Here is a 57,671-nt window from a genome sequence, read left to right as displayed (position 1 = left end):
GCAAGGAGAATCCCATTCTGATTAACGACGAGCGCTATGCCCCTGCAGGCGTGCTGGCACCCAAGAGTGCTGCCGACCTGGCTTTTACCATGCACATGCTGTGGCACTTGTCAGAGAAGGGCACAGCCGCCATCGTAGAGTTCCCTGGCGTGTTGTATCGTGGAGGCGACGAGAAGAAGATTCGTGAGTATCTGATTAGGGAGAATCGCGTGGACACCGTCATCCAGTTGCCTGCCAACCTCTTCTTTGGCGTAGGCATTGCCACCTGTATCATCGTGTTGAAGAAGAGTGCCAAGACCGACAGCTCAGTGCTCTTCATCGACGCCAGCAAACTGTTCCAGAAGGACGGCAACAAGAACGTCCTCCTGCCCGAGCATCAAGCAAAGATTATGGAGCTCTTCCAGAATCGTAAGGACGAGCAGTATCTGGCCAAGTTAGTGAAGAACGACGATATCCTCGCAAACGATGCCAACCTCAGCGTATCAAGCTATGTGGAGCAGGAAGACACACGCGAGGTCATCGACATCAAAGAGGTTAATGCCAAACTCGAAACCCTTGTTGCTGAGGGTAACGAGTTGAACAAGAAGATTGAAGCCATTATCAAAGAATTAGGAGAGTGGGTATGGTGGAGTGGAAGAAATTAGTCGCTATCGCAGATATCTTATACGGATATCCTTTTGAGTCTTCTCAATTTTCAGAAGACTCAACCTATATTCCATTAATACGAATAAGAGATGTAAAACCTGCAAAAGCTAGTACATATTATTCTGGTGAGTTCAATGAGGCATATAGAATAAAGAAAGGCGATATTCTTGTTGGAATGGATGGTGAGTTTAATCTTGGGAAATGGGATGACAGAGATGGGTTACTTAATCAACGAGTGCTTAAGCTAAAGGGTAAAGACAGATATAGCATCGATGGTTATTTATTCCATTATATGGGGCCTGTTTTTAAAAAGATTGAAAAAGAAACAGCAGGAGGTTCTGTAAAGCATCTTTCTGCTAAGATTATAAATTCTATCCTTATCCCAATCCCTTCTCTCTCAGAGCAGACTCGGATTGTGGGCATCTTAGATACGTTCACAAGTTCCATTGAGAACCTGAAAGAGCAAATCGCCCAGCGTCGCAAGCAGTATGAGTATTATCGTGACCAACTCCTTAGTTTCGAAGATGGTGAAATCATAGAAAAACTTTCTTTTGGTAAAGACTTTATGCTAAAGGCGAGAATTGGATGGCAAGGCCTAACAAAAAAAGAATATCGTGAGTCAGGTGACTATAAATTAATCACTGGCACGGATTTTACGAAATATAATAGAATTGATTTTGATAATTGCGTATTCGTTGATAAAGAAAGGTACGATCAGGATCCGTATATCCAGATACAAGAAGATGATGTTTTAATTACTAAAGACGGTACGCTTGGGAAAATTGCTTATGTTGATAAATTGGACATGCCAGCAACACTTAATGGGGGCGTATTTGTTGTAAGGGACAATAGTGGGCGTGTTTTACAGAAATTCTTGATGTATTATTTGACTTCATTTTATTTTGTTAATTGGATGAAGCATAATCACACTCAGGGCTCTATACAACACTTGACACAAGCCCTACTGTCTAAATTCTCAATTCCTGTTATTTCAAAAGAAAAACAGAAATCAATCATATGTAAGTTGGACGCGTTTACAGATGCAATCCGTAACCTAGAGCAGCAACTTGCCCAGCGCGAGAAGCAATATGAATATTATCGGAATAAACTACTAACGTTCGATTAAGCCTATGGACGAATATAAAATCATACTGGAAGAGAAGCAAACGGTGATGGCCCGCTATGAGGTGGAGCCAAAGTCTGGCGAGGGCTACCAGAGTGAGGCGCAGCTGGAGAATGCGCTCATCAAGCAACTGGCAGACCAAGGGTATGAATATACCAAGATAAAGGACGAAAAAGCCCTGCTGGAGAACCTGCGCCAGCAACTGGAAGCACTCAACGACGTCAAGCTGAGCGACAGCGAGTGGGCGCGACTGCTGCCCATGATAAGCAACGAGCAGATGACCATCCTCGACAAGACGGAGATGATACAGGGCAAGGGCTATATTCTGGACTTAAAACTGGATAATGGCAAGACGAAGAACATCAAGCTGATTGACAAGCAGAACATACATAACAATAGGCTGCAGGTGATCAACCAGTATGAGGAGAATCGCGGCACCTACAGGAATCGCTATGATGTGACAATACTGGTGAATGGTTTGCCATTGGTGCACATTGAGCTGAAGAAGCGTGGCGTGCCCATCAAGGAGGCCTTCAACCAGATAGACCGCTATCTGAGGGATTCGTTCTGGGCAGGCAGGGCGATGTTTGACTTTGTGCAGATCTTTGTGATTTCTAATGGCACAGAGACGAAATACTATTCGAACACCACACGCTATGCCAAGGAGAAGCAGGCGGAGGATGTCTCACGAAAGAAAAAGACGGATGGCAACACGTTTGAGTTTACGTCGTACTGGACTGACCAGCGGAACAACAGACTGACTGACCTGCGCGACTTCGCCACATCGTTCTTTGCGAAGCACACCATCCTGAACCTGCTGACGAAATACTGCGTGTTTAATGTGGACAAACAGCTCCTGGTGATGCGTCCATACCAGATAGCGGCTACTGAGAAGATTCTACTGCGCATACAAACGGCCATCAACAATCGCTGGCAGGGCTCGACAAAGGCTGGTGGGTACATCTGGCACACCACAGGTAGTGGCAAGACGCTGACTTCCTTCAAGACTGCCCAACTGGCATCGCAGATGGACCAGGTGAAGAAGGTGCTTTTTGTGGTGGATAGAAAGGACTTGGACTATCAGACCATGAAGGAGTATAACAACTTCGAGCCTGAGTGTGCCAACTCGAACACATCGGCAAGGGTGCTGCAACGCCAGATGAAGGATGATAACTGCCATATCATCATCACCACGATACAGAAGTTGTCGAACCTGATGAAGCCTGGCATCTACGATAAGGACGAGAAGTTGCGCGAGATACTGCAAAAGGAGAATATCGTGATGATTTTCGACGAGTGTCACAGGAGTCAGTTTGGCGACATGCACAAGCTCATCGTGAAGCGTGTGAAGAAGTACATGATGTTTGGCTTTACGGGCACACCCATCAAGGCCCAGAACGCCAGCGCCAGCAGTAAGTATCAGACCACAGCACAGCTGTTTGGAGGAGAGCCCGACGAGGACGGACGTCCCACCTTGCCTCTGCATACTTATACTATTATCAACGCTATTGGCGACAACAACGTGCTGCGTTTCCATGTGGACTACGACTCGACGATGAAAATGAAGAACGACGTGGAGCGTAAGCAGGTATGGGGCATCGATACGGAAGAGGCTCTGCACGACCATCGTCGTATCAGCATCGTGACAAACTACATTATCAAGAGCTTTAGTGAGAAGACCAAGCAAAGTAAATTCAATAGTATTTTTGCTGTGGACTCTGTGAAGGCTGCTATCCTGTATTATAACGAATTCAAGAAGCAACTGGCAGAGCCTGGCACACCCAACCTGCGCATCGCCACCATCTATACCTATTCGGCCAACGAGGCAGAGCAGGATGAATGGGGTTTCGAGGATGACGAGAACCCAGAGGGAACAGAGGGCCTGGATTTGCAGAGTCGTGATGCACTGGAGAAAGCCATCAAGGACTATAACGAGATGTTTGGCTGTAACTACTCGACAGATGGCGACAACTTCCAGAGCTACTATAAGGATGTGTCGCTTCGCATGAAGAACAAGGAGATTGACATCCTGATAGTGGTGGGCATGTTCCTGACTGGTTTCGATGCCAAGACGCTGAACACGCTGTGGGTGGATAAGAACCTGAAACTGCATGGATTGTTGCAGGCCTACAGTCGTACGAATCGCATACTGAACTCTGTGAAGGACTGTGGCAATATCGTCTGCTTCCGTAACCTGAAGGAGGCCACAGACGAGAGCTTGCGTATCTTTGGCGATCCCAATGCCAAAGGCATGGTCTTCATGAAATCGTATGAGGAATACTACAGCGAGGGCTACGACGACGTGAAGGGTAGGCATCACGAACCCTATACAGAACTGATAGCACGCCTGCTGAGCGAGTTTCCGCTGGAGCAGATGGGCAACATCATAGACGAGGAGCAGAAGAAGGAGTTCATCCGTTTGCTGGGTGAGATTCTGCGCCTGAGAAACGTGCTGAACGTCTTTGATGCCTTTGATGAGGAAGCCAAGCTTATCAGCGAGATGGACTATCAGGACTATAAGGGATGGTACTACACCTACTACGAGGAGTTCCGTAAACCCAATAACAACAGCAAGGAGACCATCAACGACGATATCGTCTTTGAGATAGAACTGGTGCGTCACGACCAGATAAACATCCACTATATCCTGCAGCTGATTCAGCAATACAAGGATAAAGCTTGTATGGACAAGGAGATTATCGTGCAGATTAGGAAGCAGATTGATGCCAGTCCTGACATGCGTGACAAACGTGAACTGATTGAGAAGTTCATCGACCAGATGACACCAGAGAAGGGTGCTGATGTGGGCGAGGAATGGAACGAATATATTGAGCGCGAGAAGAAAGCAGAACTGGATGCGATTATCAGCGAGGAGCATCTGAAGCCTGCTGAGACAACTGCCTTTATGGAGCGTGCCTTTATGGATGGCTACGTCACAGAGACTGGTACAGGCATCGCTAAGATTCTGCCACCTGTGAACCCCTTCCTGCCTGAAAGTGGTGAGAAGAAGCAGACGGTGCTCGAGAAACTGAAGATATATCTGATGAAGTTCTTGGGTACGACAGAAGAGGTATATATCAGCCCTGTACACAAGGAGGTGAGGTACGATGACTACGAAGAGCAACTGCCCATGGCTGCAGAGCCAATATTACCTCCAGAAGAGGACTGAAGTCTGCAGGGGCAGGTGCAACTTGATGCGAATGTTAAGGGCGATAGATGGGATAGATGGGATAGATGCTATAGACGCTATAGATGCTATAGTTGCTATAGTTGCTATAGTTGCTATGGAAACAATAGATTCTATCTAAAAAATGCTTGTTTTATTTGGTGCTTTGTGTCATTTTTATTAACTTTGCATGCTGTTAATTGCAACTGCGCAAATGACAGGTAACCATAAAATAATGTTAGCAATTTTTTAAGATGGCAAGTGAAAAGTCTGAGCAGGAGAAGAAGGCTGCATCGCCGAGCATCTTCCGCAGTGTGCCTAAGTGGCAGGACTTGCGATTCTATCAGAAGTCGGAGGTGCTCTATCAGATGACCTTTGTGTTCTGCGAACGTTTTCTGCCCAAGCATGGTGACCGTACGGTGGATCAGATGGTGCAGGCGGCCAGATCGGGCAAGCAGAATATCGTGGAGGGGTCGGAGGATGGTAAAACCTCTACGGCTATGGAGGTCAACCTCCTTAATGTGGCTCGCTCCAGCATCGGCGAACTGCGTCAGGATTTCGATGATTATCTGAAATCGCGTCATCTACCCATCTGGACGCGTGCTGACGAGCGCTTCCAACCCATGCAGGACTTCACCAAGCAGCACAATCTCCTCAGTGACTATGAGCCTTATTTCCAGCAGTGGACTGCCGAAGAGATGGCGAACGTGGGTCTGACCCTGTGTTATCAGGTGGATGCCATGATGAACAAATATCTGAAGGGGGTTGAAGAGATATTTATCAAGGAGGGAGGCGTGAAGGAGCGGATGCACAAGGCGAGAACAGACTATCGCCGACAGCAGGACGAGCGCCTGGCAGAGCTGGAACGCATGGTGCTCCAGCTTCAGCAGCAGTTGGCCGCAGCCCAGGAAGAGTCTGCCCGCTGGAAGGCTGCCTACGATGATCTGAAGCAGCGAGCCGTGAAGGCCTACTATCAGCAGAAGGAGGAGATTGAGGAGCTGAAGCGGAGGCGATAGAGGCGATAGACGCTATAGATACTATAGATGCTATAGATGCTATAGATGCTATAGAAGCTATAGAAAGCTCAGAGCTTGTGCTCAACGAATGTTAAATAGCGGGGGGAAAAGGCTTTGGTTTGAAATTTTATTTGTATCTTCGCAGCGGAATTACTGATCAAGGACAAAGAGAATTACTGATCAAGGACAAAGAGAATTACTAAGCATGGACAAAGATAAATACTAAACATGGACATTGATATGAAAAAGATTTTGTTTTGCCTGATGGCATTGATGGGCGTGATGACTGCTTCGGCCCAGCAGAAAGTAGAGAAAAACGATGCGCAGGTGGCTATCAACAACATTATGACGCGCACCAGCATCCGACAGTACACCAACGAGCCCGTGTCGAAGAGCGACATCGAGACGATGCTTCGTGCTGGCATGGCTGCTCCTACGGCCGTGAACCGTCAGCCCTGGCATTTTGTGGCCGTCACAGACAAGGCGAAGTTGGCCGAGCTTGCTGGCGCCAGAGGGATGATTAAGCAGGCTGGCGTGGCCATCGTGGTTTGTGGCAATATGGAGAAGGCATTGCCTGGTAAGGCTCAGGCTTATTGGGTGCAGGACTGCTCGGCAGCCACAGAGAATATCCTGCTGGCAGCGAATGCACTGGGACTGGGTGCCGTGTGGACAGGCTGCTATCCAATGGACGATCGCGTGGCCGAGGTGTCGAAGGCGCTGAAGTTGCCTGAGAACATCGTTCCCATGTGTGTCATCGCTATCGGTCACCCTGCAGAACGGCCTCAGGCAAAGGATAAATGGAAACCTGAAAACGTGTCGTACAACGAGTTTGGAAAGACGGCAGAATAACTAAAGAAAAAATATGAGATACGGAATCATCGGCACTGGTGCCATTGGCGGCTATTATGGTGCAAAGCTGGCGCATGCAGGACAGGAGGTGCACTTCCTGCTGCACAGTGACTATGAGTATGTGAAACAGCATGGACTGCAGGTGGACTCGTGCGACGGCTCGTTTCATCTGGACGACGTGAACGTTTATAGGCAGACGAAGGACATGCCTGCGTGCGATGTGGTGCTGGTGGGACTGAAGTCTGTGAACAACGATAAGTTGCCAGCGCTGCTGCCACCACTGCTCCACGACAAGGCTGCGAAGGCCAAGACGCTGGTGGTGCTCATCCAGAACGGCATTGGCGTGGAAGAGGATGTGCAAAAGATGTTTCCTGAGGTGCAACTGGCTGCAGGACTGGCCTTTATCTGCTCGGCCAAGACGAAGCCAGGCCTGGTGAGTCACCAGTGTTATGGCAGCATCAACCTGGCCAACTACTCGTGCCGTGACGAGGCACTGATGCAGGCCGTGGTCGACGAGTTTCGCGAGGCCGGCATAGAGACGGGTCTGGTGGAATATCATGAGGCACGATGGAAGAAGGCCGTGTGGAACATGCCGTTCAACGGTATGACGGTGGCGCTGCACACGCAGACAGATCTGCTGCTGAAGAACGCATCGACACGCCAGCTGATTCGCGAGCAGATGATGGAGGTGGTGGGTGCTGCCCAGCACCTGGGCGTGAAGAACGTGGACGAGGCGTTTGTGGACAAGATGATTGAGACCACCGATGCGATGACGCCCTATTCGCCATCCATGCGACTGGACTACGATTTCCATCGCCCCATGGAGATATACTACCTGTACACCCGTCCGTTGGAGATGGCACGTGAGGCAGGCTATCGCATGCCGAAGCTGGAGATGCTGGAGGCAGAACTGCGATTCCTGGAGACGGTTTGACGGGCGTTCTCACTCCTTGCACTTCGAAAATAAAGATTAATCAATAAATCGATGAGAAAAAAACTATTTTTACTTTCAACCTTCCTGCTGCTGTGCCTGGTGGCAGGCGCTCAGACCAAGAGTGTGGCCGTGCTGGGCGACTCGTATTCAACCTTTGAAGGGGCTATCCCTGAAGGAAACGCCATTTGGTATTTCAAACAGAACAACCCCAACCAGACGGATGTGAACAGCGTGGAACAGACGTGGTGGACACTGCTGACCAAGCATCAGGGATGGACACTGCTGATGAACAACTCGTATAGCGGCTCGACTATCTGTAACACAGGCTATGGCAAGGCCGACTATAGCGACCGTTCGTTTACGAAGCGCATGGATAACCTGGGCGGCAACCCTGACGTCATCTTTATCTTTGGCGCCACCAACGATAGTTGGGCACACGCGCCCATCGGCGAGTTTAAGTATGAGGATATCACCAAGGACGACCTGTGGAGCTTCCGTCCGGCCATGGCCTATATGCTGGGCTGGATGAAGGAACATTATGCCAAAAGCGAGATATATTTCCTGCTGAACGACGGACTGAGTGAGGAGGTGACGACGTCGTCGAAGACCATCTGCGAGCACTATGGCGTGAAGTGCATAGAACTGCAGGCCATCGACAAGAAGGCTGGTCACCCCTCAGTGAAGGGCATGCAGCAGATTGCCAGTCAGGTGGAAGCCGCCTTGTAGTGGGTCATGCGATATTGCTTGGGCGACAGTCCTGTTTCTTTCTTAAACAGTCGCGAGAAATAATAGCTGTCGTCGATGCCCACCTTATGGCAGATTTGATTGATGCGCATGTTGGTTGTTGTGAGCAACTGACATGCGCGCTCTATTTTCATGCTGTTGAGATAGGCTAAAGGACTCTGGCCCGTTTGCTGACGAAAGAGAAGCGAGAAATGACTGGGCGAATAGCCGGCATAGGCTGCCAGTTGCTCAAGGTTGAGACGATGCTCCAGATTCTCGTGCATATAGTGCTTGACGGCAGAAGTCATCTCGCTGACGCCAGTCGACTCAGACGTGCTGCGATAGTGGTGGAGATAGCGCATGGAGGCCAGGTAATAGTGCAGCAGACTGGAAGCATAGCGCAGCGACTCGCGGTCGGTGGCCTGCTCGAGCGTTGAGAAAATCTCTTCGAACACCAACTGTCGCTCGCTGATGCGCGAGTTGTGAGTGGGCAGGATGTCGCATGGCTGCTGCTGTCCTTCGCTGTAGACGGCAGCATGCTGACCAGTGAAGTGAATCCAATAGATGGTCCAGGGATGCTCCTTGTTGGCCCCATAGGCATGAGGATGCTGGGCAGGCAGAATGATATACTGGTTGGCATGCAGGTCGAACGTCTGATGGTCAATGCGACACCAGCCCTCGCCCTCCATGCAATAGATGAGGACATACTCGGCAATGGGCTGCAGTCGTTCACGATAATGACTATAGGCATGGGGATAATAGCCTATGTCAGTGATGTAAAGACTGGAAGCCAGCGGGTCTTGTTGCTGGGCTTCAATAATCATGGCGGGCAGGACGATGGCCCGTTCGCCAGTAAAACCTTGTTTCATGGGTGCAAAGATAATAATATAATCCATCTTTTTGGCGAAAAAATCTAATTATTTATTCAAAAAGATGTATTATCTTTGCACCGCCAAATTTAAAAACCTAATATTGACATGCAACATAACAGTAAATCATTTGTGTATTTCATCTGCTCAGTATCGGCCATGGGAGGCTTGCTCTTTGGCTACGACTGGGTGGTGATTGGTGGCGCGAAGCCATTCTATGAACTCTTCTTTGGCATAGCCGACCAGCCCGTGATGCAGGGTGTGGCCATGTCGACGGCCCTGGTGGGCTGTCTGGTGGGTGCCATGGTGGCAGGCGCATTGGCCGACCGCTATGGTCGAAAGCCCCTTCTGACAACGGCGGCAGTACTCTTCACCCTGTCGGCTGTGGGAACGGGCGTCTTTAACGACTTCTCGCTGTTCAACATAGCCCGCTTTATTGGCGGCGTGGGCATTGGCGTGGCCTCGGCCTTGTCGCCCATGTACATCGCAGAGGTGAGTCCCACGGCGATTCGTGGACGTATGGTGAGTCTGAACCAGATGACCATCGTACTGGGAATCCTGGGTGCGCAGATCGTCAACATGCTGCTGGCAAGAGACACCAGCGTGGCAGAAAACATGGCATGGAACGTGGCATGGGGATGGCGCTGGATGTTCTGGGCCGAGACAGTGCCTGCAGCGCTGTTCCTGGTGATGAGCTTCATGATTCCTGAGAGTCCTGTGTATCTAAAGATGAAGGCTGCGACAATGTCGCAGCGTGTAGGGAAGGAGGCCGGACTGAAAGAACTGCTGCAAAGCAAATATGGCAAGGTGCTTTTGCTGGGCTTGGTGATTGCCGTGTTCCAGCAGTGGTGTGGCACGAACGTGATCTTTAACTATGCGCAGGAGATCTTTACGGGTGCCGGCTATGATGTGGACGGCATGTTTATCGATATCGTCATCACAGGCATTGCCAACGTGGCCTTCACGTTTGTGGCCCTCTATACCATTGAGAAGTGGGGACGCAGAACGCTGATGCTGATTGGCGCTGGCGGACTGGGACTGATCTACCTGACGTTGGGGACCTGCTACTTCCTGGAGGTGAAGGGTGTTGTGATGGTCTGCCTGGTGGTGACGGCCATCTCCATCTATGCCATGACGCTGGGTCCTGTGACGTGGACACTGCTGGCAGAAATCTTCCCCAATCGCATTCGTGGTGTGGCGATGGCCACCTGCACGTTTGCCCTGTGGGTGGGCTGTTGCACGCTGACGTTCTCGTTTCCCTCGATGAACGCCGCCCTTGGCTCCAGTGGCACCTTCTGGATTTATAGTGGCATCTGCCTGGTGGCCTTCATCTTCCTGTGGAACCGCTGCCCAGAAACGAAAGGAAAATCACTTGAAGAACTAGAGAAAGAACTCATCAAATAACAAACTACAATGATTAAAGCTTGGAGAGAAACCGTGACCATTCCTACCTACGAGATAGGAAGGGCTGAGAAGAATCCGATATTCCTGGAAAAACGCGTGTATCAAGGCTCGAGTGGGGTGGTGTATCCCTATCCCGTCATCGAGTCGATAGCCAATGAGCCCACACCACACGACTGGAACGTGGTGTTCATGGAGAACGACTATATCAAGGTGATGGTGATGCCTGAACTGGGTGGTCGCATCCAGATGGCCTACGACAAGATAAAGAAGCGTCATTTTGTGTATTATAACCACGTCATCAAACCTGCTCTGGTGGGTTTGGCAGGCCCCTGGATCAGTGGCGGTATTGAGTTCAACTGGCCACAGCACCATCGTCCGTCGACCTATCTGCCTGTGGACTGCGACATCGTGGAGAACGAGGACGGCAGTGTGACGGTATGGGTGAACGAAATGGAGCGCATGTTCCACCAGAAGGGCATGGCAGGCTTTACACTGCGTCCTGGTTGCGCCTATCTGGAGATTCGGGGTCGTGTGAGCAATCGCACGCCACTGCCGCAGACGTTCCTTTGGTGGGCCAATCCTGCCGTGGAGGTGAACGACGATTATCAGAGTGTGTTCCCACCTGATGTTAATGCCGTGTTTGACCATGGAAAACGTGCTGTGTCGAGTTTCCCCATTGCCACAGGTACATACTATAAGATGGACTATTCGGCTGGTGTGGACATCTCGAACTATAAGAATATCAAGGTGCCAACGAGTTATATGGCAGTGAACTCGAAATATAACTTCGAGGGCGGCTATGAGAATGATACAAAGGGAGGCATGCTGCACGTGGCCAGTCATCATTTATCGCCAGGCAAGAAGCAGTGGACATGGGGAAATGGTGACTTTGGACGAGCATGGGACAGGAATCTGACAGACGAGGCCACAGAGAACGATGGACTGCCAGAAGGTTCTATTCGTACAGGCTTCCGTCCCTATATCGAGTTGATGGCTGGCGTGTATACGGAAAACCAGCCCGACTTCACCTGGCTGATGCCCTATGAGGAAAAACATTTTACGCAGTATTTCATGCCTTATCGCGAGATTGGTATTGTGAAACAGGCCTCGAAGGACTTCGTTGTGAATATCGAGGAGACGGAGACAGGCGTGTGTTTTAAGGTGCTGGCCACGTCGAAGCAGTCGGCACGCGTGTGGCTCAGGAACAAGAACGGAGAGACTTACTTCGATCAGGAGGTAACGCTTTCGCCTGAAGAGGTGTTTGTTGAGATGGTTACGTGTAATAACCTGGGAATGAATAACTTACTGTTATCTGTTGGCGACTTGCATTGGCAGGCAGAGTCGGATGAGATTCGTCCGATACCTGATGCCGCAGAGGCTGCTCTGTCGCCTCAGGATACGAAAACAAACGACCAGCTCTATCTGACGGGTCTGCACCTGGAGCAATATCGCCATGCCACCTGGAGTGCTTTGGATTATTATGAAGAGGCCCTGCGCCGCGATCCCAATGATGTGCGCTGTCTGAATCAGACGGGATTGTGGTACCTGCGTCGTGGACGTTTTGACAAGGCTGAGACCTATCTGCGCAAGGCTGTGAAGATATGGCAGAAGAGAAATCCCAACCCCTACGATGGTGAGGCCATCTTTAACCTTGCCCTTGCGTTGAAGTGTCAGGGTCGTTGGGAGGAGGCTTATGACTATTTCTGGAAGTCGACCTGGAACAAGGCGTGGGCTGATGCCGGCTATTTTGAGGCAGCCAGAATCAGTGTGGCGCAAGGCCACTATGACGATGCACTGGACGAGTTGAATAGGAGTCTGATTTTTAACGCCTGCAATCATCAGGCACGGGCATTGAAAGCCGTGGTGCTCAGAAAAATGGGTCGTAAGACAGAGGCGCAGGAGTGGATAGAAGTGAGTCTTGCAATAGACCATTTTAACTATGGCTGTCGCTATGAGAAGTATTTGCTGACAGGCGAGGATACGCTGACAGCATTGATGCGCAAGAGTAGCGAGAACTACGAGGAGCTGGCATTGGAATATGAACAGGCAGGTTTGCGTGAAGACGCCAAGGCCATATGGAAAATAGCAGAGCGTGAAGACGCAGTGAGCCCAATGAGTTATTATTACATGGGTGACTACGAACGTGCAGAGGCTGTGTCGCCATACCTCTGCTTCCCCAACCGCCTGGAGGCTGTGGTGGTTTTGGAAAAGGCAAAACAGCAGAATCCCACAGGTGCGAAGGCACCCTATTATCTGGGATGCCTGTACTATGACAAGCGCCAGTATGATGTGGCCATCGAGAACTGGGAACTATCAGCAAAACTCGACCCACAGTTCCCTACGGTTTGGCGTAATCTGGCACTGGCCCGCTTTAACAAGCAGAATCGTAAGGAGGAGGCCGTGGCATATATGGAGAAGGCTTTCCATCTGGACGAGACAGACGCGCGCGTGCTGATGGAACTCGATCAACTCTACAAGCGCATGCAGAAACCACACCAGCAGCGCCTGGATTGCCTGCAGAAGTATCCGCAGTTGGTTGCCCAGCGTGATGATCTGGTGCTGGAGGAGATAACCCTTCTTAATCAGTTGGGACGCCATGAGGAGGCTATGCACAAGCTTGATGCGCACCAGTTTCATCCGTGGGAAGGTGGTGAAGGTAAGGTGAGTGGGCAATATCAGTTGTGCCGTGTGGAACTTGCCAAGCAGGCACTTGCCCATGGCGAGAACGAAAGAGCCAGACAGTTGCTGGAGGAGTGTCTGGTACTGCCGTCGCATCTTGGTGAGGGAAAACTCTATGGTGCTCAGGATAATGACTTCCTGTATTTCCTTGGACGTTATGAAGAGGGAACCGTTGGGCCTACGGAACCTGTGGCTGCGATGTATTACAACGATGCAAAGCCAGACAAGATTTTCTATGCTGCACAGTGCTATCGAAAACTGGGACAGGAGGACAAGGCACGTGGACTGTTCTATAAGCTGGTGAACTATGGCAAACAGCATTTGTTCGACCATGTCACGATGGATTATTTTGCTGTGTCGTTGCCCGACTTGATGATATGGGATGGTGATCTCGACGAGCAGAATCGCATTCACTGTCTGTATATGCTGGCCTTAGGCTATTATGGCCTGGGCGACAAGGAGAAAGCAATGCGTTATCTGTCGGAAGCAAAGAGCTTGGACATTAATCATGTTGGTATTCAAGCATTTTACTCGTTTGTGATGATGGAAAATGAAAAATAGTTTGTATCTTTGTCGACATATTAACATGCAAATGAACATGAAAAAGACGATATTGCTGTGCGCCATGCTGCTGGCGTGTGGTGTCGCTATGGCTCAACATGAAGTAAGGTGGGATCGTCACAGCCTGATCATCGACGGCCATCGTGTGGTGCCTGTGATGGGCGAGGTGCACTATAGTCGTATTCCTGAAGGCGAATGGCGCCAGGAGGTGAAGAAGATGAAAGAGGGTGGGGTGACGATGATTGCCACCTACGTGTTCTGGAATCATGTGGAGGAGGAAGAGGGCATCTTCCGCTGGGACGGTCAGCGCAACCTGCGCCACTTTCTGGAGATTTGCAAGGAGGAGAATATGCCTGTGATTCTGCGCATGGGGCCGTTCTGTCATGGCGAGGTGCGCAATGGCGGCATTCCCGACTGGATGTTTGACAAGGGCTGTAAGATGCGCGACAGGAATCCTGTGTTTATGGGGTATGTGGTAAAGCTCTATCGCCAGATTTTTACACAGGTACAGGGCCTTCAATGGAAGGACGGCGGCCCACTTATCGCTGCTCAGTTTGACAATGAGTATCGTGGACGTGGCGAGTATCTGATGGAACTGAAACGCATGGCGCAGAAGATTGGATTCGACCTGCCGTTCTATACGCGCACTGGCTGGCCTGAGTTGGCTACGCCTGTGCCCTTCGGCGAGATGATTCCCTTGTATGGCGACTATGCCGATGGGTTCTGGGACCGTACGCTGGGCGAGACTGACGGCAACTACTATAAGGCTTTCAACTTCAAGACTTTCCGCTCGTCGACGGCCATTGCCACAGAGCAATTGGGAAAGCAGGAGGCCAAGATGAACGACGGCGACGAGGCTTATCCCTATTTCACTTGCGAACTGGGTGGCGGCATGATGCAGGCCTATCATCGCAGACCGTATGTCTATGCTGAGGATGCCTATTCGATGGCGCTGGTGAAACTGGGCTCTGGCTCGAACCTGCTGGGCTATTATATGTATCATGGTGGCACAAACCCTGAGGGCAAGACCTACCTGAACGAGAACCAGCGCACCAGGGGCACGAACTACAACGATATGCCTGTGAAGAACTACGATTTCCAGGCACCCTTGGGCGAGTTTGGTCAGAAGAATGCGCATTACTATATGCTACGCCCATTGCATCTGTTTATGCAGGACTGGGGCGAGACACTGGCCGAGATGGAAGCGTCGTTCCCTGCACCACAGGACGTGAAGAAAGGTGATGACAGCTGTCTGCGCTGGGCTGTGCGCTCGAAGGGCAACAGTGGCTTTATCTTCGTGAACAACTACGAGCGACTGCAAAAGCTTTCGGCGAAGGGGCATGTGCAGTTGGAGACTTGTGGCGTTAAGCTGCCTAAGTTCACCATTCCCAGTGGATGTATGGCTGTATTCCCCATCAACGTGGACGGCATCAGATACGCCACGGCGCAGCTGGTGGCTAAGCGCGATGGTAAAATCTATCTGATGCAGATTCCTGGCATCTCAACGACCATCTGTATGCAGAACGGTAAGGTGTTGAGGAACGTGAAAGCACGTGGAGAGGAAAGGCCTGTCTATGGCAATCTCTATCTGTTGAGTAGAGAGGAGGCTGAGCATTTGTTCTTGCAGCCTGAGTCGACGGTGATGGTGGACTTGGCCACGATTCGTAAGGTGAAGGAGGCAGGACTACTCAGAAAGATAACGATGGGGGCGCAGCGCGTGGCGGAGGAGCCTTCTGATGACGACTTCGAACAGGCTGCCGTCTATCGGATAACGCTCCCAGAACTGCCCGCCAATGCTAAAGAACCATTGATGAGGTTCTATTATAAGGGTGACTGTGCACGCCTTTATGCCAATGGAAAACTCGTGGCCGACCATTTTCAGTATGGCCGTCCGTTCTTGTATGGCTTGTGGCGACTGCCTGAGGGCACCAAGGAACTGGAGCTGCGTATACTGCCTATGCAGAAGGATATGCCTGTCTATCTGCCGAAAGAGGCTGACAAGACGCTTGGCGAGGGCGTGGAAAGAATTGAAGTACATTATATCACGGACTAAAAATATGAAACGAATCTTTGCTATCTTGGTTGGCTGCTGGCTGGTGACTGCGGCTCAAGTGAATGCTCAGCAAATCATTAACTTGGCAGGCTTGTGGGACTTTGCCATGGGCGACTCGGCACGTTATACTGACTATGTGATGCTGCCTGGCTCGATGCTGACCAACGACAAGGGCTATGATGTGGATATCCACACGCAGTGGACGGGCTCGCTCTATGATTCGTCGTATTACTTTAATCCTTATATGGAGCCCTACAGGCAGAAGGGACAGATGAAGTTTCCTTTCTTCCTGACGCCAGAGAAACACTATGTGGGAAAGGCATGGTACAGGCGTACGGTGTATGTGCCGCAGGACTGGAAAGATCAGCGCATCACGCTGTTCCTGGAGCGTCCACATATTGAGACAACGGTCTATGTGAATGGGCATGAGGTGGGTCATCAGATGTCGCTGTCGGTGCCTCATCGCTATGATGTGACAAAGTATATCAAGAAGGGTGCACGCAACGAGATTGTGATCTGTGTGTATAACGGTATAGAGAACGTGTGTGTGGGACAAGACTCGCACAGCGTGACCGACCAGACGCAGGGCAACTGGAATGGTATTGCTGGCAGAATGGAACTGCAGGCGCAATGGAAGAAACTGAATGTGAAGGGTATCCGCGTGAAGGTGGACAGTGTCAAGGTAGCCCTGCCTGATGCGTATAAGAATGGCCGATTGGTTCCTGGAGGAACGAAATGGCAAAAGGTGGGTAGGATAAAGGTGCTGTTGGAAAACCATACGGATGGGCTGCAACTGATGCCCCAGTATCAGTATGTGGTGAACCTGACGCTGAGATATGCGTTTGGTCCTAAAGCTGGAAAGGTGATTGGTGGCTGCTCGATGGATGCAGTGGGGAATGAGATTACGGCCGAACTTCCTATCTATACGGATATTGGAATGTGGGACGAGTTTCATCCGAACCTCTATCGACTGACTATTGAGGCTGGCGAGGATGTGGTGGAGACGCTCGTAGGTTTCAGGGAGATCAGCATCAGAGATCGCCAGATGTTTATTAACCAGCGTCCCTTGTTCTTGCGTGGCACAGTGGAGAACTGTTGCTTTCCTGAGACTGGCTTTCCGCCTACTGATGAGGAGGAATGGCTGTATCTGTTCAAGAAATGCAAGGAATATGGGTTGAACCATGTGCGCTTCCATAGTTATTGTCCACCAGAGGCTGCCTTTGCTGCTGCCGACCGTGTAGGTATCTATCTTCAGCCTGAGGGCCCGTCGTGGCCTAATCATGGCGTGAGGTTGCGTCGTGGTCAGAAGATTGACCAGTATCTGCTGGAGGAGTCGAAACGCATCGTTGATGAATATGGGCATCATCCCTCGTTTGTGATGATGGCGGCAGGTAATGAACCTGCAGGCGACTGGGTGACTTACTGTAACGACTGGGTGAAGCAGATGCATAAGTACGACGATTCGAAGGTGTATTGTGGCGCCTCTGTTGGTGGCGGATGGGCCTGGGACAATGGGTCGGAGTATCATGTGAAGGGTGGCGCCCGTGGGTTGGACTGGGACAGTCGTGCGCCTCAGTCGACGGATGATTATTTGGCTGGCATCCTGCGTCCTCGCAACTATAAAGGAACGGATGATAATCTGTCGCCCATCATAGCGCATGAGCAGGGACAATGGTGTGCTTTCCCTGATTTCAAGGAGATGTCGCAGTATACGGGTGTTTACAAGCCTCGCAACTTTGAGATATTTCGCGATCTGTTGCGTGACAATGGCATGGAGCAGATGGCTGAAAAATTCCTGATGGCCAGTGGTAAACTGCAGACGCTTTGCTATAAATATGAGATTGAGCGCAACCTGCGCACAAAGGACTATGCTGGTTTTCAGTTGCTGGGACTGAATGATTATAGTGGACAGGGCACGGCCTTGGTTGGACCGCTGAACGTGCATTGGCGTGAGAAGGGCTATTGCACGGCTCGCGATTGGCGTGAGTTCTGTAATTCGGTGGTGGTGTTGGCGCGTTTCCCCAAGTTTGTTTATACGAATAATGAAACGCTTGATGTGCCGCTGGATATCTATAATGCATTCTATGGACGCTTCTCTTCTGTCAATCTTCATTATCAAATTTCGGACGACTCGCTTCGTGTTCTTACATCGGGCGATATGAAGATTGATACTGTGTTTGTTGGAAAGAATGCTTTGGCAAAAGGAATTAATTTCCCACTTGGTGGTGTGAATAAACCAACGAAGTTGACCCTTGACGTGCAACTGGAAAATGCGATTATGAACCATTGGGATTTCTGGGTTTATCCAGATTCTTTGGAATCTACGAGTGGCTCGTTGCTTGCTGAAACCCAGATAGTTGTGTCTGATTCGCTCGATGAAAAATGCTTGAAAGCGTTAAGAAAAGGAGGCACTGTGCTATTGACGGCGGCAGGAAAGGTGACGCTGGGCAACGATGTGGTGCAGCATTATCTGCCTGTGTTCTGGAATACGTCATGGTTTAAGATGCGTCCGCCTCATACCACTGGTGCTTATATCGACAGTAAGCATCCTTTGTTTAAGTACGATTTTCCTACCGACGATTGGAGTAACCTGAACTGGTGGGAACTGCTGAACAAGGCGCAGGTGATGAACCTGATGGAACTGCCCAAAGACTATCAGTCGCCCATCCAGCCTATAGACACGTGGCATGTCAGCAGGAAGCTGGGTATGCTTATTGAGGCCAGGGTATTGAAAGGAAAACTGCTGATGACCACCATGGACATCAATAGCGATCTGGAGCATCGCATCGTGGCTCGTCAGATGCGCAAGGCGATTCTTGATTATATGAAGAGTGGCGACTTTAATCCATCGCTGGTGCTCGATGTTCAGACCATCCGCGATTTCTACGAGAAGCAGGCGCCACAGGTGAACATGTTTACGAACGACTCGCCTGATGAGTTGAAACCAAAAATAAAGTGAGCTACAAACAATGCAGCTCACTTTTTTTTATGGTTACTCGTGTTGTGATATTGCTTACTCGTAACGACTCAGTCCTTCTTGCAGGAACTGTACGTACTCAGGAACATCTTCCTTGTAGGCATGACTGCCACAGAGAGGCTTGCCGTTGTTGTCGAGGATGACGTAGTAGGGCTGTGCGTTGGCGCCAAACTTATGACTCTGCAGATAGCTCCACTTGGCTCCAACAGTACGGAGCGTCTTGGTCTCTCCTTTTTCGTCAGTGACAGTCAATGGCTCTGCGAGTGGTGTCTTGTCGTCAACGTAGAGTGAGATAAGCACATAGTCCTTGGTGATAAGGTCGGCCACCTGTGGGTCGGTCCATACTGAGGCCTCCATCTTACGGCAGTTCACACAGCCAAAGCCTGTGAAGTCGACCAATACGGGCTTGCCTTCGGCCTTGGCGGCGGCCATGCCCAACTCGTAGTCAGTAAAACGGGCTTCAACGGTCTTGGTGTTCAGGTTGAAGTCCTGTGTGTTCATAGGAGGTGCGAAGGCACTGACAGCCTTGCAGGGAGCGCCCCACAAACCAGGAATCATATAGACTGCGAACGCCAGAGAAACGAGTCCGCCCATGATGCAGACCACAGGCATGGGTTTGCTCTCGCCATTCATCTCGTCGGAAGGGAATTTCAGCCAGCCACAGAGATAAGCGCCCAGCAGTGCGAAGATGACGATCCAGAGCGACAGGAATACCTCACGGTCGAGCAGATGCCAGCCATAGGCCAGGTCGGCCACAGAGAAGAACTTCAGGGCGAAGGCTAACTCGACAAAGCCCAGCACCACCTTGATGGTGTTCATCCATGAGCCCGACTTCGGAGCCTGCTTAAGCCAAGAGGGGAAGAGGGCAAAGAGGGTGAAGGGAAGGGCAAGAGCCACGGCAAAGCCCAGCATGCCGAGTGCTGGTGCCAGCCAGTTGCCGCTGGTGGTTGTCTCAACGAGCAACAGACCGATGATGGGTGCTGTGCATGAGAATGATACCAGTACCAATGTGAAGGCCATGAGGAAAATGCTGATGAGTCCGCTGGTGGCCGATGCCTTGGTGTCAACACTGTTGGCCCAACTCTCAGGCAACTTAATCTCGAACCAGCCGAAGAACGACAGGGCGAAGACCACGAGCAGCAGGAACAGGAAGATGTTGAACACGGCATTGGTAGACATGGCATTGAGCGTGTCGCTTCCAAAGAGTCCTGTGACGCAGAGACCCAGGGCCAGATAGATAACAATGATGCTGATGCCATAGGTGAACGCATCGCGAATACCCTTTCCTTTGTCGTCCTTAGAACGCTTTAGGAAGAAGCTTACTGTCATGGGAATGATGGGCCAGATGCAGGGCATGCAGACGGCCAGCAGACCACCAACAAAGCCCATGAGCAGGATATAGAGCAGCGACTTGCCTGCAATGCCATCGTTTTCGCCCATGTTCTGTAACTCGTTGATAACGGGCTGCCAAAGGTCGGCGTTGCCAGGCACATCGGCTGTTGCTACTACGGCCACGGTATCGGTTGTCGTCGTGTCTTGTACTTCCTCAGCTGGAGTCGCTTCCAATTCCTTGGGTGCGTTCTCAACGGCGGCGTCCTTCAGTTCAATATTGCCGCTTTTGCGGAAGGTGACCTGTGTGGGCGGCATGCAACTCTCATCGTTGCAGGCACCATACTCCAGATAGGCGTCGATATTGTAGTGCTTCTGCGTGAAGCGAATCTTCTGTTTAAACGTGGCAGTCTTTTCAAAATAGCGCAGCTCCATGCCAAACAGAGGGTCGAATTTCTTGATTTCCTTGCCAATGGGCTTCAACTTGCCCACGCGCTCGGCACCCTCCATCTTGTCAATATTGAAGGTTGCCTCTACAGGACCGTCGTTACCAAGATCGGTGGAATAGACGTGCCAGCCTGGATCAATGACGGCTTTGAAGATAATCTCGGCTTCATTGCCTGACAGCATCTTGAGTTCGCTACTAAAATGTACAGGATCGGCCATTTGGGCCTTTGCTGCCAAGGTGATGATGGCAGCAGTGATGAGAAGAAAAATACGTTTCACAGTGATAGTTTAGTATTATTTGCGTATAACTTTTTTTGCTTGTCCGTTTTCTACGATGATATAGATACATCTGTGCTGGGGGATAGCACTGAGTCGGCGGCCCTGAAGGTCGTAGATGCCATCGATAATCCTTGCCGACTGTGAGGCGCTTATATCCTGAATGCCAGCCAGTATCTTGGTGTCGCTTGTGTCGAAGTTCTGCGTACCTCCATTATAGGTGATGGTGCCGTCGGCAGTGATGGCCTTACCCTCGTAGTTGCTGATTGTCAGAACGCCGTCGAGCATGTAGAAGTTGCCACTGTCCTCGTCCTCGTGGTTGGGCATGGCGCCTGTTGAGGCTGTGCCGCTCAACTCCGTTTGTATGCCGTCGTCGCCCACACCACTAATGCTCACGTTACCACTCTCCATGAGGAAATACTCTTTGCAGTGGATGCCGTCTTTGACAGCCTTGGTGATGTTGATATTGCAGTTCTTAATCTCCAGATATTCCTTGCTATAGATGCCATGCTTACTGTTTCCAGCAATGTTTAGCGTACCCTTGCCCTTAAACTTGGTGTGTCCTTTGCTGTGGAAAGCTCCGTTATAGTCAGCATTGGCACCGTCAGTCAAGTTGCTGGTGGTGCCTTTCTTCACACTGACCGAGATGCGTTTGCCGTTCTGAATATTGATGGCTGGGCCGCTGGGGTTGGTGATGGATACGCCTGCGAGTTCCAGACTGCACTTGAACGCACCCTCCAGGAAGAACTCTCCGTCGCTGGTGTTGCCCGAGAGGACATAGATAATCTCGCCGTCCTCATTGTCGGCATTGGCATCAACGCCATTGAAACTCTCACTCTGCACCAGTTTGACGTGCGAGCTGCCGTTGCTAAGGTTTGTCACAAAGCTACTGATGTTGTTTGCAATGGTGACGGAAGCCGTATTGCCATTGAAAACAATCTCCACGGTGTTGTCCTCTACGGCACTCATGGAAAGGGTTCCTGCAATGCAGGCAATGATGCTCACGAAAAGCTTTCTCATATCTAATTGTCCTGTTAAATTGGTTGAAATTCACTTTTTCGGCCACAAAATTAAGAAATAAATGTTGAAATGAATAAAAAAAATCAAAGAATCCTTTGGTTTTAACAAATTATTTACTATTTTTGCCCTGTCTTTAGGAATTTAATCTATGATACAAAATGTGATAAAAACCCGAGTCGTTGGTGTCGGTACGAGTATCGACGAAACAGTCTATGCCATCGTTGATGTGCGTGGTAACATTATTGCGAAGAACAGTTTTCCTACTACTGACTTTCCTAATGCGAACGACTTTATTACGTTTTTGAGTGACCGCATTATAGAATTAGTTGAGGCCAACGGTGGATATGAATCCATTCGTTCTGTAGGCATCAGCTTACCTAGTGGTAATTTCAAGTCTGGGTGTATTGAACACTCTCCCAATATGAGTTGGAAGGGACAGATTCCTATGGCTGCGATGCTGCGCGACAGACTGGGTCTGGCTGTGGCATTGGGCAATGATGCCCATGTGAGAGCCTTGGGCGAATATGTCTTTGGTAGTGCACATGGCCTGAAGGACTTCCTGTATATCAACCTGGGACATGGTGTGGGAAGCTGTATCTTTACTAATGGCAAGGCGTATCTGGGCGCAGAAGGATTCGCTGGCGAGATAGGTCATACCTGTATCGTTCCTAATGGGCGTGTGTGTGGCTGTGGTATGGCAGGCTGTCTGGAGACTTACACAGGCTCTCGTGGTATTGTCATGACAGCACAGGAGTTGCTGGAAACAGATTCGCGTCCTTCTCTGATGCGCGAAATGGTGATTAAAACACCTAAGGATGTGTTTGAATGTTGCGAGAAGGGTGATGAACTGGCTATTGAGACCTTCCGTCGTACAGGCGAGATGTTGGGTGTTGGATTGGCCAACTATGCATCAGTTCTGAATCCTGAAGCGATTATTCTAGCTGGTGGTATTGCTCATGCTGGTAAGTGGTTGATTGAACCGGCTCAAGCTTCATTTGAGGAGCATGTGTTCCATAACGTGAAGGGTAAGGTGAAGTTCCTGACTTCGAATCTGAATGAGTCAGAACGCGATGTGCTGGGTGCCAGCGCCTTGGCTTGGAACGTGAAGGAATATTCGTTGTTTATCTAACAAAAAGAATGAACGTAGACAGAATAAAACAGATTATAGAATCAAAGCCAAATCTGAGTACCGCCCTCGGGATGGAGTTTATCTCCACTCCCGAGGACGATACTTGTATGGCTTGTATGAAAGTAGACGAGCGTAATCGCCAGCCTTTTGGCTTCCTGAGTGGCGGCGCCTCATTGGCATTGGCCGAGAATGTGGCTGGTGTGGGTTCGTCGGCCCTGTGTCCTGGTTGTGCATGCGTGGGCATCGAGGTGAGCGGAAGTCATGTAAAGGCTGTGGTCGAGGGTGACACTGTGACGGCATATGCCCGTATGCTGCATCGAGGCTCCACACTCCACGTTTGGAATGTGGATATCAAGGATACTGCAGGTGATTTGATTTCTAATGTGCGTGTCACAAACTATATCATCAAACAGAAATGACAGGATTCGCTCTGTATAGATTGCCACACGAAAAGCAGGTGACGCTGGTGGCACAGAATGAGGGCGAGCCGTTGAAACTGCCGTCTATCAACGAGCTTAACGGACGGTCGGGCTTTGTGTTGGCTCCTTTTTTCGTTTCTTCGGAAGAGCCTCTCTTGTTGATTAAGCCGGATGTCGTTAAGTCGTTCTCGGATGTTACTGAGGCTAAGGATGTCATTTGTAACTCGCAAATGCCATACTTACAGATGGTAAATGCCATACTTATGGGTAGGAAATGGCATACTTACGAGGAACGTTCGGCATATGCGGAGGATTTTGCTCGTTTTCATGCTCGGCTGAAGGATGAGAGTTTTCAGAAGATTGTGCTAAGCCGATGCTCTGTGACGCCGCGAGATGGTGAAGACCATCCTTTGGAATTGTTTTGCAAGGCCTGTCAACTCTATCCTCGAATGTTTATATCGTTGGTTTGTACGGAACAGAGTGGCTGTTGGCTGACGGCAACACCTGAGATACTGCTTGAGGGCGTTGGCAACCAATGGCGTACCATTGCGCTGGCAGGCACCATGAAGTTGAAGGATGAAGACCTGAATGGCGAGGGTGAGCACGCTACCTGGAGCACGAAGAATATCCAGGAGCAGCGCTATGTGGCCACCTATCTGATGAACTGTCTGGAGCAGTTTGCCACGAATATCCGTGAGGAAGGTCCTCGCACAGTGCGTGCGGCCAATCTGGTACATCTGCGCAGTGACTTTACTTTTGGCCTCTCGGAGGGTGCAGGGGTGGGCGATGTCTTGTTGCAATTGCATCCTACACCAGCTGTCTGCGGCCTCCCCAAGCAGACTACCTATCAGTTTATTCTCGAGAACGAGCATACGCCTCGCCAGTATTACAGCGGTTTTATGGGACCTCTGAACATGTCGTCGGCCACTCATCTGTATGTGTCTCTGCGCTGTATGCAGATAACAGACAGTCAGTATAGGTTGTATGCTGGCGGTGGACTGCTGAAAGATAGCGTTGAGGAACAGGAATGGCAGGAGACGGAGGCTAAACTGGAAACGATGCGACGGGTGCTGGCAGATTAACTTATCATTGACGGAATAACATAAGAACATACTCATGTATAGCAATAAGCAGAATGTAAACATACTGACGAGCTTGTTAGTGGCTCATGGCATTCATCATGCAGTGGTGTGTCCTGGCAGTAGGAATGCTGCCATCGTTCATAATCTGAACGAGTGCCCGGATATTCAGTGCTATTCTGTGACAGACGAACGCTCGGCGGGTTTCTATGCGCTGGGTATGGCGCAGGCTTTGAAGGAGCCTGTGGTGGTTTGTGTCACCAGTGGCACTGCATTGCTGAATCTTTATCCCGCTGTGGCTGAGGCATACTATCAGCATCAGCCTGTGGTGGTGGTCAGTGCCGATCGTCCGCAACTGTGGATAGATCAGCTTGATGGGCAAACCCTGCCACAACCTGATGCGCTTGGTCGCTTTGTGCGTAAGGCTGTTTCCCTGCCAGAGCCTCATGATGAGGAGGAACGTTGGTATTGTAACCGACTGATTAACGAGGCGCTGATTGAACGACATGGACCTGTACATATCAATGTGCCTATTACGGAGCCTTTGTTTGCATTCTCAGTGACAGAGCTACCTGCAGAACGTAAGATTGATTTTACTCCGGCTGATGCCTCTAATATCACCATGTCGCACGTGTGTCGTATGTTCATGCAGGCCAAGCGACCTATGCTTATTGCTGGACAACCCATGAACGCGCTGATGGACGAGGCTGTCGTACAGATAGGTGACGATGCTGATTACGTGCCCGACTTTGTATTGTATATGGGTGGCTCTATTGTGAGTAAGCGACTGAAGCGTTTCCTGCGTAAAGCTAAGGAAACGTGGGTGGTGAACCGTGAGGGTGAGGTGACAGATACGTTTATGAACTTGACGCATGTCGTTCAGGGCAATCCTGAGGTGGTGGCGGATCTGATTCGTTCTAATCTAGAGGAGATGCCGCATCCTTTCGTTCAGAAATGGGAAGTGCTGTTGTCTCAGATACGTGAGAAGGTGGAGGCCTACGAACCTTCTTACTCACAGTCTGCTGTCGTGAAATACTTTGAGCAGAAACGTGGAACGAACATCGTGCATTATGCTAACAGCATGGCTATTCGTTTGGCCAATACTTATTCTAAGACGCCTGTTTACTGTAATCGTGGCGTGAATGGTATTGAGGGTTCGCTGTCAACGGTTGCTGGTTTCTCGTGTGTGACGGATGACAATGTGTTCTGTGTCATTGGCGACCTGAGCTTCTTTTACGATCAGAACGCTTTGTGGAATCAGAATCTGCGTGGAAACTTGCGCATCCTACTCATGAACAATGGTAAAGGTGGTATCTTTGACATGCTGCCTGGTCTGGAACAGAGTGCTGCACGTGATAAGTATGTGGCTGCAACACATCAGACAACTGCTGAAGGCATCTGCCAACAGAATCATGTTGTTTATCGTCGGGCGACGAATATGGAACAGATGCAACAGGGTGTTGACTGGCTCCTTGCAACAAAAAGTGAGCACCCCCTGTTGTTGGAAGTGCTCACTGATGCGCCTGCTGATGAACAGACTTATAGGGATTGTCTATCAATATTTAAATGATGAGCCGCCCACAAACTCACGCATGATAGATGTGGGAGGAATCTCCTTGTCGCTGACGGGCAGGAAGAAGTGAATGAACTTCATCAGACGATGGGCCTCGGCATACTCAGGGCAGTTCTTGGGAACGGAAGCCAGGATGAGTTCGGCGTGGATGCGCAGTACGGCAAATTCAATGTTGAGGGCTGAGTTGAACATCACATCGGCACTTTCCTGGAAGGGGAATATCCATTTGTCTTCTGCTTCACACACATTTTTCCATTGGGCAATGGTTTCCTGGGCAGTAAACGCACCTTTGTTGTAATCACGGATGATGCGACGCAGCAAACGGTTGTCACGTACGGGTATCCAGTTGTGGTCGTCCAACGAGATACTGGTAAGAGCCGAGATATAGATCTTATACTTTAAGGCATCGGGAATCTTCTTTGTGAGCAGTGGGTTCAACGCGTGGATACCCTCAATAATCAGTACGGTATCGTTAGATAGCTTGAGTTTCTTGCCATTCCATTCGCGTTTGCCTGTGACAAAGTTATACTCAGGAATCTCTACGCGCTCGCCTTGCATCAGTCGCAGTAGATGGTCCTCCAACAATGAATACTCTACGGTCTCAATATTGTCGAAATCGTAATCGCCATTGGGTAGTTTGGGCGTATCAACGCGATTTACAAAGTAATCGTCTGTTGAGAATGATACAGGGCGCAGGCCACAAGCCAGTAGTTGAATGCTCAGACGCTTACAAAAAGTGGTCTTGCCCGACGATGAAGGACCTGTGATGAGTACAAGTTTTACAGGGTCCTTCTCACGATGGAACCGACGTTCAATCTCTTCAGCAATCTTAACAATCTTCTTTTCTTGCAGGGCTTCAGACACTTGAATCAATTCCGAGGCGTGGCCACGCATAATGGCTTTGTTCACATCGCCAGCATTGCTCAGTCGCATGATGATGTCCCAGCGTGTCTTCTCAGCAAACATCTCGAAGGTTTTGGGCTGGTCTACTTTCTCGGCCAACTGGTTTGGATTGTTCCAATCAGGAACGCGTAGCAGCAAACCTTCTTCATAGCGCTCTAATCCCCATATCTTCAGATAACCAGCTGAAGGCACCAAGGGACCATAGTAATAGTCTACGGTGTCGCCCAGTGTGTAATAGTCGGAGTAGATATGGCCGCTGGTCTCCAGGAGTTTTACTTTGTCAGAGAATCCTCGATCGGCAAACACGCGAATAGCTTCCTCGTTGGTGGCTTCCGTACGACGGAAGGGCATGTCCATGTCAATGATTTCCTGCATGCGTAGCTTAATCTGTTCTACGTCATCATCGGTCAGTGGACTACCATCTTTCTTCTTGAAGTTACAATAGTAGCCCCTGCAGAGTGAATGCTCAATAAAGAGTTTTGAGCCAGGAAAAAGGTCTTGTGTCGCTTTATAGAGCACAAAACTCAATGAACGTACATACACACGATGACCACTGCCTTCGCGAGCATCCAAAAACTCAACGTCGCGATTTTGATAGAGACGGAATTTTAGTCCTTGTGAGGCGTTGTTAACTTTTGCGGAAACGACGGGGAAGGGCAGTTTGATTTCATCGGCAAACTCCTGATAAACGTCGAGCAACGAGGTTCCCTCGGGGAAACTCTTTGTGACGTTGTTGTTCTTGCAGCGTATTTGAAGCATAGCGTAGATAAGATTTTGGTGCAAAGATACAAACTTTCTGCGAATCTTCCAAATATGTAGTTGGAATTGCTTTTTTTTTGCTAATTTTGCATCGTCTTTAAAACAGCATATAAGATACGTTATGGAATATATGTCACAAGAAGGCTACGACAAGCTCGTGGCTGAACTTCATCACCTGGAAACGGTGGAACTGCCACAGGTGAGAGATGCAATAGCTGAGGCTCGCGACAAAGGTGACCTCAGTGAGAACTTTGAATATCATGCGGCTAAGCGTGAACAGGGACGCTTGCTGAGTCAGATACGTTTTCGTCAAAGGGTCCTGGAAAATGCACGTGTCATCAATAAGTCTCTGCTTGGTGATGGTAGTGTGGGCCTGTTGTGTAAGGTGGAAATGACGAACATGAATACGAATAGTCGCATGTCTTACACCATCGTAAGTCCTCATGAGGCAAACCTCCGTGAAGGGAAAATCTCTATTAAGTCGCCCATTGCTCAGGCTTTGCTGGGCAAGGGTGTTGGTGATGTGGTGGAGGTGCGCGTACCTGCGGGTCTGATGAAGTTGCGCATTGAGGGTATCACGTTGTAATGAAATAAAGAAAGAATAAAGATATGGCACAAAGAGAATGGAAAGAGATTCGTAAGTTCGAGGAGATCCTCTTCGAAGAGTATAATGGTATTGCGAAGATAACCATCAATCGCTCGCGCTACCGCAATGCTTTTACGCCAAAGACAACGCTGGAACTGAGTCAGGCTTTTGCTATGTGTCGTGAGTTGCAGCGCATTCGTGTGGTGCTGCTGACGGGCGCTATGAGTGAAGTGCCTGAGGGAAAAACACTGGCTGATGTGAAGCATGCTTTCTGTTCTGGTGGCGATATGCATGTGAAGGGGCGTGGTGGCTATATTGATGATGAGGGCGTGCCTCGTCTATCTGTGCTTGATGTACAGATGCAGATTCGTCGTCTGCCTAAGCCTGTTATTGCCATGGTGAACGGTTATGCCATTGGTGGTGGTCATGTGCTTCATCTTGTATGTGACCTGACCATTGCTTCTGAGAATGCCATCTTTGGACAAACGGGACCTAAAGTAGGTTCGTTTGATGCAGGCTTCGGCTCTTCGTATCTGGCTCGCATCGTGGGACAGAAGAAGGCGCGCGAAATCTGGTTCATGTGTCGACAGTACTCTGCTAAGGAGGCCGAGGAGATGGGCATGGTGAATAAGGTGGTGCCTATTGAACAACTGGAGGATGAGTGTGTGAACTGGGCGGAAACGATGATGGAGCGTTCGCCTATAGCACTGCGTATGATCAAGGCTGGACTGAATGCAGAGCTTGACGGACAGGCAGGTATTCAGCAACTGGCTGGCGATTGCACCATGCTTTATTACTTCTTGGACGAAGCGCAAGAGGGCGGTAAGGCATTCCTTGAAAAGCGTAAGCCTAATTTCGATCAGTATCCTAAGATTCCATGAAGATAGACGTCGAGGAGCGTGTACTCCATTTTAAGCAACCTGCAGGCACAAGCCGTGGTGTCTATACGGAACGTCGTATATGGCTGGTTCGCATGTCCGATGGCTCTTCTGTCGGAATGGGTGAGTGTGCCCCGTTGCCTGACCTGAGTTGTGATGCCTTGGAGCCTTATATATATAATAAGGTGTTGGGTGATTTCTGTCGTCAGGTGGAGCAGACGGGTGAGATTCCTTATGAGGATTTGCGCGACTACCCATCGATGCTCTTTGGACTTGAGACGGCTATGCTGAACCTGCGTCGAGGCTGTCTTCTGTTTGATACACCTTTTGCACATGGCGTTCAAGGTATTCCTATCAATGGATTGGTGTGGATGGGATCTTATGAAGAGATGCTTCAGCGCATGGAGGATAAACTGGCACAGGGCTTCCATTGCGTAAAGCTGAAAGTGGGTGCCATTGACTTTGAGCATGAGTTTGACTTGGTGAAGCGTATTCGTGAACGTTTCTCGCACCATGAGGTGGAGTTGAGACTCGATGCAAATGGCGGCTTTAAACCTGAGGATGCGCTCTATCGCTTGGAGTTGTTGTCGCAGTATGCTATTCATAGCATAGAACAGCCAATTAAGCAAAAGCAGTGGGCTAAGATGGCAGAACTCTGTCGTGACGCTCCATTGTCTATTGCACTTGATGAGGAACTTATTGGAGTAAACGATCCTGAGATTAAACGCCAGATGTTGCGTATCATCAAGCCGGCTTATATTGTGTTGAAGCCTTCTTTGCATGGTGGAATGATGGGCTGTCGGGAATGGATCGATATTGCTCGTGAGGAGGGTATCGGTTCTTGGATTACCTCTGCCTTGGAGAGTAATGTAGGATTGAATGCCATTGCACAGTTCTGTAGCGAGGTATATGGTGATGAGATTACTTTTCCTCAGGGCTTGGGAACTGGTCAGCTTTTTACAGATAATATTCCTATGCCGCTGGAGATTAGGGGGGATAAGCTATGGATCTCGAGGAATTCTTAGCCGAGTGGCATAGTGATAGTCCTACGGTGCTGGTACACACCAGTGGCTCTACGGGAAAACCAAAGCCGATGCTTGTGGAAAAACGGCGCATGGAGGCTTCGGCGCGTATCACGTGTGATTTCTTAGGACTGAAGCCTGGTGATACGGCGTTGCTTTGTATGTCGCTCGATTATATCGCTGGTAAGATGATGGTTGTTCGCTCGTTGGTTCGTGGATTACGTCTGGTGAGCATTGCACCTTGTGGATGTCCTTCGTGGGATGGCGATATTAATTTTGCGGCAATGGTACCAATGCAGGTGTATAATCTTCTGCTAACTGAGGATGGACGTCGTCGACTGATGGCTATACGACATTTGATTATTGGGGGTGGCGCAATCGATGATGAGTTGGCGGAAAAACTAAGATCATTTCCAAATGCTGTGTGGAGCACGTATGGCATGACGGAGACTCTTTCGCATGTCGCTTTGCGTCGACTGAATGGGGATGAAGCGAGTGAATGGTACATGCCTTTTGAGGGTGTAATGCTTTCGCTAACGGAAGATGGGTGTCTTGTTATTGATGCACCTGCAGTACATGATGGGCCATTGGTAACCAACGATATAGCAGAGCTGTCGGATAAAGGGTTCCGTATCCTTGGACGTAAGGATAATGTTATTTGTTCTGGTGGTATTAAAATCCAAATAGAGGAGGTGGAAAGGATACTACGGCCTCATATCTCAACGGCATTCGTGATTACGAAGCGGGCAGACAAAAAATTTGGTGAACAAGTTGTCTTGCTCACCGAATCGAATGATATGTGTTTTGTGCGAGATGTCTGTCAACGGGTATTACCAAAATACTGGCAGCCGCGTAGCTATTTGCATGTTGATTCTTTGCCGATGACAGAAACGGGAAAGCCTGCTCGTAGGGAAGCGGAGCGCTTAGCAACCCTCGCGATAGAAATCTAATGCTTCTTCTATCTCTTCTTTTGTTGCTGTTTGGTTAATGCGGATATCTCCAATGCCGCCAAGTAACGTGAAATTGATGGCATTGCCTGTGTTCTTTTTGTCGTGTGTCATCAATTCCAAAAGCGTGGGGTAATCGTCGCATGTAATGGGCATTCTTCCATAACGCTCAAAGATATAGCGCGTCATCTGTCGCATCTTGTCAACAGGGAATCCTGTTTTTGCCACACTCAGATAAAGTTCACAGATTAATCCCCATGCCACTGCATAACCATGAAGGACAGGCTTGCGTTGCAGGGCTAGCGATTCGAAAGCGTGTCCTACGGTGTGTCCAAGGTTTAATGCCTTTCGAATGCCCTTCTCTGTTGGATCCTCAGTAACAATATGTTCTTTTACCTGCACGCTTTTTGCTACTAACTGTCCCAATTCTTTGAAGTCAGGCTTGTCAATGTCAAAGTTCATCAACTCGGCCCAATGTGATTCTGTTGAAATGAGACCATGCTTTAGCATCTCTGCATAGCCAGAGAGTATGTTCTCTTCGTCAAGCGTCTGGAGAAAAATGGTGTCGAGAATCACGCAGTTTGCATTGTTAAAGACGCCAATCTCATTCTTTAACCCACCGAAGTTGATACCCGTTTTGCCACCTACGGATGCATCAACCATTGAGAGTAGGGTAGTGGGAATGTTGATAAAGGAGATGCCACGCTTGAAGGTTGAGGCTGCAAAACCACCTAAGTCAGTGACCATGCCACCGCCTAAATTAATCATGAGTGAGTGACGGGTGGCACCCTTTCGTTGCAGTTCGCCCCATACATGACTAATAGACTCGAGATCTTTGTGTGTGTCGCCGGCTTCGATGGTAATAATCTCGGCATCCTTGATGGCGCTATAGTTCTTGATAACGGGCAGGCATAATTGCTCGGTGGTCTCGTCTGTTAAAATGAATAGACGATCTTTGCTGCACATGGCAATGGCCTTACTGAGCTCTGACTCTAGTGCCTCGCTGATGATGACTTTCTGCTTCTCCATTGTTAATGTCTCGTTTTGTATGTGCAAAGGTACACCTTTTTTTTATATAATGGAAAAAAATAGGTCAAAAAGTTTTGCTATTTCGCTGATTTGTTGTACCTTTGCAGCCGATTTGCTTAAAATAGCTTAATGAAGACAGACAAGAAACAGAACCAATACCGCGTTAACGAACAGATTCGTGTACGAGAGGTCCGCATTGTAGGCGAGAGCGGATCCACGGTGATGCCTACAAGAGAAGCATTGGATATGGCTCGTCAGCAGGGTGTTGACCTTGTGGAGATTTCGCCTAATGCTAATCCTCCTGTGTGTCGTCTCATTGACTACTCTAAGTTCCTCTACCAGCAGAAGAAACGTGCAAAGGAAATGAAAGCCAAGCAGGTGAAGGTGGAGGTGAAGGAAATTCGTTTCGGACCTCAGACCGATGAGCATGACTATCAGTTTAAACTGAAGCACGCAAAGGAATTCCTTGAGGAAGGTAATAAGGTTCGTGCGTATGTGTTCTTCCGTGGTCGAAGCATCCTGTTTAAGGAACAAGGCGAGGTGCTGTTGCTGCGTTTCGCAAACGACTTGGAAGAAGTTGGTAAGGTTGAGTCAATGCCAAGCCTTGAAGGAAAGAAGATGTTCCTTTATCTGGCTCCTAAGAAAGCTGGTGTGGCAAAGAAGAGTCAGCAGGCTCGTGACCGTGAAGCTATTGAAGCAGAACAGAAGAGCCAGAAATCTCAGGCAGAGGTTGATGTGGAAACACCCGCAAATGGTGGGTTGTTTGCAAATGCCAAGATTAGTGCCGATGCACTGAAAAAGTTGACTGAGACTGACGAGTAATAATAAAAAGAAAAAGAAGGTGGCGCGCCCGGTATATGCGTAGCTGCCGATTATTAATAACAATTTTAAATTTTAAAAACAATGCCAAAAGTAAAGACAAATTCCGGTGCCAAGAAGAGATTCTCATTCACCGGTACAGGTAAGGTTAAGAGACACCACGCTTACCACAGTCACATTCTGACTAAGAAGACTAAGAAGCAGAAGCGTAACTTGGTTGGTTCAACAATCGTTGATCAGACCAATATGAAGCAGGTTCGTGACCTGTTGTGTCTCCGTTAATTAACCCTATTGTCTAACATTTAAAGTAAAGAAACTATGCCAAGATCAGTAAATCACGTTGCATCAAGAGCAAAACGTAAGAGAATCCTGAAACTTACTCGCGGTTACTTTGGTGCCCGCAAGAATGTTTGGACAGTAGCGAAGAATACCTGGGAGAAGGGTCTGACCTACGCTTATCGCGATCGTCGTAATAAGAAGCGTAACTTCCGCGCACTGTGGATTCAGCGTATCAACGCTGCCGCTCGTCTGGAGGGTATGAGCTATTCTAAGCTGATGGGTGCTCTGTCAAAGGCTGGTATCGAGATTAACCGTAAGGTGCTCGCTGACCTCGCTCTGAACAACCCCGAGGCTTTCAAGGCTATCGTTGAGAAGGTAAAGTAAAAGATTCTATTTAGAATGATTTAAGGAGAATGTATGCAAGTACATTCTCTTTTTTTTTGTTTGTGACAACCATGTCGTTTTCTTTAGGTCATTTCTGCATAATTGTTGCAAAAATAGCCGATTTGGTGTGATTTTGTTGCTATTTCGTTGATAAAAGTAAAAAAAATGCGTTTTAAATGCGTTTTTTAATAAAAAAAAGTTGAATTTATAAAAAAATGTATTACTTTTGCAACTCAAATTGAAAGAAACGTAGAAATGTGTCATTTTTAATGGCCTTAAACTAAGAGATTTTAAAAACAAACATAAGAACGGTAAAAGATTGAAAAGATTTATTGAGATTTTATGGAGAAAAGACTAACAGCATTCTTGGTAGGCCTATTCCTCTCATTGGGAGTTACAATAGCGCAGAACAAGATTTCGGGTACGGTCGTCTCGCAGGATGACGGAGAACCGATTATCGGTGCCACTGTGAAGGTGGCAGGCAGTACACAGGGATTGACTACCGACATTGACGGTAAGTTCACTATTTCAGTTCCAGCAGGTAAAAAGTTGGAGTTTAGTTACATTGGTTATAAACCACAACGCCTTACACCTAAGAATGGCATGAAGGTAACGCTTGTTTCTGATGCTAAACTTATTGACGAGGTTGTTGTTACAGGTGTGATTAAGCAGGATAAGCGTATGTTTACCGGTTCTGCTACGAAAATTGACGCTGATAAGGCAAAGCTTTCAGGTATGGCTGATGTCAGTCGTTCCTTGGAAGGTCGTGTTGCAGGTGTGCAGGTAACCAATGTGAGTGGTGCTTTTGGTGCTGCTCCTAAAATTCGTGTTCGTGGTGCAACATCTATTTATGGTAACTCAAAGCCTCTTTGGGTTATCGATAATGTGATATACGAGGATAACGTTGACGTGTCAGCAGACGAACTTTCTTCTGGTGATGCTAAAACCCTGATCTCATCAGCAGTAGCCGGTCTTAACTCGGATGATATTGAGTCATTTACGATTCTGAAGGACGGTAGTGCTACCTCTATATATGGCGCGCGCGCAATGGCTGGTGTGATTGTTATTACAACCAAGCGTGGTGCGAAGGGTCGTGCTTCTGTTAATTATACAGGTGAGTTCTCTACTCGTTTAAAACCCAGCTACCGTGATTATAACATTATGAACTCTCAGGAGATGATGGGTGTTTATAAGGAAATGGCTGACAAGGGTTGGTTGCAGATTGAGACCATGGCCAATGCACAGAACACAGGTGTTTATGGCTATATGTTCCAGCAGCTTCGTAAGTATGATGAGACCTCTGGTAAGTTTGGTCTTATTAATACTGAAGCAGCACGTAATGCGTATCTGCAGGAGGCTGAATTCCGTAACACAGACTGGTTTGATTTGCTTTTCTCGAGTGCCGTGACTCAGAATCACTCAGTTTCTGTTTCAAATGGTACAGAGAAATCTCAGACTTACTTGTCTATGTCATTAATGAATGATCCTGGTCAGTATGTTAACCGCAGTAAAGTAAGACGTTATACCTTTAATGCCAATACTTCTTATGATATTCGTAAGAATTTGACAGTGAAGTTGGCTGCTCAGGGTAGCCATCGTTCTCAGGAGGCTCCAGGTTCTTTGAATCAAACAACTGACGTTGTTACTGGTGAGGTAAAGCGTGACTTTGATATTAACCCATTCAGTTACGCCTTGAATACTAGCCGATGCTTGGATCCTAATATTAATTATACTCGTTTCTATACAGGCTTTAATATCTTTGATGAGTTGGAGTACAACTACAATGATATTTCTGTGAATGAGTTGATGTATCGTGGTGAGGTTGAGTATAAGCCTATTCAGACTGAAGAAAACAGCTTGACGTTGAGTGGCTTGATTTCAACACGTATCTCTCATACTCGTCGTCATCATAATGTGATGGACAAGTCAAACCAGGCAAATGCTTATCGTGCAGGTGTTGACGCAACTGACGATAATTCAACTGTTCGTGATAACAACAGTCTGTTGTTCACGGATCCTGAAGATGATTTGGCTCTGCCTGTATCTATACTTCCTAATGGTGGTATCAAGTATCAGAACGATGATGTGATGCGTTCGTATTTCTATCGTGCTATGGCAGAATATCGTGGCAATTTCAGCGATAAACACCAAATTAACGCCTTGGCTGGAACGGAGCTTTCAAAGGTGCGCCGTACTGCAAATACCTGGACTGGTTGGGGATACCGTTATGATTATGGTGGTATCACGGATACGCCATATCTGTGGATGAAGCAGATGAACTTGGAGAATACTGATTATTTCAGTGAGAACTTCACACAGAATAATACCTTGGCTTTCTATGGTCAGTTGGCTTATAACTTGATGCAGCGTTATACCATCAACGGTACATTGCGTTATGAGGGAACCAACCGCTTGGGTAAGGCAACATCTTCTCGCTGGTTGCCTACATGGAATGTCAGTGCCAGTTACGACATGACAAGTGAGCCATTTATGCAGCAGTTCTCTAGTTGGTTGTCACAGGTTAAGTTCCGCGGAAGCTACTCTTTGACTGCCGATACAGGTCCTTCATGGGTGACAAATGCTACGGCTATCTATAAAACACGTAATAGATGGCGTCCAACAACTGCTACTCGTGAACCCGAGATTTATATCTATCAGATTGCAAACACTGAGCTTACTTTTGAGAAGAAGCACGAGTTTAATATTGGTGTAGACTTAGGTTTCCTCAATAATCGTATTGCTTTGACTGCTGATGTCTACTGGCGTAATAACTTCGACCTGATTGGTCAGACCTTTACACAAGGTGGTGGTGGCGAAACCTTTAAGTATGCCAACGTTGCCGACATGAAGTCTAATGGTGTGGAACTTGGTCTTTCTACAGTGAATATTCAGAATGCCCACTTCAAGTGGACCTCTGACCTGGTTTATTCAAAGGCTAAGAACGAAATTACTAACTTGAAGACCGCTGGTCGTGTGGTTGACTTGGTAACTGGTACGGGTTATGGCGTAGAGGGTTATCCCGTACGTGCGCTCTTTAGTTATCAGTTTGATGGTCTGACTTCAGAGGGTCTGCCTAAGGTGATTAACGAGAAAGGTGTATCTACTATGGGAGATGTTAACTTCCAGGAGACACAGGATATTACTAAGTATTTGGTTTACGAGGGGCCAACTGATCCAACTTGGTATGGTTCGTTCAATAACTCATTTACCTATACCTTTGATAAAGCTGGTAAGTTGAACTTGGATGTATTCATCACCTATTCTGGTGGTAATGTGGTGCGTCTGGACCCTGTGTTCCGTTCAAGCTACTCAGATCTTTCAGCGCTGCCTCGTGATTTTAAAAACCGCTGGATGGCTCCTGGTGATGAGTTGACAACCAACATTCCTGTTATTGCTTCACGCAATCAGCTTGATCGTTATGGTAGTACAACCCTTTCACAGGCATACAATGCCTATAACTATTCTACGGCTCGTATTGCTAAGGGTGACTTTGTTCGCCTGAAGGAAGTTGCTATTACTTATACTTTCCCCCAACAGTGGGTTTCTAAGAGTGGCTTCTTAAGCAATGCTTCTGTGAAACTGGCTGCCACCAACCTATGCCTGCTCTATGCCGACAAGAATTTGAACGGTCAGGATCCTGAGTTTGTTAACTCTGGTGGTGTGGCATCACCTATCTCTAAACAGTTCACAGCAACCGTTCGTCTGGCTTTCTAAAATAAATCAGCATTTAACTAATTATGAAAAAGAACTATATATATAAAGGTATAAAGGCCATCGCTCTGTTCTTGATGGTAGCAAGTCTTACTTCTTGCTTCGATGCATTGGACGAGGTGCCTGATAACCGTACAGAAATTGATAGTCCCGAAAAGGTAAGATTACTGCTTGTGTCGGCTTATCCTCAAGAGACACCGGCTCTGTTGTGTGAGCTTTCGGGTGATAACTACATTGACGATAACGTGGTGGTTCCTGCCACTCACAATGACGCAAGAAGTAAATGGCATGAAGAGGCTTACCAGTGGAAGGATATTAATAACTACTCTATGGGTGAGCAGGATACGCCTAATCAGGTGTGGGAGACATATTATGCTGGTATCTCAGTATGTAATCACGCTATTCGTGCTATGCTTGAAATGAGTGACGATCCTGCCAACGATTTGGAATTGGCTCATTCATGGGGTGAGGCTCACGTGCTTCGTGCTTATCTGCATTTCGTTTTGGTGAATACTTTTGCTGAGGCTTATAAGGATGAGACAATGAGTGCTGCTGATCGTGGTATTCCTTATGTAACAAAACCAGAGACTACGGTGCATGTGGACTATACGACATCTGAGTTCTTGCACAGTGTGAAGGAAACTTATGATTTGATTGAGAAGGATCTTCTTGAGGGTATTGACTTGATTGATGATTCTAAGTATAAGGTGGTAGCATATCACTTTAACAGAAATGCAGCTAATGCATTTGCAGCTCGTTTCTATCTGTATAAGCGTGATTATGATAAGGTTATCTACTATGCTGATCAGGCATTGGGTACAAATCCTTCATCTATGTTGCGTAAGTGGAATACCATTAATACCAACACGATGGACTCTCGTTTGAACTGGTTTAATGATCATCAGGCTCCCTGTAACTTCTTGATTCAGTCTACATACTCTGTTCAGGACCGTATGTTGTCTGCATGTCGTTTCGCTATCAATAATGGTAAAGTGTTTACTGATAATGATGGACGTAAGTGGACTGTTCCTTCAACGTTGAAGTCACTCATCGATGGTGGTGGTCCAAACTGGAGTGGTCAGTTGCCCGCCTTCGACAGTAACCTGTTCATCTTTGGTGGTCAGGAATTTGGCGTTTGGTTGTTCCGCGTTTACGAGTATTTCGAGTATACCGACAAGATTGCTGGTATTGGATATGTTCACATGCTCTATCAGCCGTTTACTGCCGATGAGACCCTGCTTTGCCGTGCTGAGGCAAAGCTCTATAAGGGAGATCAGGCTGGTGCTATCCAAGACCTTGGCTTTTGGACAACCTATCATGGTGTAACGAGTGCTTTGAGTTTATCAGGAATTAAGGGCAAGTATGCTCATGATGGTAAGCACGATGATTATGTCAGCGCTATTCATCCTGCAGAGATGGGCTTTGAGAAGGTTCTGACAGGCGATGATCTGGCAGTACTTGATTGTATCCTGCACTTCCGTCGTATTGAGACTATGTTTGAGGGCTTGCGTTGGTATGATATCAAGCGTTATGGTATAACTGTTTATCACCACTATCGTGGTGCTAATGAGGATGAAATCCATACAGATTCCTTGACTTACAATGACCCCCGCCGTGTACTTCAGGTGCCTAACAATGTAATGGAGGCTGGCTATCCTTCAAACCGTGGTACAGGTGCTATGGGTGGATCTGGCGGTGGTGGTTACCAGAATCATGCTCTTGAGTCAACACCTCTTCCTTTTCAGTCAAAATAATAATTAGATTACGATGAAAAAGATATTATATTTTTTCCTGGCTGCTAGCATGGGTGTCGTCATGACATCATGTAGCAATGATGATGATTTTACAAGCACCATCTTTGATACAACAACGGGGGCTGTTGATACAACTTCTGCTACGGCTCCCTTTGATCAGTGGCTCTACGATAACTTCGTGGTGCCTTATAACACGGAGATTCAGTATAAGTTTAATCTTCCGGCTTCGAGTATGGATTATCAGCTGACTCCCGCCGATTACAAGAAGTCGCAGTTGTTAAGTCATTTTATCAAGTACTTGTTCTATGATGTATATAATAAGTATGGTGGTGATGACTTCATGAAGAAGTATGGCCCGCGTATGTTCCACTACATTGGTTCTGCTGCTTATGCTCCGTCTACTGGTACAGAGACGTTGGGTTATGCATCGGCAGGTGTAAAGATTACGCTGATTAATGTGAACAACATGAAGTATTGGACTCCTGAGTCACCATATACAGATGCTGATATGGATCAATTGAATAAGGACCAATTCCACGTTATGCACCATGAGTTCTCGCATATCCTGCATCAGACAAAGAGTTATCCTGTTGCTTTCGGTCAGGTTACATCTGGTACTTATCAGCCTCGCGATTGGCAGAAACGTGATTCTATTGAGACTCATATGCTGGGTTATTTGACTCATTATGGTTCTTCTGCAACCTATGAGGATTTTGTGGAGACTTTGTCTTGCACAATTACTGACACCGACTACCGTTGGATGACCACTATTATCGAGGCTTGTCTGAATGGTGGCGTAAAGACTGGTGATAAGGAAGCCGTGTATGAGTTGATAGACTCTCTTGGTATTCGCAACTTTGACGATCCTAATATGGTATGGAATAAATTCTCAATCTATAAAGAGAGTGCATTGAATGAACAGACAGGTGAATATGACAGTACTCGTCTTGTTCCAGGTTTCCATCTAGACGAAGCTCGTTCAAAGAGTGAGGTTTCTTTGAAATTTGAGAAAGTTAAGGATTTTACTTCGTTTAGGGACTATCTGGATAAATGGGTACAGCTTGATAAAGAAGATAAGGCTGCAGGTATTAATGCAATCCTTAAGAAAATATCGATTGCCCAGAAATGGCATAAGGAGAAGTGGGGATTGGATTTGTTCCAACTTCGTAAAGAGGTTCGCGAACGTCAGGACAAGGTGAATGACTACGTCAAGAACAATGTGACCATTTATGATTTGAAATAAACGTTGAATCACAGAAAGAAAGATAATTATGACATATAAGAAATTATTTCTCGCACTTCCGGTCGCAATGATGACGGTTGCTCTCACGACTAGTTGTTCTTTTGAACAGGACGAGTATTTTGATGAGAGTGCATCGTTGCGCGTTACCCATCAGAATGAAACTATCAAAAATCGTCTTGTTGCTCAGAGTGCTGCAGATAAGTATGGTTGGGTTATCCAGTATTTTGTAGCAGGTACCGATGACTATAACTTTGAGGGCTTCAACCTCTTTGGTCGTTTTAATAATAATGGTACTGTTACTTTGGCAAGTGACCATAAGTTCTTGCGTAATGGTAATGCCGGAAAATACACTGAGCATACCAGTTATTATGATATGTTGGCAGAAGAAGGTTCTGTACTTGCGTTTAACACATGGAACGATATTCTTACTGTTTTTGTCGACCCTGTGGATCCTACTAAGGCTCCTGGTCAGCTTGTTAATAATGGTGAGGGTATGTATGGTGACCAGAATCTTGTTCTGAAGAAACTTGGTGACACAGATATTCAGTTTTATGGCGAACGTCATGGTGCTATAACTCGTTTTGTTCCTTGTGATCGTCCCTGGCAGCAGTATATTAACGATACTCAGGATATGAAGAAAAGTATTACGACATCAACTTTGAATGACTATTATGTTGTTAATGGTGCAGATACTTTGTTCTTTACAGAGCTTAATAAGGGATTGTTCACCTATGCAGAGCGTATTCAAGACCCTCTTCAGAAAAAGACGCTTAAGTGTGTATTCACACCTAAGGGTTTCCGTCTTGAACGTCCAGATTCGTTGGGAGATGCTGCTTTCCAAGAATTTTCAATATCTGATGATCAGACTTGCTTACAGAGTGAGGATAAAAAGGTGAAAGTTATTGCATGCTGGGATACTTATATCATTAATGGTCCTTCAGATTGGCGTATTGATCCCGAAAGTTTTACGCCAGAGCAAACAGCTCTTTATCAACAAATGGAAGCAGAAGTTAAAAAGGTTAATAATGCTTACGTTCTAGATAGTATCTTGATAGGTCATGCAAATGAACTCCAAGACGATAATACCACAAAAGTTTGTCCTGGTTTGTTCTTGTATGTTCATGGTCCAAAGAAGATGGGACGTGTACCACAGTATAAGCCTTATATTGATATGGCAATTAATAGACAAATGTTTGGTAAGGTGGAGTTTGTTAATCTTGGTAATGAGCACATGACGGAGAATATGAAAATGTTTAAGGATACGAATCTGAAAGAATTGTGTGAGCAGTTTGCTGAGACCATTTATGGCTCGTATGATATTGTGCCAAATGATTATTTCCGTCCGACAAGTGCTGTCTTGAATCCTGTTGAGAGTGGTAATGCTATCAGGTTGCGTTTGCAACCCATTGTGGAATAACGCGTATGAACATTTTAGATATTTTTTATTAATTTAAAAACAAAGTAATTATGAAGAAGATTTTACTTGTTGCCGCTGTCGCACTTGTAGCTGTAAGTGCATCAGCAATGAATCGTAACCATGATTCAAAAAATGGTTTGATTAATGACAAAAAGGTTGTAATGACTACTCCTGGCGCATTTAAGAATATGTCAGAGAAGATGGCAGCAATGAATGCTTTCTATTCTACGGACAACATGACGCGTAAGGTAGGACAGATTTTGAAATCAAATCGTGCAGAGGAAGCAGAGCCTCAGTTGATTCCTTCTTATTCAAGTTGGACATATCACTATACAACCCTTTTGGGTGGTTTTATTCCTCAAATTATGTATAGTGACGCTAGTTTCCTTGTAAAAGATGGTAAGGCTTATCTTGCACCTTTCGCAAACTTGGGTTATGTAGAGGGTGTAGTAGAGACTGTTCCTAGTCAATATGGTGAGGGTATTGACTCAATTACTTTCACTGCAAGTCAGATTGCTGTTTATACTAATAAAGAGACTCAAGAAAAAGTAGAACTAGTACTTGAACCCTGCTATATTAGTAATTACACTCCTTATCGCTTGGGTGAGAAGACATTTGGCGCCTATTATATTGCAGAAACAAATGAGCTTTATCTTCCCTCAACTGTCGCCTTGTTTGAGAAGGATGAAACCAAGACCGATATTTTTGATGAGGATTATGTAGCACGTCGTTTGTATCTGACTCCTAAAGATGATATGAATCAGTATATTTCTAAAGGTACTGTGTCATGCACCAGCTATTACGGATCACAGTATAATTACTCTGGTAATGTGGAAGTATATCTGGGTGATGGCGTATATAACATAAAAGGTTGTGACCCTGAGAGCCAGAAAGCATGGATTGAGTTTGATGTAAGAGATGATGATCAGTCTGTTGCAGATGTAATTGAAAATCAGTTTGTTGCTCGATATAATTTCTATAATGATGAATCTCGAACAGAAACACATCCTGGAGATGTTGTAACTGTTGGTCTTGTTCAGACAAATGGAGAGCTTACTGGCTTCAATAAGGATAATGATTATGTTTCAACCTATAAGATTACAGATAATGCAGACGAGACTACCACGATTGAGAACACCGCAGGAACATGCTATGGTGATTATGTCTTTGAGGATGCTGCATATGGTAATGGAGGAATGATGAACTGTGTTGATATGAAAATCACTATCACATATGAACCCGTTTATGCAGGTATTAATGATATCGCTAAAGAGCAGAATGCTAAATATGCTGGCGCAACATTCAATCTGAATGGTCAGAAAGTTAATTCTAATCAGAAGGGTTTTGTTGTTCGCGATGGCAAGAAGTTCTTTGTGAAGTAATCATAAACTACCTTTTTATATATGAGGGAAGGCTTTTTTATAAGTCTTCCCTTTTTGTAATTGTATGTTTGTAACAATTTGAACTTATTATTTGGCTATTTTGATAAAAAGTGTTACCTTTGTCAGCCGAAATACTAGATTTATGAAGAAAATATTCATTTTTTTTGCTCTGGCCATCACATTTGGCATTCAAAATGTGAGAGCTGTTCCTGCATATAAAGGTGCAGTAAAGATTAAGCAACCTGATGGTACAACTGTTACTATTAGTTTGCATGGTGATGAGTATATGAATTACTATACGACTGAGGATGGCTATTCTATTACGAAGAATGATAAGGGTGGTTATGTCTATGCGGATTTAAAAAATGGTCAATTGCTACCGACTGCACTTATTGCTCATGATATAAATGAACGATCTTTATCAGAAAAGGCATATCTAGATGGCGTTAAGAAGTATCTTGCTCCTGAGATGACAAAAAATGCTGCTGAGGAAAAAAGTAGGGAGTTGTCAAGACGAGCTCAAACTCTTCAGAAGACTCATAATCGTGCAGCACAATATGATTATAACAATTTTCGTGGACTTATTATTTTGGTGGAATTCAATGATAAGAGTTTCTCGCGTTCGGACTATGATTCTATTGCCAACGATATCGCTAATGCAGAGAATTATTCTGGCTTCAGTACGCAATATCCGTTTACAGGTAGCGTTCGCGACTACTTCAATGATATTTCAGGTGGCCTTTTTAAACCTGAGTTTGATGTGGTCGGACCTGTGAAAATCAATAGAAGCCAGTACTATCCAAGGCAAACGGAAAAGTCTGCTCAGGTGGTTTGTGATGCATTAACCGCTGCTGATTCTAAAGTGAACTTTAGTGATTATGATCGTGATGGAGATGGCATGGTGGATATGATATATTTCATCTTTGCAGGTCATGGCTCTAATTTCGGCGGAAGTGATGAACGTCTTATCTGGCCTCATGCTGGTCAAGTGTATAATCCTCAGACATACTCTTATGTGAATAAGGATGGTGTGTGGATGGGACGTTATGCTTGTTCAACAGAGTTGTATGGCCCTTCTACGCAAACACAAAACATTATTGACGGTATTGGAACTATTTGCCATGAGTTTAGTCATGTACTAGGTCTGCCGGATTTCTATGATACGGACTACGAGGGAAGTGGCGGCCAGAGTAATCATCCTGATGATTGGGATATTATGGCTGGTGGTAGTTACCACAATTATAGCCGCACCCCTGTGGGTTATACGCTTTATGAACGCAGTGCTATAGGTTTTGCTGAACCGGTGCTGATAGATAGCGAAGGCTCGTATACTTTGCAGAATGTATCTTCCAATACAGGTTTTCGTTTAAATACCCGTCAGAATAACGAGTATTTCCTTTTGGAGAATCGCCAAAAGGATAAATGGAATCTGTATGCACCTGGACATGGTATGTTGGTGTTCCGTGTTGATCGAACGAATGTTGGTGTGTGGAATGACAATAAAGTTAATGTTAATCCTGTGCATAATTATTTTGAGTTGTTACGTGCAGGAGGAGTACAGGGCTCCGCTTCATCCTCGGATCCTTTTCCTGGTAAAAAAAAGGTGCGAAAACTTAATAACACGACTTCGCCAGCGAATCTCAAAACATGGGCTGGCAGGGAATCTCCTTGGGGACTAGATAATATTGCCGAAGTTAATGGTGTAATTTCGTTTGATGTGGTTGACGTAAACGTGCTTACCAGTGTGAATCTCCCTGATACTGTCTGCGTAAATGTTGGACTGGATTATGCGTTGACTGTGGAATGTTATCCAGAGGAAGCTCCATGCTCGTTAGTATGGACTTCCAGCAATGAGAATGTGGCTACTGTCAACGAGAATGGCTTGGTAACAGGAAAAAGCGCAGGAACGGCTATTATTTCTATCGTAGCAAATAATAATGTACAGTTGACAGACTCTGTAGTTGTGCAAGTTCGTGATATGGAAGAATTTAATAGCATCCAGTTGTTCAAGGATATGGCTAATAATGCTGGCGTACTTAAACTTAATAATGCTCAGGTTTTGTATGTGCATGGGTCTGATGTATATTTGCGTGATTCAACAGGTAGTCTTGTGGTTGTAGGTAATCAAATGAACTTGAAGCAGGGGGATGTCGTAAATGGTTCTCTTTACGGCTATAAAGATACAAGAGCAGATATGCTACTTATGCTTTTAATTGATACAAACAAGAATTTTGTTTCATGTAAAGAAGAGGAGAATGTACCACAACCTGCTGTCTTGAATGTTGGAGATGTCACAGATGATTATTATGCAAATTTAATTACTATTGTTGGAGGACAGGTTAAGACCAATATGAGAGGCGTGTCATTTATTACTGATGGTACCAATAGTTTGCGTGTCTTCAATACTTTTGGATTGAATGATGTAACTATTCCCCAAGGAGGTACAAGTCAGAAATATGATTTTACGGGAATCCTGACTGTTTGTAACCATCAAGGAGTCTTGTATAAAGAGTTTGCGTTGTTGAATACACCCGTAGAATCTGTCGTGAATAGTATTAACTTTTCTGAAAATAATGATACGCAGACCTCTATCTATACTCTAGATGGCCGTCGTGTGCAGAATATGACGAAGCCTGGCTTCTATATCATTCATCAGGGACAAGAAAAAAGGAAGGTCTTCATTAAGTAAAGACCTTCCTTCTATAGGGATAAGCACTGCAGATTAATCCTCTGCGAGTTGCATCAGATACTGGCCATAGCCGTTCTTTAGCATCGGCTTGGCCAGTTCTTTTATTTGTTCCTTGTTAATCCAACCTTGTTTGTAGGCAATCTCCTCCAGACATGCCACCTTTAAGCCTTGTCGCTTTTCGATGACTTCAATAAAGGTGCTAGCTTCGGCCAGAGAATCGTGTGTGCCAGTGTCGAGCCATGCAAAGCCACGCTGAAGTGTCTGTACCTTCAGCTTCTTCTGTGCCAGATACTCTTGGTTGACGGTGGTGATTTCCAACTCACCGCGAGCACTTGGTTTGATGTTCTTGGCAATCTTTACCACACTGTTTGGATAGAAGTAGAGACCTACTACAGCATAGTTTGATTTCGGATTTTGTGGCTTCTCTTCAATGCTCAGGCAGTTACCTTCCTTGTCAAACTCCGCCACGCCATAGCGCTCAGGGTCGTTGACATAATAACCAAAGACAGTGGCCAATCCATTCTTCTCGGCGTTTTCAACACTCTCGCGTAGTAAACCGCTGAAGCCTGAACCATAGAAGATGTTGTCACCCAATACTAGGCAGGCGCAGTCGTCACCAATAAACTCCTCGCCAATGATGAATGCCTGAGCCAGTCCGTCGGGCGATGGTTGCTCGGCATATTCAAAGTGAACGCCCAAATCACGACCGTCGCCCAGCAGGCGTTGGAATCCTGGTAGGTCGTAGGGGGTCGAGATGATAAGAATGTCACGGATGCCAGCCAGCATCAATGCCGATATAGGGTAGTAAATCATCGGCTTATCGAAGATAGGAATTAGTTGCTTCGATATGCCTTTGGTGATGGGGTAGAGGCGTGTGCCGCTGCCTCCCGCTAATACGATGCCTTTCATTTTTTCTCGTTTTTAGTACAATTTCGCTTGCAAATATACGAAATATTTGAATAATTTCGTAACTTTGCACGCAAATATTAGAATTTAACGTTAAAGAAATGAGTATTATAAGTAAAATCCTAGGAAAAAAGGAGGAACAGAAGGTAGGTGGCATGGAGGATTTCATGACACTTATCCGTGTATATTTTCAGGCTGTGATGGCGGCCGATTTGGGCATCACGAATCTAAACGCATTGCCCGACTTGCGTGTATTTAAAACAACACTTCGTGTGCCTACTCAGGGCGGAAAACTGGGTATTGGTGAGAAGGCACGTTGCAAGAAGATGCTGAAGGAACTCTACGAGATGGATGATCAGTTTTTTAAGGAAATTGATCAAAGCATCCATCGTCGTTGTAAGAAGATTCAAGATGTGCAGACCTATCTGCTGCAGTTCCAGACATTTGTTCAGGATGTGATGATGTTGTCGGGCAATCTGATGAAGTTTAAACTCCGTTTGCCTGGTTTCTTCAAGAAGGCCATCTATGCAGCAACAGAGAAGACCGTTCACGATATCTTTAATAAGAACGATTATAAGGACGCAGGCGTCCTGAAAACAATCGTCTCAATTCGTGAGATTGACAAGCGTCTTGGCTTCTCAGAGAAGTGGACCACAGATTTTGTTTATCGTGTTGTGATGCTGGCAAAGAAAGAAAAGCAGCCTCAAACAGCCGACAAATGATTAATAAATATTAAATATGTAGAGCGAAAGTGGGCATTTTAATTAATTTTGTTTACTTTTGTGGAATAAAAGTATAGGCATGACTCAGAATGAAAAGGTTTTAGCCACGTTTCAGACCCGTATACGGCAGATGATTCTTCGGTTTCAAGAACTGAAAAAGGAGAATTCAGATTTGTATGCGATGATGGACGAGAGCGATAAGCGCATCAAGCAGCTCGAGGCAAAACTGGCACAGCAGGAGCATGACTATCAGTCGTTGAAGATGGCCCGCATGATGGAAATCACCGATGGAGACTTGGAAGGTGCCAAGGATCGGGTGGCTAAGTTGATTCGCGAGGTCAATAAATGTATTACCGTCCTGAGTGACGAGAAGTAACAGACGAGACGATAAATGGCAGAGGAAAGTGTACTCAATATAAAGTTGCACGTCTACGACGAAGAAATTGCAATGAAGCTCCACAACCGTGAGGATGAGGAGTACTATCGTGCAGCGGCCAAACTTATCACCGAACGCTATGGTGCTTATGCACAGGTTTACCGTGGCCGCAAGAGTGATCATACCATCGCTCTGATGACTCTTATTGAGATTGCTTTGCGCTATGAAAAGGAGTTGGCAAAGAACGACACTAAGCCTTATGATAATATTCTCTCTCAGTTAACTTCCGAAATCGAGGACGCGTTGAAGTAAACAAAGATGTAGAATATTAACAACCTATATATATTATTTATGGACATTATCTATGTTATTTTAATAGCCGTTTCTACGCTTATTGTGGGCGTGGGATGCGGATATGTTGTATTTCTGAAGGTTATCAAGGGAAAATACAACGCCATGGTTGATGCTGCCACAAAAGAGGCAGACGTCATCAAAGAAAAGAAATTGTTGGAGGTTAAGGAGAAGTTCCTCAACAAGAAGAGTGAACTCGAAAAGGAGGTGCAGCAGCGCAACCAGCACATCCAACAGAGTGAGAACCGTTTGAAGCAGCGTGAAATCTCTCTGAATCAGCGTCAGGATGAACTCGGACGCCGTAAGAACGAGCTTGACAACCTGCAACAGCGCATTGACAACGAGAAGAAGGCTTTGGCCTTGAAGCAGGAAGAGTTGGGAAAGATGCAGCAGAAGGAGCGTGAGAAACTGGAGGAACTTTCTGGACTGAGCGCTGAGGAGGCTAAGAACCGCTTGGTGGAAGCCATGAAGGACGAAGCTCGTACCGATGCTGCCGCTTATGTCAACGAGATCATGGACGAGGCTAAGTTGAACGCCAATGCTCAGGCCAAGAAGATTGTTATCCAGACCATTCAGCGTGTGGCTACAGAAACAGCCATCGAGAATAGTGTGTCTGTTTTCCATATTGACAACGATGATGTGAAAGGCCGCGTTATTGGTCGTGAGGGTAGAAATATCCGTGCTCTTGAGGCAGCTTGCGGCGTGGAAATCGTGGTTGATGATACGCCCGAGGCCATCGTTATCAGTGGTTTCGATCCTGTTCGCCGTGAGGTTTGTCGTTTGGCACTCCATCAGTTGGTGAGCGATGGACGTATCCACCCCGCTCGCATCGAGGAAGTGGTTGCCAAGGTGAAGAAGCAACTTGACAACGAGATTATCGAAACTGGTAAACGTACAGCTATCGACTTGGGTATCCATGGTTTGCATCCTGAGTTGGTACGTATCATCGGTAAGATGAAATACCGTTCAAGTTATGGCCAGAACTTGCTGCAGCACGCTCGTGAGACCGCTAATCTCTGTGCAGTGATGGCTTCAGAACTTGGTTTGAACCCCAAGAAAGCTAAGCGTGCTGGTCTTCTCCACGATATTGGTAAGGTGCCCGATGAGGAGAGTGAGATGCCTCACGCACTTTATGGCGCAAAGATTGCCGAGAAGTACAAGGAGAAACCTGATATCTGTAATGCAATTGGTGCACACCACGACGAGATGGAGATGCAGACGCTGTTGGCTCCTATCGTACAGGTATGTGATGCTATCAGTGGTGCTCGTCCTGGTGCCCGTCGTGAGATTGTTGAGGCATACATCAAGCGTCTGAACGACCTTGAGGCTATTGCCATGAGCTATCCTGGCGTTACCAAGACCTATGCTATCCAGGCTGGTCGTGAGCTTCGTGTCATTGTCGGTGCCGACAAGATGGACGATGCTGAGACCGAGGCACTGAGCGGAGAGATTGCAACAAAGATTCAGAATGAGATGACCTATCCAGGTCAGGTGAAGATTACCGTTATCCGCGAGACAAGATCCGTTGCTTATGCAAAGTAATAAGCAATTGTTTAGTTGATAAAAAAATCAGGCAGTCAAACGACTGCCTGATTTTTTTGTTTTTATTCTATCTTTATTTTGCTTCTTCCATATCACCTTCGATATAGAGGCGCGTCATTTCCACTTTACCATTCGTGCGAACGGTGATAGACTTCTTAAAGTGTCCAGGGAACTTGCCTGTTCCGTTGTAAGTTACCTTCAGTTGTCCCTTCTCGCCTGGCTTAATAGGATCCTTTGTGTATTCTGCCACTGTGCATCCGCAAGAGGCAATAGCCTGATTGATAATCAGGTTCTGCTCGCCAACGTTGGTGAAGTTGAAGGTGCAGTTTACCACGGGTTCTTTCTCTGAGAACTTTCCAAAGTTATGAGTCAGCGTGTCGAACTTAATCTCGGCTGGCTGCTGTGCCATTGCGGTCATGCCGCTAATAAGCATCATTGTAAAGAGAATGAGTTTCTTCATATCGTTTTCGTTTATGTTTTCTAATTATTTGACGCAAAAGTACAAAAAAGTTAATAAAACAAAGTGCTAATTTAGGAGTTTTTAAATTTAGTTAGTAGTTTATAATACTCTGTCGCTCCTAATAAGAAGCATCCTGTGCCATAATCTTCGAAGTCGGGCACACGGGTGTAGCTTAATGGCTGACCGTCAGAAGGATCCTTTCCTGTGCCCTGCATCCACCCAAGAAAACCATCACTATGAACGCTGGTCTTCACCATGGCAGCCCAAGCTTGGTCGCAGGCTTCGCGATAGTCTTTCGCTTTAAGTAGTCCGTTGCGAATGCCCCATGCCATGCCGTAGAGGAAAAGCGCAGTACCACTTGCTTCCGTCATGGCATAGTTTGTAGACACCAAACTAGGATTCCAGAAACCATCTTCGCGTTGGCATTTCTTCAAGCCCTCGCTCATCATAAGGAAATCCTTCTTCAGTTCCTTATAAGCCTTATCTTTCTTGTCCAACTGGTTCATACAGCGCACCAAGGCAGCATACACCCAGCCATTGCCACGACTCCAATAGCAGTCCTTGCCGTCAGGCTCTTTATAAGGAGGCACATAGTCGGCATCACGCCACCACAGTCCGTCTTTTTCGTTGAAGAGTCCACCGCCACACTCGTTTCTGCTCCAGCGATACATTTGCATGGCGTGGTCACGATATTTCTCTTCGCCCGTTATCTTGTAAACCTGCATATATACAGGCATTGCCATCTGGATGGCGTCTATCCATGTCCACCAGCCATATATAGAGCTATTCTTCGGATTAGCCCTCTCCATCTGCTGGTCCAAGTTCTGCAGCGTGGTGGATAGAATCTTCTCGTTCTTGTTCTGTGTATAACGCATCAAGTATGTCTGTTCGCAGCACTGGTCGTCAGCGTCACAAGTCTTGATGCCATTTCTTGGTGTCCATTGGTGAAACGAGGCCCAGCGGTCGGTATAGTCCATGTAGCGTTGCTGTGGGTCTATATCATTAAGTGCCATAAGTCCCTCATAATAGACGGCGCGTGTCCATAAACTTGATGGTCTCACCTTCTTAACATTCGTTGGTAGGGTAGGGTCGGCGTATTTCGACATGAAGTAGTCGTTCACCTTCTGGGTAGTGCTCAGCACCTGTTGAGCCGTATTTTGGGCCGACAGTGTTGCAGCCGTCATCAACGCACCCCAAAGAGCAGCTATTTTTCTCATTTTTGTTTTAGTTTTTAGATTTTGTGCCGCAAAGTTACTAATAAGTCCTTAAACCACCAAATAATATCCGTAAATAAGCTATTTTGCGTCTAAGTGTTTGTGCGATTAAATAAAAAGCAGTACCTTTGTGGCAGTAAAATGACATAATAAACATCATAACAATGAACAACCTCAAACTATGGTGTGCAAGTCTTTTGACTTGTGCCGCCCTAAATGCTACAGCCCAAACTTCGTCGTGGACAGCCGACAATGGTAATGGCACGTTTACCAACCCCTTGTTCTACGATGAGTTCTCCGATCCCGATGTTATCCGTGTGGGTGAGGACTATTATTTGGCGGGCACTACAATGCACTCAGTGCCAGGCCTTGTTATTCTTCATTCCAAAGACCTTGTGAATTGGGAGAACGTCAGTTATTGCTTTGATCGCTTTGATTTTGCCGACGACAAGTTTGCCTTAAAAAATCATCAGGAAATTTATGGTCAGGGCATATGGGCCCCTTGCATCCGCTATGCCAACGGCATGTTCTATGTCTTCTCAAATGTCAATGGCAAAGGTTTGCAGTGCTATACCAGTGAAAAGATTGAAGGTCCATGGAAGCATCACAACATGCAAGGAAATATTTACGACCTCGGCGTGCTGTTTGATGATGATGGAAAGATTTATGCCATTCATAAGTATGGCGAGGTACATTGCACAGAGTTGAAACCCGATATGAGTGGTCCTGTAGAGGGTAGCGACCGTGTGATTATACCCGAAGGCGCAGGCATTGGCGAGGGCCATCACATGTATAAGATTAACGGTATGTATTATCTCATCTCTACCGATTACTCTCCCAACGGTCGTACACTCTGCTCACGCTCTAAGAGTATCTGGGGACCATACGAGACACGTGTCATCCAGGCCGACGAGACCTATGGCTATCATGGAGTCGACCGTACGATAGTACCACGCGGCACTAAGTATCGTATCGGTGACGATGGCACTAAGTTTGGCGTGTCGCATGCCGGCCCTGATGCCACAGGTTGCGATAATGCCCATCAGGGTGGCATCGTTCAGGCAACCGATGGCTCTTGGTGGGCCCTCTTTATGCAGGACTTCCATTCTGTTGGCCGAACAGTCTGCCTGATGCCCATGACATGGAAAGACGGATGGCCCATGGTCGGCTTGGAAGGTAATCTCGGTCGTGCACCTCGCACGTGGTTCAAGCCCGCAACCCAGTCTGTTGCTGCGCCACAGCAACAAACATTGACTCATGCGCCATATAACCGTTGTGAGAACTTTGATGGCAAGACCTTGGGTCGCGTATGGCAGTGGAACCATAATCCAGAGGAAAAGATGTGGAGTCTGAAGGGAGGCAAGCTCCGTCTGAATACAATGCCTGCCGAACAGTTGATGTGGGCTCGCAACACATTGACACAGCGCGTTGTTGGTCCCAAGAGCATCGCTACCGTTGAACTCAGTGTCAAGGGAATGAAGGATGGCGATGTCTGTGGTCTTGGTAATATCAACGTGCCTTGCTCGTGGATTGGTGTTGTGAAGAATGGTAAGAACCTCACCCTTCGTTGCTTCGAACAGATGACCAACGATACCATCGATGTGGCTATTCCCAGTCTGTCAAAACTATGGCTTCGCTGCATTGGCGAGTACGATAATGATCAAGCCCAATACGCCTATTCCCTTGATGGCAAGGAGTATAAGACCCTCGGCCGTATGATGCCGTTGACCTATCAGCTCATCACATTCCAGGGCTCGCGCCATGCGCTCTTTGCCTTTAATGTCAAGGGAAAGAATGGCGGATATGCCGAGTTTGACAACTTTATCGTGGAGGAGCCTTGCGCCGATCGCCATGAGAATATTCCTTATGGAAAGACTATCCGCATCATTAATAAGTCAACTAATCGACCCGCCATTGCTCTGAAGCATGGCCTGCTATATGATACCCATGCTGGCGACAAGAGTGACTTGACCAAGTTCCGTGTGATTGACCGTCAGCAGGGACGTGTTGTCCTTCAGTGTGTCGATGGCCGTTATATCAAGGTCTATGGCGAGGGATTGCCTGGTGATGTACGCTTCACCACCGACCCAAAAGAAGCCGAGGAATTCCTTTGGCAGGACTATCTTGACCACGACTTCATGCTCCTCTCACTCACGAGTCATCGTTATCTTGGTAAGAGTCCCACCACGGGCAGTCCCTATTCAATGGACTACACCGGCCCGGACCCTGCCCGTCGTAATGGCGCCGTACTACATTGGGAAGAATAATCTTTTTCTATTTTTTAGCAGTTAAAGTTGGCGTAAATTACGGAAAAATATGTAACTTTGCACCTCAATAGAAAAAACATAAAATAAAATATGTATAGAACTAAAACTTGTGGTGAGCTTCGTCTCACCGATGCCGGCCAGGAGGTAACATTGGCTGGATGGGTGCAGCGCACTCGAAAGATGGGAGGCATGACCTTCGTCGACCTGCGCGACCGCTATGGAATCACACAGTTGGTATTCGACGAATCTGGCGATACGGCTCTTTGCGACCGTGCCAACAAACTGGGACGCGAGTTCTGTATTCAGATTAAGGGTAAGGTTTGCGAGCGTCAGGCCAAGAACCCCAAGATGCCCACTGGCGATATCGAGATTATGGTGAGCGAGCTGAATATCCTGAGCGAGAGTCTCACACCGCCTTTCACCATTGAGGATAATACCGATGGTGGCGATGATATCCGCATGAAGTATCGTTATCTCGACCTGCGTCGTTCGGCTGTTCGCAAGAATCTCGAGTTGCGCCATAAGATGACTATCCTCATCCGCAACTTCCTCGATGCTCAGCAGTTCATTGAGGTAGAAACTCCTATCCTCATCGGTTCTACTCCCGAGGGTGCTCGCGATTTCGTGGTGCCCAGTCGTATGAATCCCGGTCAGTTCTATGCACTGCCCCAGAGTCCTCAGACCTTGAAGCAGCTGTTGATGGTTTCAGGTTTCGATCGTTATTTCCAGATTGCCAAGTGCTTCCGCGATGAGGACCTGCGTGCTGACCGTCAGCCCGAGTTCACTCAGATTGACTGTGAGATGTCGTTTGTCGAGCAGGAAGATGTGCTTCAGATTTTCGAGGACCTGGCTCGTCATCTGTTCAAGGAGATTCGTGGCATCGAGTTGCCCGCCCTTCAGCGTATGACATGGCACGAGGCTATGCGTCGCTTCGGTTCCGATAAGCCCGATCTTCGTTTCGGCATGGAGTTCGTGGAACTCATGGACGTACTCAAGGGCACAGGCACATTCCCCGTATTCAATGAGGCCAACTATATTGGTGGTATCTGTGTGCCTGGTTGCGCTGATTACACCCGCAAGCAGCTCGACCAGCTCACCGAATTTGTTAAGCGTCCTCAGGTAGGAGCCAAGGGTTTGGTTTATGTGAAGTTCAATGCCGATGGTACTGTGAAGTCATCAATTGATAAGTTCTACGAGCCCGAGGTATGGCAGAAGGTGAAAGAGGCGATGGGTGCCAAGGATGGCGATCTTGTGCTGATCCTTTCTGGCGACAATGCCAATAAGACCCGTGTGCAGCTCTGCACCCTTCGTCTTGAGATGGGCGATCGTCTGGGACTTCGCGATAAGGATAAGTTCGTGTGTCTGTGGATTGTCGACTTCCCCTTGTTCGAGTGGAGCGATGAGGAGCAGCGCCTTATGGCTACTCACCATCCGTTCACAATGCCTAACCCCGACGATATTCCATTGCTCGACAGTGCTCCCGAGAAAGTACGTGCTGTGGCCTATGACTTCGTTTGCAATGGCGTTGAGGTCGGTGGTGGTTCACTCCGTATTCACGATGGCAAACTTCAGGAGAAGATGTTCCAGATTCTGGGCTTCACCCCCGAGCGCGCCATGGCACAGTTTGGCTTCCTCATCAATGCCTTCAAGTATGGAGCACCTCCTCACGCTGGTCTCGCCTTCGGTCTCGACCGTTTCGTGAGTCTTATGGCAGGTCTCGACAGCATTCGCGATTGCATTGCATTCCCCAAGAATAATAGTGGTCGCGACGTGATGCTCGATGCTCCTGGAGAACTGGATCCCAAACAGTTAGAGGAGCTGAATTTGCAGATTGACTTACGTCAAGAATAGTTAAAATTTTAGTAGAAACCGTTATCTTTTAGCTAGTTTTCTTAACATAATGTAGTAATTTTGCCAACAGATTTGAATATATAACTTCAATAGTATTAATATTTCAAGTATTATGGCAGAAAAGAAAGCTACAACAAAGAAGGCTGCTGAGACAAAGGAAGTTAAGGCTCCTGCAGCAAAGAAGTCAACAACCAAGAAGGTCGCAGCCGTGAAGGCAGACAAGGCCACAGTAGCAGTAAATGCTGAGAACATTGGTTTTAAGGCTGGAGATGTTTATCAGGCGCTGGCAGCAGCAGAGAAAGCTCTCACTGTAAAGGAGATTGCTAAGGCTGCAAAAATTTCTGAAGAGGAGACTTTGCTGGGTCTCGGCTGGCTGTTCAAGGAGGGTAAGCTCCTGAGCGCAGACAACAATAAGGTTGTTCTTGCCTAAGAGACGAGCATTTTAACAATAAGAAAAGGTCGGTAAGCAATGTGTTTTACCGACCTTTTTTAGTAATATGACATACGAAGAGCAGATATTACATATTCTTTCTCAGGTAGGTGAGCGTGGCATCAGTGTGTCCATGTTGGCCAAGAACATATATAATATGAACTGCACCCTGTTTTCTCAGCCCGATATGCAGGAGGTGTATCGTATGGTACAGCAGTATCTGCTCAAGAATTCCAAATCTTCACAGTCGCTGATCGAAAGCACAGGTCGTCGTGGCTATTATCGTTTAAACACCGGTAATAATGCCGTTGCCCGTCAGCTGATGCTGGATTTCCGTGAAGAGGAGATGACAGAAGATGAAGAAGAAGAGGAGAAATCGCAACAAGACCTCTCGCTCAATTTGTTCGACGAATTTTTCTCTTGATTATCTTTTTCCCGCCTTGTTTTCGAGTGTTTATCTTTCCATATAAACCTCTCGGTATAGGTCAAGCAATTGCTCGGCCGTCTTTCTCCACGAGAATAGTTCAGCTCTGGCCATTCCCCATTCCTTTTGCTGGCGATAGAATTCAGAATCGTTCTCCAACTTGATGAGCATATCTGCTATCTCGTCGGCATTCTCTGGGTTCACTTGTATCGCATTAATACCACCAATCTCTGGCATTGACGATGTGTTGCTTGTAACCACTGGCGTGCCGCAAGCCATAGCTTCAAGTAAAGGGATTCCAAAACTCTCACGGAGCGATGTGTACAGGAAGGCAAACGCACTATTATATATATAAGGTAAATCCTGGTTAGGTATGTATCCTGGCATAAAAATTTTCTCGCGCACATTATCTATGCGGTTCCTGCTAATAATACCATTCAGATAATCCCTGTCCAAATCAGCCATCAGCAAGGGGCGTTTCACTTCCGACCGTTCCAAATATCTTGAATAAGCCACCAGTGTTCGCTCCGTGTTTTTCTTCGGGTCTGTGTTGCCTAAGAAAAATAGGAAGCCCTTTTCAGGCATATAGTTCTTATATTTCTCTTCTTCATCATCAATAGGTCTGAACCAATCATTGAAGCCATTATATATCATCGCCATTCGTCGTTCTGAAATATTCAGCCTGTTGATGATATTGTTCTTCTCAAACTCGCTGACGGTAATGATTCGTCTGCACTTATGAAGAATACGTGGCACCACCAGTCGGCGGTATAGCCATCCCATGTTCTGATACAGCGACTTGTTCTTCTTGTCACGTGGTTCCAGGAATATAATGTCGTGCAAGGTTAGTATCATTGGAATATTACAGTGGATTGGTGCCGTGTTGCTGGTACAGTGCAGGATGTCAACCCCAATCTCTTTGGCTGCTTTTGGCAAGGCATACTGTTCCCATAGAGGATACGTAGGCATGTCAATTTCAATGATATGCACCTTACTCGAATCCTTAACGCAATGATCAGGACCTGGTTTGACAAACACATAGTAGTCATTCTGAT

The 57,671-nt window shown here is 47.0% G+C and carries 45 protein-coding genes (2 of these 45 running past the window's edge); 36 read left to right on the top strand and 9 right to left on the bottom strand.

Features of this window, described 5'->3' with window-relative positions; all coding sequences use genetic code 11:
- The 7 genes from M1D30_RS08505 to M1D30_RS08475 all read left to right on the top strand — a co-directional run.
- Positions 1–644, top strand: the 3' portion of a protein-coding gene (locus M1D30_RS08505) for a type I restriction-modification system subunit M (RefSeq protein WP_248502959.1). It extends 940 nt beyond the left edge of the window; only the last 644 of its 1,584 coding nucleotides appear in the window; the start codon falls outside the window, past its left edge; it ends in the stop codon at positions 642–644.
- A complete protein-coding gene (locus M1D30_RS08500) occupies positions 623–1,771 on the top strand; it encodes a restriction endonuclease subunit S (RefSeq protein WP_248502957.1) in 1,149 nt (382 codons plus the stop codon). The genes M1D30_RS08505 and M1D30_RS08500 overlap by 22 nt, the downstream gene beginning before the upstream one ends.
- 4 nt (positions 1,772–1,775) lie before the next feature.
- The gene (locus M1D30_RS08495; protein WP_248502955.1) at positions 1,776–4,937 is read left to right on the top strand and encodes a type I restriction endonuclease subunit R; all 3,162 of its coding nucleotides are present in this window, start codon (positions 1,776–1,778) and stop codon (positions 4,935–4,937) included.
- 251 nt (positions 4,938–5,188) lie between these two features.
- A complete protein-coding gene (locus M1D30_RS08490) occupies positions 5,189–5,950 on the top strand; it encodes a four helix bundle suffix domain-containing protein (protein ID WP_248502953.1) in 762 nt (253 codons plus the stop codon).
- A 240-nt stretch (positions 5,951–6,190) separates the two neighbouring features.
- Positions 6,191–6,799, top strand: a complete 609-nt coding sequence (locus M1D30_RS08485) for a nitroreductase family protein (RefSeq protein WP_248502951.1) — start codon at positions 6,191–6,193, stop codon at positions 6,797–6,799.
- Between the two features lie 13 nt (positions 6,800–6,812).
- A complete protein-coding gene (locus tag M1D30_RS08480) occupies positions 6,813–7,733 on the top strand; it encodes a putative 2-dehydropantoate 2-reductase (protein ID WP_248502949.1) in 921 nt (306 codons plus the stop codon).
- Positions 7,734–7,784: 51 nt separating this feature from the next.
- Positions 7,785–8,459, top strand: coding sequence for an SGNH/GDSL hydrolase family protein (locus tag M1D30_RS08475; protein WP_248502947.1), 675 nt, complete (start codon positions 7,785–7,787; stop codon positions 8,457–8,459).
- Here M1D30_RS08475 and M1D30_RS08470 read toward each other — a convergent pair.
- Positions 8,438–9,352, bottom strand: a complete 915-nt coding sequence (locus M1D30_RS08470; RefSeq protein ID WP_248502944.1) for an AraC family transcriptional regulator — start codon at positions 9,350–9,352, stop codon at positions 8,438–8,440. The genes M1D30_RS08475 and M1D30_RS08470 overlap by 22 nt on opposite strands.
- 81 nt (positions 9,353–9,433) lie before the next feature.
- On the opposite strand from M1D30_RS08470, the gene M1D30_RS08465 reads away from it, so the two are divergent.
- From M1D30_RS08465 to M1D30_RS08450, 4 genes are read left to right on the top strand one after another with little or no spacing between them, the layout of a single operon-like run.
- Positions 9,434–10,729, top strand: coding sequence for a sugar porter family MFS transporter (locus M1D30_RS08465; protein ID WP_248502942.1), 1,296 nt, complete (start codon positions 9,434–9,436; stop codon positions 10,727–10,729).
- A gap of 9 nt (positions 10,730–10,738) precedes the next feature.
- Positions 10,739–13,969, top strand: coding sequence for a DUF5107 domain-containing protein (locus M1D30_RS08460; protein WP_248502940.1), 3,231 nt, complete (start codon positions 10,739–10,741; stop codon positions 13,967–13,969).
- 37 nt (positions 13,970–14,006) lie between these two features.
- Complete coding sequence (locus M1D30_RS08455; protein WP_248502938.1) at positions 14,007–16,022, top strand: beta-galactosidase; 2,016 nt, start codon at positions 14,007–14,009, stop codon at positions 16,020–16,022.
- Between the two features lie 4 nt (positions 16,023–16,026).
- Positions 16,027–18,981, top strand: coding sequence for a sugar-binding domain-containing protein (locus tag M1D30_RS08450; RefSeq protein WP_248502936.1), 2,955 nt, complete (start codon positions 16,027–16,029; stop codon positions 18,979–18,981).
- Positions 18,982–19,035: 54 nt separating this feature from the next.
- On the opposite strand, the gene M1D30_RS08445 is transcribed toward M1D30_RS08450, so the two are convergent.
- Together M1D30_RS08445 and M1D30_RS08440 are read right to left on the bottom strand one after the other, a co-directional pair.
- A complete protein-coding gene (locus M1D30_RS08445) occupies positions 19,036–21,054 on the bottom strand; it encodes a cytochrome c biogenesis protein CcdA (protein ID WP_371874057.1) in 2,019 nt (672 codons plus the stop codon).
- Positions 21,055–21,069: 15 nt separating this feature from the next.
- Entirely contained in the window at positions 21,070–22,071 is a 1,002-nt protein-coding gene (locus M1D30_RS08440; protein WP_248502934.1) for a carbohydrate-binding domain-containing protein, read from the bottom strand.
- 160 nt (positions 22,072–22,231) lie between these two features.
- On the opposite strand from M1D30_RS08440, the gene M1D30_RS08435 reads away from it, so the two are divergent.
- Genes M1D30_RS08435 through menD form a run of 4 tightly spaced genes read left to right on the top strand, consistent with a single transcriptional unit; the run spans position 22,232 to position 26,268 of the window.
- Positions 22,232–23,200: an ROK family protein gene (locus tag M1D30_RS08435; RefSeq protein WP_248502932.1), complete on the top strand. Its 969-nt coding sequence runs from the start codon at positions 22,232–22,234 to the stop codon at positions 23,198–23,200.
- Positions 23,201–23,208: 8 nt separating this feature from the next.
- Positions 23,209–23,619 (top strand): PaaI family thioesterase, encoded by a 411-nt coding sequence (locus M1D30_RS08430; RefSeq protein ID WP_248502930.1) that lies wholly within the window; start codon positions 23,209–23,211, stop codon positions 23,617–23,619.
- Positions 23,616–24,701 (top strand): isochorismate synthase, encoded by a 1,086-nt coding sequence (locus tag M1D30_RS08425; RefSeq protein ID WP_248502928.1) that lies wholly within the window; start codon positions 23,616–23,618, stop codon positions 24,699–24,701. Before M1D30_RS08430 ends, M1D30_RS08425 begins: the two co-directional genes overlap by 4 nt.
- A 34-nt stretch (positions 24,702–24,735) precedes the next feature.
- Positions 24,736–26,268, top strand: a complete 1,533-nt coding sequence (menD, locus tag M1D30_RS08420; RefSeq protein ID WP_248502926.1) for a 2-succinyl-5-enolpyruvyl-6-hydroxy-3-cyclohexene-1-carboxylate synthase — start codon at positions 24,736–24,738, stop codon at positions 26,266–26,268.
- Here menD and M1D30_RS08415 read toward each other — a convergent pair.
- A complete protein-coding gene (locus M1D30_RS08415) occupies positions 26,254–27,942 on the bottom strand; it encodes a nucleoside kinase (RefSeq protein WP_248507788.1) in 1,689 nt (562 codons plus the stop codon). The genes menD and M1D30_RS08415 overlap by 15 nt on opposite strands.
- A gap of 112 nt (positions 27,943–28,054) precedes the next feature.
- On the opposite strand from M1D30_RS08415, the gene greA reads away from it, so the two are divergent.
- From greA to M1D30_RS08395, 4 genes are read left to right on the top strand one after another with little or no spacing between them, the layout of a single operon-like run.
- A complete protein-coding gene (greA, locus tag M1D30_RS08410) occupies positions 28,055–28,519 on the top strand; it encodes a transcription elongation factor GreA (RefSeq protein ID WP_248502924.1) in 465 nt (154 codons plus the stop codon).
- Positions 28,520–28,542: 23 nt separating this feature from the next.
- A complete protein-coding gene (gene menB, locus M1D30_RS08405; protein ID WP_248502922.1) occupies positions 28,543–29,400 on the top strand; it encodes a 1,4-dihydroxy-2-naphthoyl-CoA synthase in 858 nt (285 codons plus the stop codon).
- Positions 29,397–30,422, top strand: coding sequence for an o-succinylbenzoate synthase (locus tag M1D30_RS08400; protein WP_248502920.1), 1,026 nt, complete (start codon positions 29,397–29,399; stop codon positions 30,420–30,422). The genes menB and M1D30_RS08400 overlap by 4 nt, the downstream gene beginning before the upstream one ends.
- On the top strand, positions 30,401–31,369 hold the full coding sequence (locus tag M1D30_RS08395) for an AMP-binding protein (RefSeq protein WP_248502917.1): 969 nt from the start codon (positions 30,401–30,403) through the stop codon (positions 31,367–31,369). The genes M1D30_RS08400 and M1D30_RS08395 overlap by 22 nt, the downstream gene beginning before the upstream one ends.
- Here M1D30_RS08395 and aroB read toward each other — a convergent pair.
- Positions 31,343–32,395, bottom strand: a complete 1,053-nt coding sequence (gene aroB / locus M1D30_RS08390) for a 3-dehydroquinate synthase (RefSeq protein ID WP_248502915.1) — start codon at positions 32,393–32,395, stop codon at positions 31,343–31,345. The two genes, M1D30_RS08395 and aroB, sit on opposite strands and share 27 nt — an antisense overlap.
- A gap of 129 nt (positions 32,396–32,524) precedes the next feature.
- Between aroB and infC the strand changes: the two genes are divergently transcribed.
- The 9 genes from infC to M1D30_RS08345 all read left to right on the top strand — a co-directional run bounded on the left by infC (position 32,525) and on the right by M1D30_RS08345 (position 46,073).
- A complete protein-coding gene (infC, locus tag M1D30_RS08385; protein WP_248502913.1) occupies positions 32,525–33,217 on the top strand; it encodes a translation initiation factor IF-3 in 693 nt (230 codons plus the stop codon).
- An 81-nt stretch (positions 33,218–33,298) separates the two neighbouring features.
- Positions 33,299–33,496: a 50S ribosomal protein L35 gene (rpmI, locus tag M1D30_RS08380; RefSeq protein WP_091816336.1), complete on the top strand. Its 198-nt coding sequence runs from the start codon at positions 33,299–33,301 to the stop codon at positions 33,494–33,496.
- A 36-nt stretch (positions 33,497–33,532) separates the two neighbouring features.
- A complete protein-coding gene (gene rplT / locus M1D30_RS08375; RefSeq protein ID WP_248502910.1) occupies positions 33,533–33,877 on the top strand; it encodes a 50S ribosomal protein L20 in 345 nt (114 codons plus the stop codon).
- Between the two features lie 342 nt (positions 33,878–34,219).
- Complete coding sequence (locus M1D30_RS08370; protein ID WP_248502908.1) at positions 34,220–37,591, top strand: SusC/RagA family TonB-linked outer membrane protein; 3,372 nt, start codon at positions 34,220–34,222, stop codon at positions 37,589–37,591.
- Positions 37,592–37,614: 23 nt separating this feature from the next.
- A complete protein-coding gene (locus M1D30_RS08365) occupies positions 37,615–39,342 on the top strand; it encodes a RagB/SusD family nutrient uptake outer membrane protein (RefSeq protein WP_248502906.1) in 1,728 nt (575 codons plus the stop codon).
- 13 nt (positions 39,343–39,355) lie between these two features.
- Positions 39,356–40,585 (top strand): substrate import-associated zinc metallohydrolase lipoprotein, encoded by a 1,230-nt coding sequence (locus M1D30_RS08360; protein WP_248502903.1) that lies wholly within the window; start codon positions 39,356–39,358, stop codon positions 40,583–40,585.
- A 67-nt stretch (positions 40,586–40,652) separates the two neighbouring features.
- Entirely contained in the window at positions 40,653–42,002 is a 1,350-nt protein-coding gene (locus tag M1D30_RS08355) for a DUF4302 domain-containing protein (protein WP_248502901.1), read from the top strand.
- Positions 42,003–42,052: 50 nt separating this feature from the next.
- Entirely contained in the window at positions 42,053–43,384 is a 1,332-nt protein-coding gene (locus M1D30_RS08350; RefSeq protein ID WP_248502899.1) for a hypothetical protein, read from the top strand.
- A gap of 142 nt (positions 43,385–43,526) precedes the next feature.
- Positions 43,527–46,073 carry a M6 family metalloprotease domain-containing protein gene (locus M1D30_RS08345; protein WP_248502896.1) on the top strand — a complete coding sequence of 849 codons (2,547 nt, stop codon included), beginning with the start codon at positions 43,527–43,529 and terminating at the stop codon, positions 46,071–46,073.
- Positions 46,074–46,106: 33 nt separating this feature from the next.
- Here M1D30_RS08345 and rfbA read toward each other — a convergent pair whose 3' ends face one another.
- On the bottom strand, positions 46,107–46,982 hold the full coding sequence (gene rfbA / locus M1D30_RS08340; protein ID WP_248502894.1) for a glucose-1-phosphate thymidylyltransferase RfbA: 876 nt from the start codon (positions 46,980–46,982) through the stop codon (positions 46,107–46,109).
- 98 nt (positions 46,983–47,080) lie between these two features.
- Here rfbA and M1D30_RS08335 point away from each other — a divergent pair, with 98 nt between their 5' ends.
- From M1D30_RS08335 to rny, 4 genes are all read left to right on the top strand, one after another.
- On the top strand, positions 47,081–47,701 hold the full coding sequence (locus tag M1D30_RS08335; protein WP_248502892.1) for a hypothetical protein: 621 nt from the start codon (positions 47,081–47,083) through the stop codon (positions 47,699–47,701).
- A gap of 79 nt (positions 47,702–47,780) precedes the next feature.
- Entirely contained in the window at positions 47,781–48,077 is a 297-nt protein-coding gene (locus tag M1D30_RS08330) for a hypothetical protein (RefSeq protein WP_248502889.1), read from the top strand.
- A 15-nt stretch (positions 48,078–48,092) separates the two neighbouring features.
- Positions 48,093–48,389 (top strand): cell division protein ZapA, encoded by a 297-nt coding sequence (locus M1D30_RS08325; RefSeq protein WP_248502887.1) that lies wholly within the window; start codon positions 48,093–48,095, stop codon positions 48,387–48,389.
- 39 nt (positions 48,390–48,428) lie between these two features.
- Positions 48,429–49,970, top strand: a complete 1,542-nt coding sequence (gene rny / locus M1D30_RS08320; protein WP_248502885.1) for a ribonuclease Y — start codon at positions 48,429–48,431, stop codon at positions 49,968–49,970.
- A gap of 73 nt (positions 49,971–50,043) precedes the next feature.
- Here the strand turns inward: rny and M1D30_RS08315 are convergent, their stop codons facing one another.
- Together M1D30_RS08315 and M1D30_RS08310 are read right to left on the bottom strand one after the other, a co-directional pair.
- Positions 50,044–50,430, bottom strand: coding sequence for a DUF1573 domain-containing protein (locus tag M1D30_RS08315; protein WP_248502883.1), 387 nt, complete (start codon positions 50,428–50,430; stop codon positions 50,044–50,046).
- Between the two features lie 71 nt (positions 50,431–50,501).
- A complete protein-coding gene (locus M1D30_RS08310) occupies positions 50,502–51,647 on the bottom strand; it encodes a glycoside hydrolase family 88 protein (protein ID WP_248502881.1) in 1,146 nt (381 codons plus the stop codon).
- A gap of 161 nt (positions 51,648–51,808) precedes the next feature.
- Between M1D30_RS08310 and M1D30_RS08305 the strand changes: the two genes are divergently transcribed.
- From M1D30_RS08305 to M1D30_RS08290, 4 genes are all read left to right on the top strand, one after another.
- Entirely contained in the window at positions 51,809–53,911 is a 2,103-nt protein-coding gene (locus M1D30_RS08305; protein WP_248502879.1) for a glycoside hydrolase 43 family protein, read from the top strand.
- Positions 53,912–54,001: 90 nt separating this feature from the next.
- Positions 54,002–55,762 carry an aspartate--tRNA ligase gene (gene aspS / locus M1D30_RS08300; protein WP_248502877.1) on the top strand — a complete coding sequence of 587 codons (1,761 nt, stop codon included), beginning with the start codon at positions 54,002–54,004 and terminating at the stop codon, positions 55,760–55,762.
- Between the two features lie 112 nt (positions 55,763–55,874).
- Positions 55,875–56,192, top strand: coding sequence for a winged helix-turn-helix domain-containing protein (locus M1D30_RS08295; protein ID WP_248502875.1), 318 nt, complete (start codon positions 55,875–55,877; stop codon positions 56,190–56,192).
- Positions 56,193–56,259: 67 nt separating this feature from the next.
- Entirely contained in the window at positions 56,260–56,616 is a 357-nt protein-coding gene (locus M1D30_RS08290; RefSeq protein ID WP_248502873.1) for a hypothetical protein, read from the top strand.
- A gap of 30 nt (positions 56,617–56,646) precedes the next feature.
- On the opposite strand, the gene M1D30_RS08285 is transcribed toward M1D30_RS08290, so the two are convergent.
- A protein-coding gene (locus M1D30_RS08285; RefSeq protein ID WP_248502871.1) for a glycosyltransferase family 1 protein crosses the window boundary here: on the bottom strand, positions 56,647–57,671 show its 3' portion. Its footprint extends 100 nt past the window's final position; the window shows 1,025 of its 1,125 coding nt (coding positions 101–1,125); the start codon falls outside the window, past its right edge; it ends in the stop codon at positions 56,647–56,649.

Source organism: Prevotella sp. E15-22, from assembly GCF_023204875.1.
Taxonomy (GTDB): Bacteria; Bacteroidota; Bacteroidia; order Bacteroidales; family Bacteroidaceae; genus Prevotella.
Note: the sequence above shows the minus strand (reverse complement) of the source record. Positions and strands in the feature narration are given on the sequence as shown.

Coding starts and splice junctions, on each gene's coding strand:
- aspS (WP_248502877.1), top strand. CDS start 54,002: ATGTATAGAACTAAAACTTGTGGTGAGCTTCGTCTCACCGATGCCGGC.
- M1D30_RS08335 (WP_248502892.1), top strand. CDS start 47,081: ATGAGTATTATAAGTAAAATCCTAGGAAAAAAGGAGGAACAGAAGGTA.
- M1D30_RS08430 (WP_248502930.1), top strand. CDS start 23,209: ATGAACGTAGACAGAATAAAACAGATTATAGAATCAAAGCCAAATCTG.
- M1D30_RS08290 (WP_248502873.1), top strand. CDS start 56,260: ATGACATACGAAGAGCAGATATTACATATTCTTTCTCAGGTAGGTGAG.
- M1D30_RS08400 (WP_248502920.1), top strand. CDS start 29,397: ATGAAGATAGACGTCGAGGAGCGTGTACTCCATTTTAAGCAACCTGCA.
- rpmI (WP_091816336.1), top strand. CDS start 33,299: ATGCCAAAAGTAAAGACAAATTCCGGTGCCAAGAAGAGATTCTCATTC.
- M1D30_RS08315 (WP_248502883.1), bottom strand. CDS start 50,430: ATGAAGAAACTCATTCTCTTTACAATGATGCTTATTAGCGGCATGACC.
- rny (WP_248502885.1), top strand. CDS start 48,429: ATGGACATTATCTATGTTATTTTAATAGCCGTTTCTACGCTTATTGTG.
- infC (WP_248502913.1), top strand. CDS start 32,525: ATGAAGACAGACAAGAAACAGAACCAATACCGCGTTAACGAACAGATT.
- M1D30_RS08485 (WP_248502951.1), top strand. CDS start 6,191: ATGAAAAAGATTTTGTTTTGCCTGATGGCATTGATGGGCGTGATGACT.
- menD (WP_248502926.1), top strand. CDS start 24,736: ATGTATAGCAATAAGCAGAATGTAAACATACTGACGAGCTTGTTAGTG.
- M1D30_RS08350 (WP_248502899.1), top strand. CDS start 42,053: ATGAAGAAGATTTTACTTGTTGCCGCTGTCGCACTTGTAGCTGTAAGT.
- M1D30_RS08325 (WP_248502887.1), top strand. CDS start 48,093: ATGGCAGAGGAAAGTGTACTCAATATAAAGTTGCACGTCTACGACGAA.
- M1D30_RS08330 (WP_248502889.1), top strand. CDS start 47,781: ATGACTCAGAATGAAAAGGTTTTAGCCACGTTTCAGACCCGTATACGG.
- M1D30_RS08440 (WP_248502934.1), bottom strand. CDS start 22,071: ATGAGAAAGCTTTTCGTGAGCATCATTGCCTGCATTGCAGGAACCCTT.
- aroB (WP_248502915.1), bottom strand. CDS start 32,395: ATGGAGAAGCAGAAAGTCATCATCAGCGAGGCACTAGAGTCAGAGCTC.
- M1D30_RS08310 (WP_248502881.1), bottom strand. CDS start 51,647: ATGAGAAAAATAGCTGCTCTTTGGGGTGCGTTGATGACGGCTGCAACA.
- M1D30_RS08490 (WP_248502953.1), top strand. CDS start 5,189: ATGGCAAGTGAAAAGTCTGAGCAGGAGAAGAAGGCTGCATCGCCGAGC.
- M1D30_RS08460 (WP_248502940.1), top strand. CDS start 10,739: ATGATTAAAGCTTGGAGAGAAACCGTGACCATTCCTACCTACGAGATA.
- greA (WP_248502924.1), top strand. CDS start 28,055: ATGGAATATATGTCACAAGAAGGCTACGACAAGCTCGTGGCTGAACTT.
- M1D30_RS08475 (WP_248502947.1), top strand. CDS start 7,785: ATGAGAAAAAAACTATTTTTACTTTCAACCTTCCTGCTGCTGTGCCTG.
- M1D30_RS08360 (WP_248502903.1), top strand. CDS start 39,356: ATGAAAAAGATATTATATTTTTTCCTGGCTGCTAGCATGGGTGTCGTC.
- M1D30_RS08355 (WP_248502901.1), top strand. CDS start 40,653: ATGATGACGGTTGCTCTCACGACTAGTTGTTCTTTTGAACAGGACGAG.
- M1D30_RS08450 (WP_248502936.1), top strand. CDS start 16,027: ATGAAACGAATCTTTGCTATCTTGGTTGGCTGCTGGCTGGTGACTGCG.
- menB (WP_248502922.1), top strand. CDS start 28,543: ATGGCACAAAGAGAATGGAAAGAGATTCGTAAGTTCGAGGAGATCCTC.
- M1D30_RS08425 (WP_248502928.1), top strand. CDS start 23,616: ATGACAGGATTCGCTCTGTATAGATTGCCACACGAAAAGCAGGTGACG.
- M1D30_RS08455 (WP_248502938.1), top strand. CDS start 14,007: ATGAAAAAGACGATATTGCTGTGCGCCATGCTGCTGGCGTGTGGTGTC.
- M1D30_RS08465 (WP_248502942.1), top strand. CDS start 9,434: ATGCAACATAACAGTAAATCATTTGTGTATTTCATCTGCTCAGTATCG.
- M1D30_RS08345 (WP_248502896.1), top strand. CDS start 43,527: ATGAAGAAAATATTCATTTTTTTTGCTCTGGCCATCACATTTGGCATT.
- M1D30_RS08480 (WP_248502949.1), top strand. CDS start 6,813: ATGAGATACGGAATCATCGGCACTGGTGCCATTGGCGGCTATTATGGT.
- rfbA (WP_248502894.1), bottom strand. CDS start 46,982: ATGAAAGGCATCGTATTAGCGGGAGGCAGCGGCACACGCCTCTACCCC.
- M1D30_RS08495 (WP_248502955.1), top strand. CDS start 1,776: ATGGACGAATATAAAATCATACTGGAAGAGAAGCAAACGGTGATGGCC.
- M1D30_RS08470 (WP_248502944.1), bottom strand. CDS start 9,352: ATGGATTATATTATTATCTTTGCACCCATGAAACAAGGTTTTACTGGC.
- M1D30_RS08295 (WP_248502875.1), top strand. CDS start 55,875: ATGGCAGAAAAGAAAGCTACAACAAAGAAGGCTGCTGAGACAAAGGAA.
- M1D30_RS08365 (WP_248502906.1), top strand. CDS start 37,615: ATGAAAAAGAACTATATATATAAAGGTATAAAGGCCATCGCTCTGTTC.
- M1D30_RS08500 (WP_248502957.1), top strand. CDS start 623: ATGGTGGAGTGGAAGAAATTAGTCGCTATCGCAGATATCTTATACGGA.
- M1D30_RS08370 (WP_248502908.1), top strand. CDS start 34,220: ATGGAGAAAAGACTAACAGCATTCTTGGTAGGCCTATTCCTCTCATTG.
- rplT (WP_248502910.1), top strand. CDS start 33,533: ATGCCAAGATCAGTAAATCACGTTGCATCAAGAGCAAAACGTAAGAGA.
- M1D30_RS08395 (WP_248502917.1), top strand. CDS start 30,401: ATGGATCTCGAGGAATTCTTAGCCGAGTGGCATAGTGATAGTCCTACG.
- M1D30_RS08305 (WP_248502879.1), top strand. CDS start 51,809: ATGAACAACCTCAAACTATGGTGTGCAAGTCTTTTGACTTGTGCCGCC.